This window comes from Candidatus Roseilinea sp. NK_OTU-006 (assembly GCF_012931985.1).
In the GTDB taxonomy this organism is placed as follows: Bacteria; Chloroflexota; Anaerolineae; order J036; family Brachytrichaceae; genus JAAFGM01.
Genome location: NZ_JAAFGM010000028.1, coordinates 1 through 41,706 on the forward strand (window position 1 = coordinate 1; position 41,706 = coordinate 41,706).

32 protein-coding genes, 1 tRNA gene, 1 pseudogene and 1 CRISPR repeat array are annotated in these 41,706 nt (G+C 62.9%); of the genes and pseudogenes, 15 read left to right on the plus strand and 19 right to left on the minus strand.

Going from position 1 to position 41,706, the window contains the following annotated elements; genetic code table 11:
* The 3 genes from GXH28_RS12500 to GXH28_RS12510 form a co-directional block, all read right to left on the minus strand.
* On the minus strand, nt 1-1,221 hold a 1,221-nt coding region (locus tag GXH28_RS12500; protein WP_169239369.1), incomplete at its 3' end, for a restriction endonuclease subunit S.
* Between the two features lie 137 nt (nt 1,222-1,358).
* On the minus strand, nt 1,359-2,696 hold the full coding sequence (locus GXH28_RS12505; RefSeq protein WP_169239370.1) for an ATP-binding protein: 1,338 nt from the start codon (nt 2,694-2,696) through the stop codon (nt 1,359-1,361).
* Nucleotides 2,683-4,254 carry a type I restriction-modification system subunit M gene (locus GXH28_RS12510; protein ID WP_206156839.1) on the minus strand — a complete coding sequence of 524 codons (1,572 nt, stop codon included), beginning with the start codon at nt 4,252-4,254 and terminating at the stop codon, nt 2,683-2,685. The genes GXH28_RS12505 and GXH28_RS12510 overlap by 14 nt, the downstream gene beginning before the upstream one ends.
* Nucleotides 4,255-4,564: 310 nt before the next feature.
* Between GXH28_RS12510 and GXH28_RS12515 the strand changes: the two genes are divergently transcribed.
* From GXH28_RS12515 to GXH28_RS12530, 4 genes are all read left to right on the plus strand, one after another.
* Nucleotides 4,565-6,646: a right-handed parallel beta-helix repeat-containing protein gene (locus GXH28_RS12515; protein WP_169239372.1), complete on the plus strand. Its 2,082-nt coding sequence runs from the start codon at nt 4,565-4,567 to the stop codon at nt 6,644-6,646.
* 40 nt (nt 6,647-6,686) lie between these two features.
* The gene (locus GXH28_RS12520) at nt 6,687-7,667 is read left to right on the plus strand and encodes a mannonate dehydratase (protein WP_169239373.1); all 981 of its coding nucleotides are present in this window, start codon (nt 6,687-6,689) and stop codon (nt 7,665-7,667) included.
* 131 nt (nt 7,668-7,798) lie between these two features.
* Nucleotides 7,799-8,641 (plus strand): NAD-dependent epimerase/dehydratase family protein, encoded by an 843-nt coding sequence (locus GXH28_RS12525; protein ID WP_169239374.1) that lies wholly within the window; start codon nt 7,799-7,801, stop codon nt 8,639-8,641.
* Between the two features lie 21 nt (nt 8,642-8,662).
* Nucleotides 8,663-9,922 (plus strand): glutamate-5-semialdehyde dehydrogenase, encoded by a 1,260-nt coding sequence (locus GXH28_RS12530; RefSeq protein WP_169239375.1) that lies wholly within the window; start codon nt 8,663-8,665, stop codon nt 9,920-9,922.
* A gap of 17 nt (nt 9,923-9,939) precedes the next feature.
* Here the strand turns inward: GXH28_RS12530 and GXH28_RS12535 are convergent, their stop codons facing one another.
* Both GXH28_RS12535 and GXH28_RS12540 read right to left on the minus strand, forming a co-directional pair.
* On the minus strand, nt 9,940-10,752 hold the full coding sequence (locus GXH28_RS12535) for a DNA-methyltransferase (RefSeq protein WP_169239376.1): 813 nt from the start codon (nt 10,750-10,752) through the stop codon (nt 9,940-9,942).
* Entirely contained in the window at nt 10,752-12,047 is a 1,296-nt protein-coding gene (locus GXH28_RS12540) for an MFS transporter (RefSeq protein WP_169239377.1), read from the minus strand. Before GXH28_RS12540 ends, GXH28_RS12535 begins: the two co-directional genes overlap by 1 nt.
* Before the next feature lie 79 nt (nt 12,048-12,126).
* Here GXH28_RS12540 and GXH28_RS12545 point away from each other — a divergent pair, with 79 nt between their 5' ends.
* The 3 genes from GXH28_RS12545 to GXH28_RS12555 are packed head-to-tail and all read left to right on the plus strand — an operon-like array spanning nt 12,127 to nt 13,503.
* Nucleotides 12,127-12,618: a nucleotidyltransferase domain-containing protein gene (locus tag GXH28_RS12545; RefSeq protein WP_169239378.1), complete on the plus strand. Its 492-nt coding sequence runs from the start codon at nt 12,127-12,129 to the stop codon at nt 12,616-12,618.
* 16 nt (nt 12,619-12,634) lie between these two features.
* Nucleotides 12,635-13,024, plus strand: coding sequence for a HEPN domain-containing protein (locus GXH28_RS12550; protein WP_169239379.1), 390 nt, complete (start codon nt 12,635-12,637; stop codon nt 13,022-13,024).
* Between the two features lie 38 nt (nt 13,025-13,062).
* On the plus strand, nt 13,063-13,503 hold the full coding sequence (locus GXH28_RS12555; RefSeq protein WP_169239380.1) for a bis(5'-nucleosyl)-tetraphosphatase: 441 nt from the start codon (nt 13,063-13,065) through the stop codon (nt 13,501-13,503).
* Between the two features lie 16 nt (nt 13,504-13,519).
* Here GXH28_RS12555 and GXH28_RS12560 read toward each other — a convergent pair whose 3' ends face one another.
* Nucleotides 13,520-14,836, minus strand: coding sequence for a molybdopterin molybdotransferase MoeA (locus GXH28_RS12560; protein ID WP_169239381.1), 1,317 nt, complete (start codon nt 14,834-14,836; stop codon nt 13,520-13,522).
* A 16-nt stretch (nt 14,837-14,852) separates the two neighbouring features.
* Nucleotides 14,853-15,533 carry a metal-dependent transcriptional regulator gene (locus GXH28_RS12565; protein ID WP_169239382.1) on the minus strand — a complete coding sequence of 227 codons (681 nt, stop codon included), beginning with the start codon at nt 15,531-15,533 and terminating at the stop codon, nt 14,853-14,855.
* 315 nt (nt 15,534-15,848) lie between these two features.
* On the opposite strand from GXH28_RS12565, the gene GXH28_RS12570 reads away from it, so the two are divergent.
* From GXH28_RS12570 to GXH28_RS12590, 5 genes are all read left to right on the plus strand, one after another.
* Nucleotides 15,849-16,901 carry an imelysin family protein gene (locus tag GXH28_RS12570; protein WP_169239383.1) on the plus strand — a complete coding sequence of 351 codons (1,053 nt, stop codon included), beginning with the start codon at nt 15,849-15,851 and terminating at the stop codon, nt 16,899-16,901.
* A gap of 6 nt (nt 16,902-16,907) precedes the next feature.
* On the plus strand, nt 16,908-19,268 hold the full coding sequence (locus tag GXH28_RS12575; RefSeq protein ID WP_169239384.1) for an FTR1 family protein: 2,361 nt from the start codon (nt 16,908-16,910) through the stop codon (nt 19,266-19,268).
* 284 nt (nt 19,269-19,552) lie between these two features.
* Entirely contained in the window at nt 19,553-19,891 is a 339-nt protein-coding gene (locus tag GXH28_RS12580) for an antibiotic biosynthesis monooxygenase family protein (protein ID WP_169239385.1), read from the plus strand.
* A 160-nt stretch (nt 19,892-20,051) separates the two neighbouring features.
* Complete coding sequence (gene glyS, locus GXH28_RS12585; RefSeq protein WP_169239386.1) at nt 20,052-23,039, plus strand: glycine--tRNA ligase subunit beta; 2,988 nt, start codon at nt 20,052-20,054, stop codon at nt 23,037-23,039.
* A gap of 36 nt (nt 23,040-23,075) precedes the next feature.
* The gene (locus tag GXH28_RS12590; RefSeq protein ID WP_169239387.1) at nt 23,076-23,615 is read left to right on the plus strand and encodes a tetratricopeptide repeat protein; all 540 of its coding nucleotides are present in this window, start codon (nt 23,076-23,078) and stop codon (nt 23,613-23,615) included.
* Between the two features lie 6 nt (nt 23,616-23,621).
* Here the strand turns inward: GXH28_RS12590 and GXH28_RS12595 are convergent, their stop codons facing one another.
* Entirely contained in the window at nt 23,622-24,131 is a 510-nt protein-coding gene (locus GXH28_RS12595; protein WP_169239388.1) for a DUF6391 domain-containing protein, read from the minus strand.
* Nucleotides 24,132-24,197: 66 nt separating this feature from the next.
* Here GXH28_RS12595 and GXH28_RS12600 point away from each other — a divergent pair, with 66 nt between their 5' ends.
* Genes GXH28_RS12600 through selB form a run of 3 tightly spaced genes read left to right on the plus strand, consistent with a single transcriptional unit; the run spans nt 24,198 to nt 28,272 of the window.
* Nucleotides 24,198-24,950 (plus strand): SDR family NAD(P)-dependent oxidoreductase, encoded by a 753-nt coding sequence (locus tag GXH28_RS12600; RefSeq protein ID WP_169239389.1) that lies wholly within the window; start codon nt 24,198-24,200, stop codon nt 24,948-24,950.
* A gap of 38 nt (nt 24,951-24,988) precedes the next feature.
* On the plus strand, nt 24,989-26,281 hold the full coding sequence (locus GXH28_RS12605) for a hypothetical protein (RefSeq protein ID WP_169239390.1): 1,293 nt from the start codon (nt 24,989-24,991) through the stop codon (nt 26,279-26,281).
* 50 nt (nt 26,282-26,331) lie between these two features.
* On the plus strand, nt 26,332-28,272 hold the full coding sequence (gene selB / locus GXH28_RS12610; RefSeq protein WP_169239391.1) for a selenocysteine-specific translation elongation factor: 1,941 nt from the start codon (nt 26,332-26,334) through the stop codon (nt 28,270-28,272).
* A 144-nt stretch (nt 28,273-28,416) separates the two neighbouring features.
* On the opposite strand, the gene GXH28_RS12615 is transcribed toward selB, so the two are convergent.
* The 11 genes and pseudogenes from GXH28_RS12615 to GXH28_RS12665 all read right to left on the minus strand — a co-directional run.
* Nucleotides 28,417-28,836 carry an Hsp20/alpha crystallin family protein gene (locus GXH28_RS12615; protein ID WP_240550383.1) on the minus strand — a complete coding sequence of 140 codons (420 nt, stop codon included), beginning with the start codon at nt 28,834-28,836 and terminating at the stop codon, nt 28,417-28,419.
* A gap of 145 nt (nt 28,837-28,981) precedes the next feature.
* Complete coding sequence (tgt, locus tag GXH28_RS12620; protein ID WP_169239393.1) at nt 28,982-30,103, minus strand: tRNA guanosine(34) transglycosylase Tgt; 1,122 nt, start codon at nt 30,101-30,103, stop codon at nt 28,982-28,984.
* 43 nt (nt 30,104-30,146) lie between these two features.
* Nucleotides 30,147-31,325 carry a permease gene (locus tag GXH28_RS12625; RefSeq protein ID WP_169239394.1) on the minus strand — a complete coding sequence of 393 codons (1,179 nt, stop codon included), beginning with the start codon at nt 31,323-31,325 and terminating at the stop codon, nt 30,147-30,149.
* A tRNA-Leu gene (locus GXH28_RS12630) sits at nt 31,301-31,384 on the minus strand. The genes GXH28_RS12625 and GXH28_RS12630 overlap by 25 nt, the downstream gene beginning before the upstream one ends.
* Nucleotides 31,385-31,431: 47 nt before the next feature.
* Nucleotides 31,432-32,763: an aconitase/3-isopropylmalate dehydratase large subunit family protein gene (locus tag GXH28_RS12635; RefSeq protein WP_169239400.1), complete on the minus strand. Its 1,332-nt coding sequence runs from the start codon at nt 32,761-32,763 to the stop codon at nt 31,432-31,434.
* A gap of 327 nt (nt 32,764-33,090) precedes the next feature.
* Nucleotides 33,091-34,269 (minus strand): hypothetical protein, encoded by a 1,179-nt coding sequence (locus tag GXH28_RS12640; RefSeq protein WP_169239395.1) that lies wholly within the window; start codon nt 34,267-34,269, stop codon nt 33,091-33,093.
* A 37-nt stretch (nt 34,270-34,306) separates the two neighbouring features.
* Nucleotides 34,307-38,023: a CRISPR direct-repeat array (repeat unit 37 nt; unit sequence CTTTCAGTGTCCTCGTTCGGACATGAGCTATTTCAAC).
* Between the two features lie 190 nt (nt 38,024-38,213).
* Entirely contained in the window at nt 38,214-38,825 is a 612-nt protein-coding gene (cas4, locus tag GXH28_RS12645; protein WP_169239396.1) for a CRISPR-associated protein Cas4, read from the minus strand.
* Between the two features lie 9 nt (nt 38,826-38,834).
* Nucleotides 38,835-39,104: a CRISPR-associated endonuclease Cas2 gene (gene cas2 / locus GXH28_RS12650; protein ID WP_169239397.1), complete on the minus strand. Its 270-nt coding sequence runs from the start codon at nt 39,102-39,104 to the stop codon at nt 38,835-38,837.
* Between the two features lie 26 nt (nt 39,105-39,130).
* Nucleotides 39,131-40,246 (minus strand): CRISPR-associated endonuclease Cas1, encoded by a 1,116-nt coding sequence (cas1, locus tag GXH28_RS12655; protein WP_169239398.1) that lies wholly within the window; start codon nt 40,244-40,246, stop codon nt 39,131-39,133.
* Nucleotides 40,247-40,265: 19 nt separating this feature from the next.
* The gene (cas6, locus tag GXH28_RS12660; RefSeq protein WP_169239399.1) at nt 40,266-41,324 is read right to left on the minus strand and encodes a CRISPR system precrRNA processing endoribonuclease RAMP protein Cas6; all 1,059 of its coding nucleotides are present in this window, start codon (nt 41,322-41,324) and stop codon (nt 40,266-40,268) included.
* 30 nt (nt 41,325-41,354) lie between these two features.
* Nucleotides 41,355-41,706, minus strand: a pseudogene (locus GXH28_RS12665) (hypothetical protein); the annotation flags it as partial.

The following is a 41,706-nucleotide window of genomic DNA, read 5'->3' on the forward strand; positions in this document are numbered from 1 at the left end:
CGCCTCCTCCGCCTCAATCCGCCGATCCACCGCCTGCAGGATGCAGGCAATGGCGCGCTGCTCGGAGAGAGGAGGGAGGGGAAAAGGAATTTCTTTGATACGCGTTAGTGCCAACTTGGGCTGTGATGTCTTCGTAGCCCGAGTGTTTATTTGTTCCTGCCCCTGCTCGCTGGTAAGGGCATATACAGTAAACAACTGGTCAATTTTGTTTTTATCTATAACCAACCTTGCCGCATTTTCGGTTAAATGAGCACCATCCAAATCGTCGGGGATCGTACCAACCAGCCCTATAGTACCAGCAATGGAAATGTAGACATCTTCTTTGGTTATGATATATCGCCTTAAGAGGCGATGTTGCCCTTCTGTTACAAACTTGAGATTTGACATATCAATTGAACTATTCTTGAAATCAACAACTCGGATGTAAGGGTGCGGTGTAGCGAATTCAGCAAATTTATCGCCTTTGGGCAATCTCTTGCCACCTTTGACTTCCGCCACCTCCCCCAACCGCACTACCTGCCAGTGGGCGGGCAGGGGGCCGAGTTCGGTGTCCTGCATGGGGATGCGGTCGGCCTGGTCTACGGGCACGGGGCTGTAGGTGAACAGGTGGCGCATCAAGCTCTTTTTCAGTTCGCGCAGCGCGGCGACGACCCGCTCGCTCGCCTCCTGCGCCCGCTGCACCGTGCGCAACACATGGGCAATGGCGCGCTGTTCGGGGAGCGGTGGGAGGGGGAGGAGAAAATTCTCGATTATGTCCCGATTGATGCTTTTGAAAGTCGTGCCGCTTCCTTGTTTTTCCAGACGTCTTTTGGATAGAGTCAAGAGATAGAATACAAACCAGTTATCAGATTGATTCTTAGGAGAAATAGCCGCTAAACCACGACCAATGCAGCAATCAAAAGGAGCTATGTTCACATCGCCAACTGGCGCACGAACAGAAAGCAAAATAGCATTTTGAGGACTGATACGCTGCGGCCGAGAACACCACTTGGTAGGTTTTGGATAGACTTCTGTAAACTCAGCCTTGCCCTGCAAAAAAGGCAAACCTATGCCTTTAGTATTGTATGTTTCAGACGGTGGAGACTGTCCCATCAGGATTGAAGCCACCTCCCCCAACCGCACCACCTGCCACTCCTCTGGGAGGGGTCCGAGTTCGGTCAGGCGGTAGCCTTCGGGGAGGTCGGGCACGCTACCCAAAACTGGATTGCTCGGCTTATCCATCGCGGCCACCCCTAATCACCAAGGAATCGCCAAAATCGCCAAGTCCTCGCCAAACCGCTCGAGAATACCGCCGCAGCCACAGATTTTTGGACAGATAAACGACCCCATGGATGTCCAATATGTCCGATAAATGTCCGTTATCGAGCCAGGACATAGCGTCTTCCTTTCTTTTCGCCCTCCGCATTCACCAGGCCTTTGTCTACAAGGTCCTGCAGATCACGCTGGATGGTTTTCACCGTGACCTGCGGGAACAGTCGGTGCAGTTCGCCCGTCGAAGCACCAGGGCGACCGCGCAAAAAGGCAATGATCTGAATCTGTCTTTCGTTCAAGCCCATCGCCCGCAGACGCTCCGGCGTGTAGGGGTCCTGGCTAAAGACCACGCGCACGCCACCCTGCCAGTTCTGAAACTCCGGCTGCGGCAAGCCCTGCTCCTGGCACAGCCGCACCATGCGCGTCGTGCCCGTGCCCCAGCGCTCGATGACGCCGGCAAAGTAGAACGCCTGGGCAACCAGCGGATTGCGCAGCACCGAGCCGTGCGGACCGTAGAGCGCCTGCGGCGTGAGCGGCGGCGGCAACTCGCCCGGGCTCCAGATTTCCAGGCGATCTTCTTCCATACGAATTTGAATATCTGCCGGATAAGTGTAATCGCGATGGATCAGGGCATTGACCACCGCTTCACGCAGGGCGTCGAGGGGATACTCCCATACCTCGCGGCGCTGCAAGCCCTCCAGAGACAGCTCCTCCACGCGGATGTCAAAGCGCACCTTGAGCACCTGCCGGAATCGCTCCATCGCCCCGTCCAGTTGTTGCCAGAGGTTGCCCTGGAAGTCGTGGCTGTCCAGAATCTCCGTCCCCCGGAAGATGCCGATGCGCACCTGCGCCAGGGGGAAGAGACGCTGCGGGCGATTCCCGAAGAGCAACACTGCGGCATTCTTGAGCCGGCCGTCGGTGAGCAGATCCAGGTTCTGCAGCGTCTGCTCCGGGTGTTCCGGGTCGAGATGTGGAAGCCTGGAACGTGCCAGGTGGGCAAAGTGCGCCAGGGATTCGTGGTCAATCTCCTTCAGGGTCCACTCGCTGGACAAGCCGTCCCAGGTGCGCCCCGATCGCTCCAGGAGATGCCGGGCAAGTTCATCCGGCGCAAAATCCCGGTTGGTGCTGCCCACCCGACGGAGATAGCGCCCACCGTAAACCACCAGACCGGTTGCCGGCGCCACCTGAATTTCCAGAACCGGACGCCCTTCTCTCTCCGCTACCCGAATGGCAGGCGTGATGCCCAGATGGGCAGCGATGAGGTTCGCAATCCGCTGAATCTCCCGGTCGTCCGCGGCGGCGCCTACAACCGTGCCGTCATCCTGAATGCCAACCAGAAGGGTCCCGCCGCGCGTATTGGCGAAGGCTGCCAGATCCTCCAGCGCTCGGTCGGTCCATTGCCGCTTGAACTCTACCGTTTCACCTTCTTTTTCAACGTGTGACATCGGTTGACTCACTCAATCCCAGCATTTGGATGACATCCTTCAGCGCCCGCTCGGCCTCGGCGCGCTCTTCCTCGGCCGCCTCCAGGCGCACCAGCACCTCCTCCAGCTGCAGGACCTCCTCGCCGCCGTTCGTGCTCACATAGCGGCTGGGCGAAATGTTGTAATCGTTGCGGGCGGCCTCCTCCCGGGAAATGACCGCCGACAATCCCGGCTCGGCGCGCCAGTCGTGATACAGCCGGGCGATGGTCTCGATATGCTCGTCGGTCAGGTAGTTCTTGGGCCGACCTTTGGCAAAGAGTTGGCTGGCGTTGATGAGCAGAATCTCCCCTGCATGGCGCTTGCGGCGGTTGATGACGATGATCACCCCCGGCGCGGTGGTGTTGTAGAAGAGATTTTCCGGGAGCAGGAGCACCGCCTCGACCAGATCCGCCTCGACGAAGGCCTTGCGGATGTCGCGTTCGCGGTTGGAGCCTTGATTGCCGCTGCCGCGGCTGACCGCGCCGGTATCCAGCACCACGGCCATGCGGCCGGTCTCGTTGAGCGAAGCCAGCATGTGCTGCAACCAGCCCCAATCGGCGGAAGAGGAGGGCGGCGCACCGTAACAGAAGCGCTCGAAGGGGTCGTTCTCGTACAACTCTGCCGCGAACTTTTGGTTCCACATCGGATTGGCGGTCACCAGGTCGAAGGCCTGCAGCCGCCCGCTCGCGTCTCGAAAAGCGGGCTGACGCATGGTATCGCCGATTTCGATGTCGGCCTCCAGGTCGTGGATGACGGCGTTCATGCGCGCCATGGCAAAGGTGGCCGGGTTGATTTCCTGGCCGAAGAGACGCAACGGGGCGATGCGAGAAGGCAGGTGGCGACGGCCGTTCTCGTTCACGCCGTACTTTTCCAGCAGGCGCAGGTGACACTTGATCAGCAGCCCGCCCGACCCGCAGGCCGGGTCATAGACCGTCATGCCCGGCTCCGGCTCCAGCAGGCGCGCCATGAGCATCCCGACCTCGCGCGGGGTATAGAACTCGCCCGCGCTCTGCCCCTGTCCCTCGGCGAATTTGCGCAGCAGGTACTCGTAGGCGCGGCCGAGCATGTCCGGCTCGACATCGTCCAGGCCGAGGCGCTGGCGCGAGAGCACCTCGATCAACGCCGCCAGGTGCTCATTGGAGATGATGCGCTGACCGGCGGCGGTGGCGTTGAAATCCACCATGTCAATCACGCCGGAAAGGCGTGGGTTCTCTCGCGCCACGGCACGCACCGCCTCGGTGAGATATTGGCCCAGGCCGGCGGTCTGGCGGCGGATGGCCTCCCAGCGGGCGTGATCGGGCAGGTAGAAGCGCACCAGCGAGACCGGTCCGCGCTTCCGTTCCTGTTCCAGCAGGTCACGCGCCTTCTTCTCACCGCCAAACTTGGTTGCGAGACGCTCGAGTTCGTCATCGAACACGTCCGAGAGGCGCTTCAAAAAGACCAGCGGCAGGATGTAGTCTTTGAATTTGGGCGCGTCCACCGGCCCGCGAATGGCGCAGGCGGCGTCCCACAGCCAGGTTTCAAGGGTTTGGATGTCCATCATCACAACTCATCCGGTGGTATCTGCTTGATACAATTCGATGGGGCGTTGAGCGCCCTTCTGCTGATGTGCCATCAGGGCCCCCCTTCAGGGTATCCCGCGCTAGTGTAGCAGGCGCAAGGGGTTTCGCCGGGGTGCGCGCGTTCGCTGCTGCTTTGTTTGCCTCGCGCGATAATTCACGTGGCGTGCTGCGATCATCAGACCATGATCCTTTGGAGATGCTTGCTGCCCCTCACTGGCGCCGACGGATTGAACAGCAGCGGAGGCGGTCTTGCGCCCGACAAAGGATCACCCGTGCGGAGCATTTCCTATGTCCATCTTCCAACGCGATGATCTCTTCGTCTCACCCCATGGTCACGACAACTGGTCTGGCCGACGACCCGATCCCAACGCTGAAGGAACCGACGGTCCGCTGGCGTCGCTGGGTCGCGCGCGCGACCTGTTGAGACAGCGCAAGCAGCGCGGGGAGTGGCGCGGGCCGACGACAGTCTGGATTCGCGGTGGGCGCTATGAATTGAGCGCGCCGCTGGTCTTCACGCCGGACGACTCGGCACCGGTGACCTACGCGGCCTATCCCGGCGAGCGACCGGTTCTCAGCGGCGGTCGGCGCATCTCCGATTGGCAAGTTGTGGCTCACCCCATCCACCCATCGCTGGGCAAAATCTGGATGGCTGAATTGCCCGACGTTGCCGCCGGCAAGTGGGCCTTCCGGCAGCTCTTCGTCAACGGCGAACGTCGCCACCGTCCGCGCCTGCCCAAGATTACGCCGGGCGCCGACGGTCGCGACGACTTCTATCGCATCGCGCACGTCGCGAACGTGCGCCTGGAGAACGCCACAATCAACGATCTATTCGACGGCTGCGATCGGTTCATCGCGGCGCCCGGCCAGTTTGACGCCTGGCGCAACCTCGGCGATGTCGAAGTGGTGCTGCTGCACTACTGGGTCGAGGAGCGCATGGCCGTCGCGTCCTACGACCCAGAGGCGCGCGAAGTGGTCTTCACGCGCCCTAGCGTGTTCGCCCTGCGCGATGACTTCACGCCGCGCTATGCGCGCTACTACGTGGACAACGTCTTCGAGGCGTTGACCGAGCCGGGCGAATGGTACTTGGACCGCGCGACGGGCCGGCTGTACTACATGCCGCTGCCCGGCGAACGCATCGAGACCGTCGAGGCTTACGCGCCGGCGATGGAGCAGTTGCTGAAGCTGGACGGCGACCCCGACCACGGCCGCTACGTCGAGTTCTTGCGCTTCCAGGGGATCACCTTTGAGCATGCGGATTGGGGCGCGTTCGACCTCTCGCCCCAGGCGGCCTGCCATTTGCCCGGCGCGCTTGCGCTGACCGGCGCGCGCTGCTGCGCCATCGAAGATTGCGTTGTGCGGCACGTCGGCTACTACGGCATCGAGCTGGGCGACGGCTGTCGGGGCATCCGCATTGTCGGCAACGACATCGGCGACCTGGGCGGCGGCGGGATCAAACTCGGCGGCGCCGACGCCGGCGGCCCGCTTTGCCGTCGCAACGGCGACCACTGCATCACCGACAACCACATCCACGACGGCGGCAAGGTGTTTCACAGCGCCGTGGGCATTCTGGCCCGGCACACCTTCGGCAACCGCATCGCGCACAACCACATCCACGACTTCTACTACAGCGGCATCTCATGCGGCTGGGTGTGGGGCTATGCGGAGAGCGTCAGCCGCGACAACCGCCTGGAGAAGAACCACATCCACGACCTGGGCAAGGGCTGGCTGAGCGACATGGGCGGCATCTACACGCTCGGCGTGCAACCCGGCACGGTCATCCGCGGCAACCTGATCCACGACGTGGAGAAGGCCAACTACGGCGGCTGGGCCATCTACCTCGACGAGGGCAGCGCGCATATCCTCGTCGAGGACAACGTGTGCTACAACACCAGCAGCCAGCCGCACCACACGCACTACGGGCGCGAAAATATCCTGCGCAACAACATCTGGGCGTTCGGGCGCGAAGGCCAGGTCGCGCTCAGCCGCGCCGAATCACATGTTTCGCTCACCTTCGAGCGCAACATCGTGGTCACCCGTGATCAGCCGATCTTCATCGGCGGCTATTCGAACGACTTGTCGAAGCGCAGCATCATCAGCGATCTCAATCTGTTCTGGGACGCGTCGGGCAGCGAAGTGGTGTTGAGCAGCATGCGGCAAAGCGGGCGCACCGGCCCGGCGCCGAAATTCAACTTGTCAGAGTGGCAAGCCGCCACTGGCAACGACCGGCACTCCATCGTGGCCGATCCGGGGTTCAAAGACGCAGCGAACTTCGACTTCACGCTCGCGCCCGATTCGCCGGCGTGGCAACTGGGCTTCCGGCCGATTGACCTCTCCGACGTCGGCCCGCGACCGCCGGAGCGCCGGACGTGAACTTCAACGCTCAGAAGACCGGCAGCGCCGACTCCCCATCATGATCAAAATCGCCGAATACCTCCCCCCAAATCCTTCGCCCTTGTGGAAGCTGGCCAAACAGGCCGGCGTGGACTATGCCGTGGGCGGATTGCCCCTGCCCAGCGACTGTGGGCCGAACGAGACGCCTTACGACTTCATGCCGCTGCTGCGCATGAAGAAGCGCTACGAGGATGCCGGCTTCAAGCTGGCTGTGATCGAGGCGCGCCCGCCGATGGATAAGATCATGCGCGGCCTGCCGGGCAAAGATCAAGAGATCGAGTGGTGCATCACGCTGATCGAGAACATGGGCCGGCTGGAGATCCCGGTGTGGTGCTACGCTTGGATGGCCGTGATGAACTGGACGCGCACCAGCACCAGCACCCCATCGCGCGGCGGCTCGTTGGTCACCTCGTTCGACCTGAGCGATTACGAGAAAGGACCGCCCCTGCCCGAAGTGAAGGAGGAAGACTTGTGGCAAAACCTCGAGGACTTCCTCAGGATCATGGTGCCCGTAGCCGAACAGGCCGGCGTCAAGCTCAGCGCGCACCCCGACGATCCGCCGCTTTCACCGCTGCGTGGCGTGGGGCGCATCCTCACCAGCGTGGAAAACTTCCAACGCGTGGTGGACATGGTGCCCAGCGACTACAACACCATCACGCTCTGCCAAGGCAACTTCACGCTGATGACGGATGATCTGCCGGCGGTGATCCGGCACTTCGGCCGGCAGGGCAAGATCAGCTTCGTGCACTTTCGCGATGTGAAGGGCGACGTGCGCCACTTCGAAGAAGCCTGGCACGACGACGGCAAGACCGACATGCTGGCGTGCATGGAGGCTTACCGCGACATCGGCTTCGAGGGCGTGCTGCGCCCCGATCACGTGCCGACTGTCGAGGGCGATAGCAACGAGCACGCGGGCTATTCATCGTTCGGCCGGCTCTACGCCATCGGCTATATCCGCGGCCTGCGCGAAGCCGTCTATCGCCAGAAGCGCGAGGCGTGAGGCGGGCAGAGGGACGGCGGAAGCCGACGGCCGCTCGGACGATTCGGGGCGCGCGCGGGCGCGCCAGGCGTTCGGCTTCGTCCCACGCTATGCTTGTCATGATTCACAGTGAAGCAAAGAGGAGATGAGCAATGAAAATCGTCGTCACCGGTGCAAAAGGCAACATCGGCGCTGTGGTGGTCGAATATGCGCGTAGCCAAGGTGCGCAGGTGCTCGGCGTGGATAACGTCGGGCGTGGTGACGGCCTCGGCACATACATCGCCGCCGACCTGACCGACCTGGGCAGTTGCTACGACGTCGTGCATGGCGCCGATGCGGTCATCAACCTGGCCGCCATCCCTGACAGCAAGCTGTTCCCGAACGCCCAGACGTTCATGACCAACATCGCCATCACCTACAACGTCTTTCTGGCGGCGGCGCACCTGGGCGTGCCGCGCGTGGTGTGGGCCTCATCCATCCAGGTGAACCACACTGTGCCGCCGCACCGGCCGGTGCGCTACCGCTACTTCCCGCTGGACGAGGATCATCCCGTAGATCCACAAAGCGACTACGCGCTCTCCAAGCACGCCGGCGAGATGATCGCCGATCACTTCGCCCGCGACTTCGGCCTCATCATCGTCAGCCTGCGCTTTACCGACGTGGTCACCGTGCAGCGCTGGCCGCGCCTGCCGGAGCCGATCCCACCTGATGAGCGCTATCCGCTGCCACACTACGTGCACATTCACGATTGTGCGCGGGCGTGCTACCTGGCCGCAACGGCGCCACTGCCGGCGGGTTCGCACACCGTGGCGTTCATCGCCGCGCGCGACACGCATGTAGATCTGCCCTCGCGCGAGCTGATCGCGCGCTACTACCCCGATGCCGAGCTGCGCGCCGACATCCAGGGCTACGACGCGCTGATCAGCGGCAAGCGCGCCGAGGAAGCGTTCGGCTTCATACCGAAGTTCAGTTGCCGGTCGGATGCGCTGGCGTAGCGCCGGGCGATAATTCCGGTCATGGAGATAATCGAGATCGGCCGGCGCGCCAAAGCGGCGAGCAAGCAGCTCGCCCGCGCCGGCACGACGCAGAAGAACGCCGCGCTGCTTGCCATCGCCGAAGGCTTGATGACTTGTCAGGACGACATCCTGCGCGCCAATGCCCAAGATGTGGCGAATGCGAAGGCGCGCAACGTCGAGACCTATTTCATTGATCGGTTAACTTTGACCCCGCAGCGCTTACAGGCCATGGCCAACGACGTGCGCGCCGTGGCTGCCTTGCCCGATCCGGTCGGCGAGCAGTTCGATCACCGCACCCTGCCTAACGGCCTTCGGCTGCACAAGCGCCGCGTGCCCCTGGGCGTGCTAGGGGTGATCTACGAGGCGCGGCCCAACGTCACCACCGACGTGGCTGCGCTGGCGCTCAAGAGCGGCAATGCCGTCATCCTGCGCGGCGGCAGCGACAACATCCACAGCAACGCGGCGCTGACGGCGGTCATCCACGCCACGCTTGACCGCGTCGGCCTGCCGGCCGACGCCGTCCAATTGATCGCCGACACCGACCGCGCGCGCATCCTGGAGTTGCTGCGGCTCAACGATTACGTAGACCTGATCATCCCGCGCGGCGGCGAAGGGCTGCACCGCTTCTGCCGTGAGCACAGCACCATCCCGGTCATCACCGGCGGCATGGGCATCAACCATCTCTATGTGGACGAGACGGCCGATCAGGCCAAGGCGGTCGAGGTCGTCTTCAACGCCAAAACCAGCAAGCCGACGGTGTGCAACGCGCTGGGCACGCTGCTGGTGCAGGCGACCATCGCGGCGGAGTTCCTGCCCAAAGTCGCGGCGCGCCTTGTCGAAAAAGGCGTGGAGCTGCGGTGCGACGAGCGCGCGTTTGCCATCCTCCGGCCGCAGTTCCCGTTCGCGCGCCGCGCCGATGACGCGACCGACTGGGATACCGAGTGGCTCGCGCTGATCCTCGGCGTGAAAGTGGTGGACTCGCTCGACGAGGCGATCGCCTTCATCCGCGCACACACTATGGAGCACAGCGACGGCATCTGCTCGCGCGACCCGCAAGCGATCGAGCGCTTCCTGAACGAGATAGATTCGTCGGCGGTGTTCGTGAACGCCAGCACGCGCTTCAACGACGGCGGCCAGTTCGGCCTGGGCGCCGAAGTCGCCATCAGCACGCAGCGCATTCACGCCCGCGGGCCGATGGGCCTGCGCGAGCTGACCAGCTACAAGTGGGTGTGCGAAGGCGATGGGCACGTGCGGCTCTGACGTCCGGACCGGCCTGGCTATGCGCCGGCCGCCAGCCGCGCACGCGCCAGCGCAATGGCCTGTGGGTTGGCGTCTATGCCAATCCACCGGCGCCCCAACGCCTGCGCCGCGACCAGCGTCGTGCCGCTGCCGCAGAACGGATCGAGCACCACATCGCCTTCGTTACTGGCGAGCGCGATGATCCGCCGCAACAATGCCAGCGGCTTCTGCGTTGGGTAGCCCACGCGCTCGCGCGACGTCGGCGCAATGGCCGGAATATCCCATACGTCGTCCAGCGGTTTGCCCCCTTTGAGGTAGTAGCGCCGGCCGTAGCTCAGCATGTAGCGCCGACCGTGTGCGTCAACGTGTGCATATTTCGCCAGCATGGCCGGCGTCGGCGACTCGCGAATTAGATTGAAGGTGTAATTCGGCCCGTTCGCATACCAGAAGATCACATCATGCTTGGTGAGCAGCCGGCGGGTGGCGCGGCTGGCTCCCAAGCCGTAGCGCCAAATGATCTCGTTGATGAACCGCGCCGAGCCGAACACCGCGTCCAACATCAGCCGCACGTGGTGGCTCATGCGCCAGTCGCAATGGAAGAACAGCGCGCCATGAGGGGCGAGGACGCGGCGCATCTCCTCAATGCGGGGACGCAGGTAGGCGATGTAGCAGGTCGGCGATCCAAAGGCATCGGAGTATGCCAAGCCCGCGTTGCCCGGCCTGCCGCGAGCGCGCCCGACCCGCGGCTTGTGGGTGTTGAACGGTGGGTCGAGGTAAATCAAATCTACGCACCCATCGGCCAGGGTGCGCAGGATGTCCAGACAATCGCCAATGTGCAGGGCGTCGCTCATCACGCCGATCGCGGAGGCTGAGTCGTGGGTCGCGCGCCGGCCAGCCACCCAAGCACACTGACGACCGTGAGCGCTACGGCTAACAGCACGCCGGCCTGCGGTGTGAATTGCATCGCGACCACGGCGACGATCAGGTTCGAGAGCGCCGACACCACCGCCCAGCCGACGTTATCGAGCGCGAGCACGCGCCCGCGCACATAGTCCGGCGTGTGCGCCTGCACGATCAGCCCGCTGAGCGTCATGGCCCAGGCGTTGCCCCAATGCGCGATGCCGGCGCAGAGCATGCCCGCCAGCGGTGAGCGCGTGAAGGCGAAGAGGAAATAGCCCAGGATGACTAAGCCCATGCCGGCGACGATGAAGCGATGCAGTCGGCGCGCATCTTGCAACGCAGCCGCGCCGCTCACGAGCAGCGGCGAGATGAATGCGCCGATCCCGCGTCCGGCGAACAGCAGCGCCGTCCCGAAGTCGCCCGCGCCGTAGATCGTGAGCGAATACGTGCCGAATAGGCCGAAGCCCCCCAGCGCCCAAGCGACCGCCGGCTTAGCGAGCAGGTAGACGCGCACGTAGCGGTCTTCCTTCAGGTAGCGCAGACCCTCCGTGAGCACACGCAGCGTGCTTTCGCCAGCGAGCGCCGGCCGCTCGTGTTGCGCGTTGAAGTTCGCGCGTATGCACCACACCAGCCACGCAGCCACCAGAAAAGAACACGCATTGGCCATGAACGCCGCTTCTCGACCGAACAGCGTGGTGACTGCGCCGCCTAAGAATGCGCCCGCAAACAGCATGGTCGCGAACGTCGTCTGGCCCAGCATGGCGGCGACGGGCAATTCGTGCCGCGCGACGATGTTCGGCAGCGCTGCCGAGGCCGCCGGCATATAGAACGCCGCGCCGATGGCGATGGCGATCGTGCCAGCATAGGCGATCCAGGCCGTATCCGGCGTGCGGATGAGTAGGAAGCTCAGCGCGATCGCGCTGCGGGCCAGGCTGGAGATCGCCATGATCGCCTTGCGGTCGTAGCGGTCGGCGACGACGCCGGTGAGGAACAGGCTGGCGACGGCGACCGGCACGATTTGCGCCACGCTGATCAGGTTGCCGGCGGCCGGGTTGCCGGTCAGCTCGACCAGCAGGCCAAGCAGCGCGATGGTGTTGAACCAGTCGCCCAGTTGCGAGACGACCTGGGCCAGCCATAGGTTACGCGCGTTCGGGTTGCGGCGCAGCAGCACGGCGTAGCCGCGCAGGCCGGCAGGGAGCGGAGCGTCGGCAGTCGGGTGTGTCGTGGCGGGTGCGGTCAGTGTCACGGCGTGCGCAGGGTGATCTCCGGCAGCCCAATATTAACAGAGGGTGAGGCAAAGCCGGCGCGCGTTTAGAATATGCGCGATGGCAGACGAACGCGCCGAGCAAGACGTAGCGCAACAGGCAGTGCAGGCGCTGCGCCGCGGCCTGGGCGACGCGCTGGTGGCAGTCGTGCTGTTCGGCTCTCGAGCGCGTGGCGACGCCCGAGAGGACAGCGACTGGGACCTGCTCGTGATCGCACGGGATTTGCCGGCGGATTATCTAGACCGGCATTTCATGCTCAAGCGCATGTTGCCGGATGAGATCCGTGGCATGGTCTCCATCATCTCCAAGACTCCATCCGAGTTCGAACAGGCGCTGCCACCCTTGTACCTCGACATCGCACTGGATGGTAGATTGCTTCACGACACCGACGACTACGCAGCCAATCGCATCGAGTTGATTCGCCGGCTGATTACAGATGCGGGGTTGCAGCGCGAGAGAACAGCAGCAGGAGATATTTGGCATGTACGATCTCCTGCTTCCTACCGTCCTCTTCAGTGGCCGGCGAATGCGTCCATCTATGCGAATCAATGACGAGTACACGTATCGCATGAAGCTGGTCGAGGGATTCCTGTCGGAGGCGCGGCAAGATTTGGAACTGAGTCGCTGGCGATCCTGTGTGGACAACAGCCAGCTTATCGTTGAGAACAGCGCGAAGGCTGCCCTAGCGCTGGTCGGTCCGGTCGGTCACACTCACGCGCCCGACATCCCGCTGCGGCAGGCTTTGGTGCGTGGCGCCTTCCCTGCAGAAGTGCACGAGATCGTCCGCCAGTTGGTGGATAAGGCAGAGCTGCTTGGCGCCGATGTGCATGCCAAGAGCGACTACGGCGATACCGTGCTGGGACGAACACCGTGGGAAATTTTTGACGAATCCGCTGCTAAGCGTGCGTTGCAAATGGCAGAAGAAGCTGCTCATCTCGCAAGGCAGCTAGCAGATTGAAGCACTGCGTTCAGCCGTCTTCCCGTATCATTCTCTGCATGTCATCGCAGCCTATAGAACGATCCTTCGGCGTGATTCCCGTCTATCGCAAAGACGGCCAAACCTACTTCCTCCTCATCCGACACAACAGCGGGCACTGGGCCTTCCCCAAAGGTCATGCACAACCGGGTGAGAGTGAGATGGAAACCGCGCGGCGCGAGCTGCGCGAAGAGACCGGCATCCGCGACGTCACACTCTACCCCGAGCCGGTCTTTGAAGAAAACTACACCAAGACTGCATGGGACAATCCGCGCCAGACGGTCGCCAAGACCGTGCGCTACTTCCTCGGCATCGTGCACAACCCGCGCGTGCGCTTGCAGGCGGCGGAAGTGCAGGACTACAAGTGGGCGACATACGACGAAGCACGCGCCATCATCACCTACGACGCCAGCCGGCGCTTGCTGGAAGAGGCGGCGCAGGTACTCGAGCTGCAACAGTAGCCGTCTCGTCCGGCGATCAATCGAACAGCCTCACGTCTACTTCGGTTCCCGCCGCAAGATTGTCTACGCCGATCGGCGCACAGGCGATCCCATCGGCGCGCGCCAGGCCGAAGATCAGGTTGGACTTGGTCGAGATCGGCTCTGCTGATGGGAGCGATTGGAGATTAGGGATTGGAGATGCCGAAATCGCTAGTCTCACCGGGAACCAATGCTCCAAATCCCTTGGCGACTTCATCTCGCTGGCCAGCGCGGCGCGGATGAATCGCGGCTCGGGCGGGTTGAGCGCTCCTTGGATGCGCCAGAGCGCCGGCATGGCAAACAGCATCCCGGTCACCAAGGCGCTGATCGGGTTGCCCGGCAGCCCGAAGACCGGCTTGCCGTCGCACACGGCGAACAGCGTCGGCTTGCCGGGGCGGAACAGAATGCCGTGGGCGAGGATGCCCGGCTCGCCCATCGCATTGACCACGTCGGGCACGAAATCGCGCTCGCCCACGCTGCTGCCGGCCATGAAGATCACCATGTCGGCTTCGCGCATCGCGCGCTGCGCCGCTGCCTCGAATGCCGCGCGCACATCGGGCAAGATGCCGAAGTCGAGCGGCTCGCCACCGTTGCGCGCGACCAGCGCCGCGAGCATCGGCGCGTTGATATTGCGCACCTGGCCCGGGCGCGTCTCGGCTTCCGCCGGCGCCAACTCGTCGCCGCTGGCTATCAACGCCACGCGCGGCTTGCGAATGACCTCAACCTGCGTGATGCCCAGCGCCAGCAACCCGCCGATCTCCTGCTCGCGCAGGCGCATGCCTGCACGGACGACGACCTCGCCAGCCTTCACATCTTCACCCGGTTGGATCACGTTCTCTCCCGGGGCCAGCTTCTTGTTGGTCTGGATCTTCCACTGCCGGACGAGGACGGCAGGCAACGAACCATCGGCCGGCTCGGCTTGTCGCCGGTCGTCCAGCGTCAGCGGCACGGTGTCCTCCAGCATCGCGACGGCGTCGGCGCCTTCGGGCAGGTTGCCGCCGGTGTGCACCAGCGCCGCCTCGCCATGTCGGACGGCGAACGGGGCCAGTTCGCCCATGCGCACCTCGCCGACCACGCGCAGCACGCCCGGCGTGGCATCGGCGCGCACGGCGTAACCGTCCACCGTGCTGCGGCGGAACTCCGGCATGGGGATAGGCGAGACGACATCGCGCGCCAGCACGCGGTCGCGCGCCTGTGTTGTGGGCACGGTTTCGGTTGCGGCACCGCTGCGCGCCGGCCCATAGCCGGCTGCGTCGAGCGCGGCGTTCAGCCTCGCCACGGCATCCGCCGGCGTGAGCAGGTCGAGTTTGCGCATAGCGCGATTGTAGTTGTTAGTGGTTAGTGGACAAAGGCGGCCTCGCTCTGGGCGCGGGCGCGGCCTCCACGAAGACGATTCGCGCCAGCGCCGCGCCAACGACGTGTTCGCGCGTCGAGCGGTCACGCTCGATCTGCACCTTGATCGAATCGCCAAATGGGATGCGGGTGACCGAAGCCAGGTATACGCCGGGCATCAGCTCCAGCTCGGCCAGGTAGCGCAGCATCTCGCGATTGCTCGACAGCACGTAACTCACGACCGCGGGTTGGTCTGACGGCCATTCGCTCAGCGGCACAGCTTGGGGCAACTGAAAGCGTCCATCGCGCGCAGGGATGGGCAGGCCGTGCGGACATCGCAGCGGTCGGCCAATCTGCGCATACATGCGTTCGATGAGATCGTCGTCCATGCGCAGTGCGCCGGCAGCCGCAGGGCGCACCTCGTCCCATCGGTAGCCGAATTCGCGCACCAGATAGGCCTCGAAGATCTCCTGCTTGCGCAGCGCATCGAGCGCGATCCTCAACCCGGCACCGGTCAAGCGTAGCCCACACGCGCCGTCGCGCTCCAGATAACCACGGCGCACCAACTGTTGCGCGCGCCGCGAAACAGCCGGCGGACTGACGCCTAGCTGTTCGCCCAACCTACCCAGCGTGACGCGTTTGTATTCTAGCGACTGCAGCAACACCTCTTTCAGCAACATTTGCGTTGCATGTGACGCTGCGGAAGGCCCATCCGTGCCCGGCATCTAAGGCCGGTAATGTAACAACGATGTCGCAGGTCGTGAAGCGCCGTGCATCAATTCCTGACGTAATCTCGAATTCAACGAAAAGTTGACAGGCTGCCAACTATGCCGTTTTACTCCTGGCAACTCGAATTTTCGCCGGCTTGAAAACCTGCTCGCTCGGCCCTCAAAGCCCCCACTTGAACACCCGGCATTGATGTGCATCGGGCGTCTGCTTATAGTGCTCGCATGTTCCAGTTTCGCCGATACTTTCCGCCTTTTGTTGCCGCAACGATGGCTTTGACGATCGCCGGATGCACCGCGCCGCCGGTCGTTGCCCCCCCTGAGCCACCTTCAGCACCCAACACATCGGCCGATCTGAGTGGCATCAAGTCTTACTTGCTCGAGAAGACTGGCCAGCTCAAGCAAGCGACCAGAGCGCTCAAAGAGACCAGCGATCGTTACTATGCGCTAGCGAAGGAGGCCAACTTCGACTACACCGCGCTGTTCGCCACGCAGAAAGATGAGGTGATCGGGCTGATCCAAACCGCGCGTGAGCAGTGGATGGTCGCCTCGCCGCTGTATGAGCAAATGGAAGGCATCGTCGCCGGCACGCCGTCGCTGGCCGAGTTCGACATGATCATGGATGCCGGCGCGAGCAAAGAGGAAGACCCACAAGACCCGGCGCCGATTGACGTGACGCTGCCCGATGGGCGCGTGCTGGAAAGGCCGGGCAACTTGTTCGGCGTCACCGAAAGCACGTTGTGGGGCACCTTCGAAGCCTTCCGCGTCCCCGGCCAGTTCGACTTCAACGGTGACGGTCAAATTGCGTTTGGCGAGTCGCTGCCCGACGCGAACGTGCTCAAGGGGGGCGTGGACGCGCTGGATGAGCAAGCCGGCGAGCTGGCCGAGGCAGCGCGCGCGTGGACACCGACCGAGTCCGACGCCTTTACTGCGCTGGTGGTGATGGTGCCGACGATGAGCGAATACTTCGACTCGTGGAAGAACTCGCGCTTCGTCTCTGGCGAGGCCAGCACCCAGCGCGACTTCGTGGCGATCTCTCGCCTGGCCGACATCCAGGACATCCTGAGCAGTTTGCTCGTCGTGCACGACAACATCAGCCCGATGATCCGCGGCGTGGACACAGCGCAAGATGACGCCATTCGTCGTGGCTTGAGGGACCTGAAGGCATTCGTTGCCGGCGTGCACAAGCAAGAGAGCGGCGGGAAGCGCTTCAAGCCCGAAGAGGCCGACGTGCTTGGCAAAGAGGCGCAAGACCGCGCCGACGCAATCACTGGACAGATCGCGCAAATGGCCGCGCGTCTGGGCGTCAAGATCGAGCAGTGACTTGCCATGCAGTTTAGAAGCGTCGCGCGCACATTCGCCTGCATCGTCCGGGCGAGTGCCGCAGGCGGACTCGCGATCGTGTTTGCGCTATCCGGCGCGAGCGCACAGGCGACACAATCCCGCCCACCAGCAGATGTCGCAGAGGACATTCGCAGCGCGCTAGTCGCTGCCCAGGTCGAGCCGGATCGCGAAGCGGCCGCTGCACGAGTTCAGGAGGCGCGTACAGCCTACCTGCGCAACCTGGTGCCCGTGGTCGCTGCTCATGCGCCAGCTCCGGACGCGTTCATCATGCGATGCTTCGACGGTGCCATCGAGGCGCTAAGCAGCGATCATTTGGCCCGCTATGCGCAGGCGCGCGCCGGCATCTGGACGGCGCTACTGCAAGCCGGCTACCACATTACCCTAGACGCTGTAAGCAAAGGGGACATAGAGACGGCGCGACTGTGGCTGCCGCTGCGCGAGTTCCGGCGCTCAACGCGCTTCGCCCGGCCCGGCGCCGAGGCGACGCTGGCACTGGAAAGCCTGGCGCGCGGCGCAATGAGCACCGAATCGGCGATCCAAGCCTTTAAGGCCGACCTGCTCGACACCTATCAAGCCCGCATGTCGGCAGCGCTGAACGACGTCGCCAATGCGCACGCGCGGGGTTTTGCCGCGCGGCAGGCCGAACTGGCGGCGTTGGCGGCCGGCTACTTCGACATCTTGGCGCCGGCCTATCGCGGCCAGCGCGGCGCGGCAGCGCTGGCCGAGGCGCAGGCAGCGTTTGAGGCGCTGAACCAGGCAGCGCTGGAAGGACGCGAGATCGCGCCAGCGACACAGCGCATTCAGGCCATGCTGCGCGGCTTTCGCGCTGCCCCGCTCGCCCCTGCCGAGCAGGTGCGCCGCGCCGGCCAGATGATGCGCTACCTCAAGCTCGTGCCCATCGAATACGGACGCGGCATTCGCAACGGCGAGGTTGCAGTTGACTTGGAGATCCGCGAGGCGGCCACTTTCTACGAAGGCGCGCTGGCCGCCTTCAACGATCTCCGCGATGTCCTGGAGACGCGCGACCCGACGCGCACCGAGCACGCGAGCACATTGCTTGAGCGCATCGGAGGGGCGATTGCCAGCGCAAGTGTGCACCGCGTGACGGTTGCCCCCGACGCGCTGCGCGCCGATAGCAGTCGGCTTGTCGAGCTGCTGGGCGAAGTCATGCCGCCGGAGTGGTTGAAGCAGGATGCCGCCGCCGACTTTGATGTGGTAGCAACGGCGCTCGACCAGATGGAGCAAGCGGTAAAGCAGGGCGAGTACGTGCTGGCTGAAGCGGCGCGCGTCGAGGCCTACGCCATCCTCGAGAGCGGTCCGGAGGCGCGCATCGCGGCGTTTGCGCCGCACCTGAAGACGCCCATCGAAGGCCTGTTCTGGTTCGGCTATGAAGGTGGCGAAGGGCTGGCCGCGCTGTTGCAGCGCAAAGCATCGCCAGCAGAAGTGCGCACGGCGCGCCGCCAGCTCGACGCGCGGCTCCGACAGGCGCAGGAAGCCCTGCGCGGAAACAACTCGCCGACGGCCATCGCGCTGAACAGCGGCATCATCGTCCTGCGCGAGGGATTAGAGGCAGTGCTCATCCTGGCCGCGCTGATGGCCAGCTTTCGCACAGCGGCCAACCGTCACCTGCGCCGGCCGATGTGGGCTGGCACGGCGCTGGCCGTCATCGCCTCGGTCGCTACATGGCTGATCTTGCGCAGCACACTCTCGCTCTTCGCCAGCTTCGGCGAAAAGCTAGAAGCGGTTGTCTCACTGGTTGCAATCGGCGTGTTGTTGCTGATCACCAACTGGTTCTTTCACGACGTGTATTGGACGGGATGGATGGCTAACTTTCACAAGCAAAAGCAGCACATCGTCAAGGGCAGCACGCAGCAGTTCGCCGGATTGCTGCTGCTGGGGTTTGCCAGCGTGTATCGCGAGGGTTTCGAGACGGCGCTGTTTTTGCAGGCGCTTACGCTCGAAGGAGGATCGGCAGTTGTGCTGGCCGGCGCAGGCGTCGGCCTGCTGTGCGTCGCGCTGATCGGCCTAGCTATCTTCGCGTTGCAAGTGCGCTTGCCGGTGATGAAGATGCTGATCATCACCGGCGTGATGATCGGCTTCGTGTTGGTGGTGATGGTGGGCAACACTGTGCACATCATGCAGATGGTCGGTTGGTTGCCGCTCACGCCGATCCGCTGGCTGCCTTTGCCGTACTGGTTCGGCATCTGGTTTGGCACATATGCCACGGTGGAGGGGCTGACCTTGCAAGCCGCGGCGGCGGTTTTCGTCATCGGCAGCTTCTTCTTGGCGCGACATCTGCAGATGCGCCGGGCGTTCGCGCCGGCGCGGTCGGCCTCTGCTTCCTAAACCGATGTGAGTAACGAAGGCAGCGCCCGCTCATCGCTCACACAGGAGAGGTTCGTATAGTGCGAGTATGTCAACGGATGCCAACTCTCCGCTCGCCGAAGACGTCAAGCGCGGCGACCGCCTCTTCGCCGGCTCGGCGATCTTCGTCTCGACGCACGGCACGCTGCGGACATCCTGCTGCCGTTCGTGCTGCCACCGGTCGGCATCGGCGCGAGCCGGTCGGCCGGCATCAGCGCCGTGATTGACGTCATCGCCTCGCCCGAAATCGCAACCTGGAGTGAAAGATGATCACCACTGCTAACCGCATCTTCGTCAACCCGCAGTATGCCGAGGCATTCGAGGAAAACTTCCGCAACCGCGCCAGGCTCGTGGACAAGATGCCCGGCTTCATCCGCAACGTATTGCTGCGGCCGGTCCATCCCGGCGACCCATACATCGTGCTGACGTTCTGGGAGAGCCGAGCGCACTTCGAAGCCTGGGTGCGCGCGCCGGAGTTTGTGCAGGGTCACGCTCGCAGCGGCGCGCTGCCCAAAGAAGCCTTTAGCGCACCCAATCAACTGGAACTGCACGAGGTTGTGCTCGATTCGAGTCAGCCCGATCTGCCCGCCGAGCCGCGCGGGTAGCCGTCCCCATCCGGGCGCTAGGTGCTGCGCTGCGCATAGCCTCCGACGACGGCCAGGCCGGCTTTGCGCCGGCTCACAACTGGCCGTGAGCGTCGCGCCATGGACCCCGCATGCCCGACGCCAAAGGGTGTGCGCCAGACTTGGCTACAATTCCGCTTGCATGCACACCTTCCAAGACCTCATCCTGGCGTTGCAGGCATTCTGGGCGTCCAAAGGTTGCTTGATCTGGCAGCCTTACAACCAGGTCGTCGGCGCAGGCACGATGAACCCGGCCACCTTCCTACGCGTGCTCGGCCCCGAGCCGTGGAACGTGGCCTATGTTGAGCCGTCGGTGCGGCCGGATGACGGCCGCTTCGGCCAGAACCCAAACCGCCTCTACACCCATACCCAGTTCCAGGTCATCTTGAAACCGACGCCGGAGCGCTCCCAGGAGCTGTATCTCGAAAGCCTGCGCGCCATCGGCGTAGACCTGGCGCGCCACGATGTGCGTTTCGTCGAGGACAACTGGGCTCAGCCGGCCATCGGCGCATGGGGCTTGGGCTGGGAAGTCTGGCTGGACGGCCTGGAGATCACCCAGTACACCTACTTTCAGCAAGTCGGCGGCATCACGCTCGACCCCGTGTGCCTGGAGATCACCTACGGCCTGGAACGCATCGCCATGGCGCAGCAGGGCGCGCGCAACGTGTTCGACCTGAAATGGAGCGCCGACCGCACCTACGGCGATGTGAAGCTGACCGACGAACAAGAGCGCAGCGGGTATGCGTTCCACCACGCCGATGTGGATGCGCTGCGCGAGCTGTTCGACATCTACGAGCGCGAGGGCAAGCGCGCGATTGCGCAGGGGCTGGTGTTGCCGGCGCACGACTACGTGTTGCAATGTTCCAACACCTTTAACTTGCTCGACACCCGCGGCGCCATCGGCGTGACCGAGCGCCAGCGCTACCTCGGCCGCATGCGCGACCTGGCGCGCGAAATCGCGTTGGCATACGTCGCGCAACGCGAGCGACTCGGCTTCCCCTGGCTCTCGAAGGGCGGAGGGCGAGAGGCCCAGGCTGAGCCGGCTCCGGTCGTCGCCCCGCCGACCCTCGCCGAACCCCAAACGTTGCTCGTCGAGCTGGGCACGGAAGAACTCCCCGCCGGCGACGTGCCCGCGTGCCAGGAGCAGCTCGGCCGCTACGTCGTCGAGGCGCTGGACGCGGCGCGCATCGCACACGGCGAAGCCATGCTGATCGGCACGCCGCGCCGCACGGCCGTGTTGGTGAGGGATGTTGCGCCCGTGCAGCGCGACATTGATGAGATGGTTAAAGGCCCGCCGGCCAGGACAGCTTTCGACAACGACGGCAACCCCACGCAGGCGGCGATCGGCTTCGCCAGGCGGTTCAACCTTGAACCGCGCGAATTGGTCGTGCAAGAGGATGCCGGCAGCGCGTATGTGTATGCGCGCAAACGCGAGGCCGGCCGACCCACGCTTGAGGTGCTGGCGCAGGTGTTGCCGCAGGCGCTCGGCAAGATCACCTTCGAGAAGACCATGCGCTGGAACGCCAGTAACGTCGCCTTTTCGCGCCCGATCAACTGGATCGTCGCCTTGCTGGGCGACCGGGTCATCCCGTTTGCGTTTGCCGGCGTGCAAAGCGGCAACCTCAGCTTCGGCCCGCGCGGTGAAGGCTCGCCGCCGTTCACCGTAGCACACGCCGACCACTACCCGGCACTCCTCGCCCAGCACCATATCATCGGCGACCGCGCGGCACGCAGGGCCGAGATTGCCCGCCAGGTCGAGGCCGCAGCAGACGGCGTCGGTGGGCGCGTTGCCCACGACGATGACCTGCTCGACGAAGTGACCGACCTGGTCGAACAGCCGACGGCCGTGCTCTGCACATTCGAAGAGGAATTCCTCGCGCTGCCCTCGGCTGTGCTGACCGCGGTGATGCGCAAGAAGCAGCGCTACTTCACCGTGCTGCGCGCCGATGGCGAGGCGCTGTTGCCCTACTTCGTCACCGTTCGCAACGGCAGCGATGCGCACCTCGACGAAGTGCGCAAGGGCAACGAGGATGTGGTGCGCGCCCGCTTCGCCGACGCCGCCTACTTCTTCCGCCAAGACCTCAGCAAGCCGCTCGAGGCCTACCTACCGCGCCTCGACACGATCACGTTCCAGGCCAAGCTCGGCTCGATGCTGGACAAGACCCGGCGCATCGAGGCACTCGTGGTGCCGCTTGGAGCGCAGTTGGGCGTGGGGAGCGCAGAGTTGGAAATTGCGCGCAAGGCTGCCCGGCTGTGCAAGGCCGACCTCGCCACCAGCATGGTGGTCGAGATCACGGCGCTGCAGGGCGTGATGGGGCGCGAGTATCACCGGCGCACCAGCGACGATGAAGACAAAGACGCCGTGGCCGAGGCGATCTTCGAGCACTACCTGCCGCGCTTCGCCGGTGATGCCACGCCGAAGACCGCCGCCGGCCTGGTCGTCTCGCTGGCCGACAAGCTCGATAGCATCGCCGGCCTGTTTGCCGTCGGGCTGGCACCGAAGGGCAGCGCCGACCCATTTGCGCTGCGCCGCGCTGCGATCGGCGTGGTGCAGAATCTGATCGCCGGCGACAGCCCCTTCTCGCTGCGCGCCGGCTTAGAAGCCGCCATGGCGCAGCTCCCCATCGCCCCGAACGTCGAGGCGTTGGAAGCGGCGCATCGCTTCATCCTCGACCGCGAGCGCCAACAATTCCTCGACGAGGGCTATCGCCACGATGCAGTCGAAGCCGTGATCGCCGCCGCCGGCGACGATCCGGCGCGCGCCAGGCGTTTTCTCGCCCAGTTGAGCGCGGCATTGGCCCGCGAGGACTGGCCGGCGACGCTGGACGCATACGCACGCTGCGCCCGCATCGTCAGAACCCAGGCGCGTGCGCCGAGCGACATCGCCGAGGATCCGGAGCCGGCCGCGCGAGCGTTGGCGCAGGCTGTGGCGCGCCTCGAAAAGCCCGCGGATGCCCAATCGCTGATCTCTAATCTCCAATCTCTCGTCGTCCCGATCACCCGCTTCTTCGACGAGGTGTTGGTGATGGCCGAAGATCCACGCCTGCGCGCGTCGCGCTTGGCGTTGTTGCAGCGCATCGTCGCTCAGGCCGATGACATCGCCGACCTGAGCAAGCTCGAGGGCTTCTAATATCCCTCAACATTCGCGACGCCCGATCCCATCCCGATGACTGACCCGACCCACGACTCCGAGCAAGAACGCCTGAATGCTTGGTTGGAGCGTCGTCATGAGCAGCAATTCCGCGAAAGCCTGCTTCGGGGCACACAACTGCTCAGCCAGCGCAAACCAGTGGATGCGCTGCCCTTCTTAGAGCGGGCGCACAAGCTCAAGCCGGACAACCCTGACGCGGCGCTCAACTTGGGCGGCGCCTACATCATGACCGGCAGGCACAAACTGGCCGTGTCGGTGCTGGAGCGCGCGGTTGCGCGCACGCCCGACAACGCGCAGTTGTGGATCAATCTGGGCGCAGCCTACTTGGGCAATCCGGTTACTGCCACCGACGAACGCCAGCAACGCGCACTGGCAGCCTTCAACCGCGCATTGGAGATAGACCCGCTGGCGCGCAGCGTAGCCTACAACATCGGCCTGATTCACCGAGATCGGGGCGAGATTGAGCTGGCCATCGCCGCTTTTCGCCGGGCTGTGCTGGCCGATCCTTACGACCGCGACGCCAGGCGCATGCTGGAGAAACTGGGCGCGCCCTAGCTGCGCTCAGGACGATGGCTCATGATCGGTTTCGACAAAATGCGCGATCAGGCGTCCTGTTGGGCTGCTCCGGATGCGGCGCACCCATGCGCCGTTCATCTCCGCCGAGGTCGTCACCTTCGCCTGCATCCAGGGACCCAGCGGCTGGGCCAACAATGCGCCGATCATCGCACCGAGGATGGCATTCGGCAGTTGCACATACCAAGGCGCACGTTTGCCGCTGGCGAGGATGCCCAGCATGGCCAGCGCGCCGCTCAAGACGCCCGCCGTGACCACATTTGTGCCACAACGGGGATGAATGGCCAGCTCGCGCTGACCGGCTTTCATACGCCGGATCGCTTCGTTCACTGCGGCGCGTACTGTCGCTTCGTCCGGCAGGTCGCCATAAAGATAGAACCCTTGCCAAGTGGCTCGGCCGCCCGCGCGCAGGTTAGGCTGTTGGGCTTCTAGGATGTGCAGCGTGGCATGTTCCAGGGCGTGATTACGCCGGATGCGCTCGACGATCTCGTTCAGCATCTAAAATCAGTATAACATTCCACCACAAACCGAATTTCTTGGAGAAGTTTCGGTGAGGGCAAGCGCATGAGACTGCAAGGAAAGGTGGCTTTGGTGACCGGCGCCGCGCATCGCGTCGGCAAAGTGATTGCGTTGATGCTGGCTCAGGAAGGCGCCGATATCGTCGTGCACTACGGCGCCAGCGCAGATGCGGCGCAGAAGACCGCGCGCGAGATCGAGGCGTTGGGCCGGCGCGCGCTATTGCACCAGGCCGACATGGCCGATTGGAACCAGGCAGCCGAACTCGGCCGACGTGCGTTGGCGCACTTCGGCAAGGTGGACATCTTGATCAACAGCGCGTCCAGCTTCGTCCCGAACGATTACTTCTCCACCACCGAGGCCGACTTCGACAAAGCTTTCGACGTCAACGTCAAGGGGCCGTTCGTGCTCAGCCAGGTGATCGCCCGGGCAATGATGGACGATACAGGCGAGGGCGTGCGCGGCAACATCATCAACATCGTGGATGAGGGCGCCTTCTTCCCGTGGCGCGAATACGTCGCCCATGGCATATCGAAGGCGGCGCTCTTGGCGCTCACGCGCGCACAGGCGCTTAACTTCGGCCCCAAGGTGCGCGTCAATGCCATCTGCCCCGGACCGATCCTGAAGCCGCCGGATTACACCGAGGAGCAATGGCAGGCGCTGCGCAAGACCAACCCGCTGCGGGCGCTTGGCACGGCCGAGCAGGTCGGCGAAATCGTCCTGTTCTTGCTCACCGGCCCGCAGTTCATCAACGGCGATTGCATCATGCTGGACGGCGGGCGAATGTGGCAACACCAATAGCGCGAGCGCCGCGCGTTCGCGCGCCCTTGTGAAGAGACATGGACCTGACCCAACTTACCAAGCTCGTCCAATTCATTGACGAGGAACGGCGCAAAGATCGCGCCCTCATCATCCAGTTGCAAGAGCGGGTGGACGGCCTCTTGCGCGAGGCCGAAGCGCGCGCGCGCTATGCCCAGTCGCTCGAAGCCATGCTCAACGAGGTGAAGCTGCAACTCTCGCGCGCCATGGGCTGGACGTCCGCGACGGAGCAGTTGCGCGAGGAGTTCAACCAGATCATCGCGCGCATCGAGGATCAGCGCACCAAGGCCGAGCGCGAACTGGCGCGCACCCGGCAGATCGAGATCGAGTCCATCGTGCGCCAGCTCAACGAGCTGAAGAAAGAGAGCAAGCTCTACGCCGGCTACGCCGAGCAGATCGAGGCGCGCAAGGCCGAGGAAGGCCGCCTGGCCGAGATGATCAGCCGCGTGCAGGTGCAGGTCTTGGAGATAGACCGGCGCTTCGACCAGCTAACGACACAGCTCCCCTTCCTCGAGGAGCAACGTCGCCAGGATGCCAAGCGCATCGCTGCTCTGGAACAGGAAATTCCCGAGATCAAGAAGAAGATCGAACAACTCCCGCCGCGTTTGCTCCTGCTGGACGAGGCGATCCGCCGCAAGCAAACCGAGATCGAGGAAGCGGCCAAGTTGCTGGAGGCGCAGAGCCAGCTCATCGAGGCCCAGCGCGTGGCCGACATCCGCCGTGAACGCCAGTTTGCGGAATACGCCGAACTCATCGAGCGGATGAAAGTGCGCGCTGAAGAAGTCGCCCAGCAGGTGACCGGCTTCATCCAGTTGCGCGAGGAAGTGAAGCGCGAACTCGCCGCGCTGCGAGATTTCCAAGAGCGCCTCGAGGTGCGCATCAACGAGCTGTTCGAGATCCAACGCGACGCCGAGGAACGAGCCAAACGCGCCGCGGACGCCTTCCGCGAACAAGTCGAGAAGGAGTGGCGCACGTTCGCCGTCGCCCAGGACGAAAAGTGGTTCGAGCGCGACCGTCACATCAGCGAACTCGAACTTCGTACCGCAGAGTTAGAAGAAGAGCTGCCGAAGCTGCAGCCGCAGATCACTCCGCTGTACGAAATCTTCGAAGCGTTCTCGCAGGCCTACGCCAACGCCGGCCGCGAATGGCTGGCCGAGGCCAACCGGTTGCTCGATCAGGCCAAGATCAACGTGCCCAGCGAGATCAAGCCCTCGCGCCGGCAGCGCAAGAAGCGCCAGGCGCAGGCCGAAGCTCAAGCCGCGCCTCCCGGGCAGCTTGACGATGTGGATATGGCGGCGGATCTTGTCGAGTGAGCAATGACGGTTGCGCATCTTCGTCCCCGCCGTTGCCATCTGCACGTCCGATGCGCGTGATAGCCACCGCAGGCCACGTTGACCACGGCAAATCCACGCTGGTGCGCGCGCTGACCGGCATTGACCCCGACCGGCTGCGCGAAGAACAGCAACGCGAGATGACGATTGATCTCGGCTTCGCGTGGATGACCCTGCCGAACGGCGAACCAGTGGGCGTCGTGGATGTGCCCGGCCACATTGACTTCATCGAGAACATGCTGGCCGGCGTCGGCGGCGTAGATGCGGCCTTGCTGGTCATCGCAGCCGACGAAGGCCCCATGCCCCAGACTGTTGAGCATCTCGCCATCCTCGGCTTGCTTCAGGTGCGCTGCGGCGTTGTCGCTTTGAGCAAGTTGGATCTCATATCCGACCCGACGTGGGTCGCGCTGGTGGACGACGAGGTCCGCCGGTTGCTCGCAGGCACGCCGCTGGCCGGCGCGGCCATCGTGCCGGTCAGCGCCAAGACCGGCCAGGGTTTGGCAGCGCTCAGGGCGGCTCTGGCGCGCGCGTTGGCGGATGCGCCTGCGCGTCGCGACCTGGGCCGACCGCGCTTGCCGGTGGATCGCGTCTTCACGCTGCCGGGATTCGGCGTCGTCGTCACCGGCACGTTGAGCGATGGCGTCTTCGAGGTCGGCGATGAGGTCGAGGTGATCACCCAGCGCGGTGAAACTTTGCCCGCGCGCATTCGCGGCCTACAAACGCACAAGCAGAAGGTCACCCGCGCGCAAATCGGCAGCCGCCTGGCCGTCAACCTTTCCGGCATCGCGGCCGAGCGCATCGCGCGCGGCTGCGTCGTCGCCCGGCCGGGTGCGCTCGCTCCGACGACGCTGGTGGACGCCTGGCTGGAGGTGCTGAGCGCCCCTGCGCGCCAGGCCACCGCCATGCCCCGCGCGTTCGCGCTGCGCCACAATGCTGAGGTGAAGATCTTCAGCGGCGCGGCGCATAGCATTGCGCGCGTCCGGCTGTTGGAGGGGGATGCGCTCACGCCGGGTGAATCAGGCTGGACGCAGTTGCAACTGGCTGCGCCGATGGCGTTAGCCAACGGCGATCGCTTTGTCGTGCGCTTGCCCTCGCCATCCGTCACCCTCGGCGGCGGGGTGATCGTCAATGCACATCCGCAAATGCGCTACCGGCGCAAGGGCGGCCGCGCCGACGCTCAGGTGCTTAAACGACTGGCGACGTTGCGGCGCGGCTCGCCCGCCGAACGCCTCTTGCAGGCGTTGGAGGAGCTGGCCTTCGCCTCGCCGGCCGAAGCAGCGGCCAGGGCGCAACTGGAAGCCGAGGATTTGCAAGCCGCCCTGGCCGATTTGTCTGAGCGAGGCGCGATTGTCATCGCGCCCGATGCAAAGGGCGGTCGCATCCTCAGTTGTCGCGAGACGTGGCAGAGGATGCGCCACAGCGCGCAAGAAGTCCTGGAAGCCTATCACAAAGCGCATCCGCTGGCCGAGGGGATGCCGCGTGAGGCGCTGCGCGGCCAATTGGGCTTACCGGCAGAGGTCTTCGACGCCCTGCTCAAGTCGGGTCACGACTCGTCCGATTCGACCCGTTTCGTGGATTCCGGCGGCGTGGTGCGGCTAGCAGCTCATGAGATTCGCTTCGATGCCGACCAGCGGGCGGCGGTGGATGCGCTGCTGGCGCGGTGTCGGACGCAGCCCTGGGCGACGCCATCCGTCAAAGAGGCGCGCGCCGCCGTCGGCGATCCGGTCTACGAAGTGATGCTCCGGCGGCGCATGCTCGTTCAACTCAACGACGAGGTCGTTTTGCTGCCGGAGACCTATGCGCAGGCGGTGGAGCAAGTGCGCGACTTCATCGCGCGCGAAGGTTCGATGACCGCAGCGCAGGCGCGCGACCTCTTCGGCACAACGCGCAAATACGCCCTGGCGCTGATGGAGCACCTCGACGCGATCGGCGTGACCTGTCGGCGGGGCGATGCGCGCGTGCTCAAAGGGTGAGCACACCGTAGGGGCGACGCTCTGCCGACTGAGAACCGGCGTGGAAAAAGAAGAAACCGGCCTGCCGGCCGGCCCCCTGGGGCGGTGCGGCGACTCCGCACCGCCCCATCCGCCAGTGATTGCGTCGCGCGACGCGCCGCAAGGTTACTTCACCGCAATCTTGATCTGCTTCGGCTTGACAACCTCGGCCTTCGGGATGTGCAGGGTGAGAATGCCATTCTCGAACGTGGCCTGCGCCTTATCCGCCTCTACCTCGGTGGGCAGCGCAATGCTCCGCTCGAATGAGCTATAGCGGATCTCGCGCCGATGCCAGCGATTCTTCTCATCCTTGTCCTCTTCCTCCTGCTTCCACTCGCCCTTCAGGGTGAGCATCCCGTTCTCCACCGTCACGTCCACATCCTCCGGCTTCCAACCGGGTAACGCCGCCTTGACCGTGAAGCCCTCCGGCGTCTCCACAACGTCCATCGCCGGCGCCTCGAAGTCAAAGCCATCCCCGAGCCAGCGGCTGGTGTTGACGAAAGCGTTGCGCACCAATTGATCCATCACTTCGCTCAGCGCGAGCATCTCACCGGCCGGATTCCAAGTCCTACGAGTCAGATAAGTCGCCATAGCTTTCCCTCCTGTTGTGAATCATTTTCACCTGGCGCTCCTGGCGCCACATTCAGCCTGCATCATAGGAAGGAAGCGTTAGAGCAGGTTAGACGAAACGTTAAAGATGTGTTGGATTTTCGGTCCGCTCGTAGCGCGCCAACCAGTTCTGCGCGAACGCCGCGAAGCGTTGTTGGACGATGGCCTCGCGCGCTGCGCGCATCAGGTTTAGCAGGAAGGCGATGTTGTGGACGCTCATCAAATAGAGGCCCAGGATTTCGCCCGCCTGGAGCAGGTGGCGGATGTAAGCCCGGCTGAAGTTGCGGCAGGTGTAGCAATCGCACTCCGGATCAATCGGTCGTTCGTCCTCGGCGTAGATGCGGTTGCGCATGTTGATGCGCCCGTCGCGCGTGAAAGCCGCTCCGTGGCGCGCCAACCGCGTCGGCAACACGCAGTCAGCCATGTCTACGCCGCGCTGCACGGCGCGAATGAGATCCGTCGGCTCGCCGACGCCCATCAGATAGCGCGGCTTGTGCGCGGGCAAGGCGTCGTCCATCCACGCGATGACCTGGAACATGTCGGCCTTTTCTTCTCCGACGGCCAGGCCGCCGATGGCGTAGCCCGGGAAGTCGAGCGACGTGAGGAAGCGCGCCGACTGCTCGCGCAGATCGCGGAAGATGCCGCCCTGCGCGATGCCGAACAGGGCTTGGTCGGTGCGGGTATGCGCTTCTCGGCAGCGGACTGCCCAAGCGTGCGTGCGGGCTAGCGCGATGGCGTTGTACTCGCGGTCGGTCGGCGGCGGGCACTCGTCGAAGCACATGATAATGTCGGCGCCGAGGTTCTCCTGAATGCGGATGGACTTCTCCGGCGTGAAGCGATGCATCGAACCATCCAGGTGGCTCTTAAAGGTGACGCCGTCGTCGTCAATCTTGCGCATCTCGCTGAGCGAGAAGACCTGAAAGCCGCCGCTATCGGTGAGGATCGGGTGCGGCCAGCTCATGAAGCGGTGCAACCCGCCGCGCCGCGCGATCAGCTCGTCGCCGGGGCGCAAATACAGGTGATAGGTGTTGGCGAGGATGATCTGCGCGCCGAGTTCCTCCAAGTCGCGGGGCGGGATCGCCTTCACGGTCGCCTGGGTGCCAACGGGCATGAAAACCGGCGTGCGCACTGCGCCGTGTGGGGTGTGCAGGACGCCGGCGCGTGCGCGCCCATCGGTACAGGTCAGCGCGAAGGAGAAGCACATGTCGAGCGCGCTAGACGACGTTCACCCCAATCCCCTCCCCCGGCTACCACGCAACGTTGAGGTTGATGAACACGCCGATGAGCAGCGCAGAGAGGAAACACAGGGCGATGACGTACCACACCACGCGTGGACGAAAGACGTTCAGATACAGCGTGGTGCTCTTGATGTCCACCATCGGCCCGAAGACGAGGAAAGCGATGACCGAGCCAACGGTGAACGTATTGACAAACGACAGCGCCAGAAACGCATCCACCGTGCTGCATACCGAAAGCACGAACGCCAGTAGCTGCAACGCGATGACCGAGGTGACCGAGTCGCGGCCAATGCCGATCAAGGCTTGCTGCGGTATGAAGGTCTGCAGCGTGGCGGCGAGCAATGTGCCGACGACCAGGAACCGCCCCATGTCGAAGAATTCGTCTGTAGCGACGCTGAACGCGTTTTGCAAGCGCAGCGTGATCGAGCGGGATGACTGCCATGGGACGAACGGTGCGCTGCCTCCGAGCAGGTTGCCGCGTTGCGCCGCTTCGTCGTCCATCCCTCCCATCACCGGAGCAAGGGTGCGTGGCGCGATCATGCGGGCGATGTTGGATTGCGCGCTGAACACCAAGCCGATGCCAGTCGCGATCAGCAGCGTGAAGGCGATGCGTCCCCAAAAGATCGGCCCGAAGCCGAAGGCGGCGTAGGTGCTGGCGATGACGATCGGGTTCAGCACGGGCGCGCCGAGCAAAAAGGCGATGCCCGCAGAGACGGGGAAGCCTTTCTGGTATAGCCGCCGCACCACCGGCACCACACCGCATTCACATACAGGGAAGATCATTCCCAGCAGCGCGCCGGCTACGGCGCCGGCGATTTTGTTGCGCGGGAAGAGGCGCGCGATGTCATCGGCGGTGACAAACTCGGCGATCAACCCCGAAGCCAGGCTGCCCAGCAGCAGGAAGGGCGCTGCTTCGATAAAAATGCCGAGGAAGACCGTGACGTAGTTTTGCAGCAGATCGGGCAGCGGCACCGCGGGCAGGCGCATCACCGGCAGCAAGGCGTCCAGCGCAATCGTGCCGAGCAGAATGGCCAGCGCGATGAGCAGCAGGGTGGATAGCCGTTGCTGAGTCATGCCTTCGGCGCAATTGTAGCGCCCGCGCGAGGCGAGAGGCGTAGGCGAAGCCGGGCCGAGGTGGGCGTTCGCCGTCGTTGTGGTTGAGATGCCGAAGGTGGGAATCGAACCCACACTCCCGTAAGGGAACACGATTTTGAGTCGTGCGCGTCTGCCAGTTCCGCCACTTCGGCGCTGTGCTTAAACAGTATAACATCGGACGACGGCAATTTCTGCCGGCTCAGCCGACAATTTCTCGCGGGTCGGCGATGACGCCGGCGACGGCGCTGGCAGCGACGACGGCCGGCGAAGCGAGGTAGATCTCGGACTCGCGCGTGCCCATGCGCCCACGGAAATTGCGGTTGGCGCTGCTGATCGTGACTTCGCCCACCGCCGGCACGCCCATGTGATTTCCCATGCACGGGCCACATCCGGGCGCGCTGATCACGCCGCCGGCCTCCAGGAAGGTCGCCACATAGCCGAGCTGGAGCGCGGCTTGCAGCACTTCGGACGATGCCGGATTCCACAGCAGGCGCGTGGTGCGCGCGACGCGCCGGCCGCGCAACACATCGCACGCGGCGGCGATGTCCTCAAGCCGGCCGTTCGTGCACGTACCCAGCCAAGCCTGCTGCACCGGCCGGCCTTTCACCTCGCTGATCGGCGCGACGTTGTCCACGCGGTGCGGCCGTGCGACCATCGGCTCGAGCGCGCCGAGTTCGTAACGACACTCGAACACGTATGCCGCTTCGGCGTCGGGATAAAGCGCGTTGCTCCGCAGGCCGGCCAGTTGAGATTCGATGGCGGCGCATTCGACCGTGTCCTGCTGCGCTTCTGCTGCGCGCAAGCGGCGTTGCAGGCGTTCCTCCAGATACGAGAAGACGGCCTCATCCGGCGGCAGGTAAGCGTTCTTCGCGCCGAATTCCGCCATCATGTTGGGAATGACCATCCGGCTTTCCAGGCTGAGCCGCCCGATGCCGTCGCCATGAAACTCCACCGAGCGATAGAGGCCCCCATCCTGGCCGAGGTCGCCGATCAGTTTGAGGCAGAAATCCTTAGTGGTGACCCAGGGCGGCAGGCTGCCGGTGACGACGACCTTCATGCTCTCCGGCACGCGCAGCCACAGCTCGCCCGTCGCCCAGAGCGCCGCCACTTCGCTGCGCCCGATGCCGGCGCCGAACGCGCCCAACCACCCAAAATGCGTCGTGTGCGAGTCCGAGCCGAGGATCGTCATGCCGGGCAGTACCAGCGCCTCTTCGCTGAAGACCTGATGGCAGATGCCGCGCCCGACCTCGAAGAAATGCCGGACGCCCTGCTCGCGCACGAAGCGGCGCACCTCGGCGTGGTTTTGCGCGTGCTGCGTCGTCGGCGCAGGCACGGCGTGATCAAGCGTGATGCACAGGCGTTCGGGGTGCTTGACCCGCTCGACGCCGAGTTGTCGGAACAATCGGTAGATGGCTGCGGTGTTGTCGTGGCTGAGCACGCGATCGGGACGCGCGTCAACGATCTGCCCGGCAGTCGTCTCGGACTGGCCCGAAGCGCGCGCCAGCGCCTTCTCTGCGAACGTTTTGCCCATGACTGTGGTCGGCAGGGGATTATACGGAGGACGGGATGGCGCGCACAAGATGCGAAACCGAGCCCAGGCGCACGCGTGAACAGCGTAGATGGCGTCCACGCGCCCCGGCGCACCTACGCACTGCGTTGCGCCATCGCTGCATCGCGTGGTCGCGTTGCTGTTCCGGGAAGCCAGCCGCTCGGCCAGGCCGACGCCGGCGGCGGCCACGTCGTAGCTGAACGGCAGGGCCCCCTTTGGCTACGCCGGAGAGCGCGCCCGGCCGCAGCGACACGCGGGAGCCGAGGCGGGCGGCGGCGATGAAGAGTTCATGCGTTGGATGCGCGGATTCTAAGCGTGCGAGGGGTTGAGCGGGCTTTGTCGTGCGCCGTGGGCATCCGGTTGCTGCAACATGGACGGGGCTTCGTTGAAGGGCGGTAAGATGCGCAGCGGTAGCTCGACGCGCAGGTCGGGCGCCCAGGGTCGGTCTGCTACTGCTCGCAGGAACCACGTGATCTGATAAAGGCGTCCGTCGTAGCTTAGGGGGCTTTCAGGCGTCACGCGCAGCGTAAATCGCTGTCTTTGGCTGGGTAGGGGAGAAAGGGTGGCTTGGTCCACGACATGTTCCCAGCGCCTTTTCTCCCAAAACCATTTGCCGGCCACAGTGCGATAGCCCAGCTCAATCCGCAATGCGCGGGGCCGAGCGGCGTCGGCCAGATCAAACCATGTGATCTCTCCCGTGACCGCGTCGCCCAGCGCCGATGTGGTGCGGCTCACGTTGAGATGCAGCGAATCGGTGGTGAGCAACGAAGGGGCCGAGGGAGAGACAACAATAGGGCGTTTGGCAGCTTGGGGGAGGACGTGCAGGGAGACCGCTTCTTTGAGGTCGGGCGACCCGGGCAGGCGTAGGCGAAAGGCAATCTCCCAATCGAACGCCAGCTTGCAATCGAGGACTTCTTTCCGGTAGAAGGTGGGCATGGCTTCGAGAGGAAGGGTGAGTTGGGCGGTGTAAGTTTGTGGCTGGTTGGCGACCAGGTCAACGGTTTCGGCAAGGGTGAGGGTTTGGTGGACGATTTGGGCGGTGTGCGACCACGTGATGTGCCCAGACCAGAGTTTGATGAATTCTTTCCCGTTGAGGGTCAAGGTGGCCGGTCCGGCGCGGAGGGTGCGCCGGGGGGTGAGGGTAATGTGTAAGGTGAGCGTCTCCCCAAGTCGAGCTTCGGCAGGCACCACGGCGACGTGTGCGACGGCAGTGGAGGCGGTGAGGCCCTGGATGAGGGTCGAGACGCCGCCCCCGAAGAAGATGAAGCCGAGCACGATGATCAAAGCGCCCAGTTCATCCCACCACGTGCGGCTCGGGGTAGTCCAAAAAAGCCATCCGCCCAGGGCCATGCCGGCCAATCCCAAAAGCCCGCAGACGATGCCGGTGAGAATCAGACCGATGCTGTATTTCATCGCGGTTTTCACCAACTCCAGAGATTCGGTGGGATTGGGTGCAGTTGCGTTTTCTTTGACGTAGCCAAGCGCCAATTATCAACTCTCTCGTCACGCTTGCAATGCACGCAGCATCCCAGTGTCCTCGTTCGGACATGAGCTATTTCAACAGCACACATGGCGGCGGCGCACGGACATCTGCCGCCCTTTCAGTGTCCTCGTTCGGACATGAGCTATTTCAACGCAATGGCCAGCAGCCGCACCGCGTGAATGTTTCGCTTTCAGTGTCCTCGTTCGGACATGAGCTATTTCAACGACGCGCAGGACATTTGCATCACCGACCCGCAGACTCTTTCAGTGTCCTCGTTCGGACATGAGCTATTTCAACGCAATCCTCTCCAGCTCCGTGCGTCCACGTGATCCTGCTTTCAGTGTCCTCGTTCGGACATGAGCTATTTCAACGTGCAGGAGTACGGAGAAAACGTATACAAAGCCGCGCTTTCAGTGTCCTCGTTCGGACATGAGCTATTTCAACTGAACCGCCCCCAACTCCCATTGCAAAAAGAGTCAACTTTCAGTGTCCTCGTTCGGACATGAGCTATTTCAACGTGGGCGACAGCGCACGATACGCCGTTCTGGCGCAGTGCTTTCAGTGTCCTCGTTCGGACATGAGCTATTTCAACGTCATTGGCGCAATCACAGAGTGAGTAAGTGATTAGGCTTTCAGTGTCCTCGTTCGGACATGAGCTATTTCAACACCCATCCAACCTGCTGCTCGGTACGCCGATCAGTAACTTTCAGTGTCCTCGTTCGGACATGAGCTATTTCAACAAGAGTCGCCGACCTGCTCGCGGCTGCGGCGAACGCCTTTCAGTGTCCTCGTTCGGACATGAGCTATTTCAACAGCAAATGTCAGACGACGAAATCAGCGCGGTAGCGCGCTTTCAGTGTCCTCGTTCGGACATGAGCTATTTCAACAACTGCCGGAACCGCTCCGGCGAGATGGGCGCACGGGCTTTCAGTGTCCTCGTTCGGACATGAGCTATTTCAACTGATTACGAGTACTGGCTGGTCGAAACTCGTCAGAACTTTCAGTGTCCTCGTTCGGACATGAGCTATTTCAACTCAGTGATTGACACTCCTGAAGGCCGCTTCTACTCGCTTTCAGTGTCCTCGTTCGGACATGAGCTATTTCAACGGGGAAAGAGTGAGGCGGAGGCGGTTGTTATGACATTCCTTTCAGTGTCCTCGTTCGGACATGAGCTATTTCAACGCTCGCCGTGGTCATTTGCCGCCGGACTTCGACCGCTCTTTCAGTGTCCTCGTTCGGACATGAGCTATTTCAACTGAGACCGTCCTGGTGCAGTACTTGGTCGTTGACCACTTTCAGTGTCCTCGTTCGGACATGAGCTATTTCAACTCCTTCGCCCGCGGTGCATGCGCAGGGGCGCATGAGCTTTCAGTGTCCTCGTTCGGACATGAGCTATTTCAACCTATGCCACATCGTCTGACCTCGAAATTCCCACGCCAAACTTTCAGTGTCCTCGTTCGGACATGAGCTATTTCAACGTCAAACAACGAAATCAGCGCTTTGGCGCGCAGCGTCTTTCAGTGTCCTCGTTCGGACATGAGCTATTTCAACATGTAGTGCGCAGCGTCAATGATGCGCTGCGCGCTATCTTTCAGTGTCCTCGTTCGGACATGAGCTATTTCAACAATGCAGACGGCGGCGGCGGCACATACAAGCCAGTCTTTCAGTGTCCTCGTTCGGACATGAGCTATTTCAACAAAAGCCGCACTCAAGACTTGGGATGTGGGGTGGGCGCTTTCAGTGTCCTCGTTCGGACATGAGCTATTTCAACGGCGTGCGCTAATGCCTCGCCTAGCGCTGTGCAGCAAGACTTTCAGTGTCCTCGTTCGGACATGAGCTATTTCAACTATGATGAGGACTACAATCAAAACGAAATGCCCTCTGCTTTCAGTGTCCTCGCTCGGACATGAGCTATTTCAACGGGGGGATAACCTCCCCAATGATGAGCCATATTTGGCTTTCAGTGTCCTCGTTCGGACATGAGCTATTTCAACCCATTGCACGCCAAGCGAAGCAAGTCATTGCACTGACCTTTCAGTGTCCTCGTTCGGACATGAGCTATTTCAACAACAAGTCGGCGATCGCCATGCCGACAAAAAGCATCTTTCAGTGTCCTCGTTCGGACATGAGCTATTTCAACAGTGTTCCGCACTCCGCCGCATCGTGGGCTAGTGTCCTTTCAGTGTCCTCGTTCGGACATGAGCTATTTCAACAGGCAGCGGCCTCGACTTGTTCGTTGCAAACGAAGCCTTTCAGTGTCCTCGTTCGGACATGAGCTATTTCAACTCAGCGCGTTAGTGCGCAGTGTCTCATCTGACGACATCTTTCAGTGTCCTCGTTCGGACATGAGCTATTTCAACGACGTACCGGAGGAGCAACTCGCAAAGCTTGGCCTGGTCTTTCAGTGTCCTCGTTCGGACATGAGCTATTTCAACCACTTATCAGCCAACTCCCAGCGGTCGAAGTTCGGCTTTCAGTGTCCTCGTTCGGACATGAGCTATTTCAACATCTACGTTCGCGGTTCATGATCCGCAGGCGCAAGGGCTTTCAGTGTCCTCGTTCGGACATGAGCTATTTCAACTGAGGAGCGACAGGCGCAAGTGGACGCGCTGCAATCCTTTCAGTGTCCTCGTTCGGACATGAGCTATTTCAACGCTCGCTGGGGTCATTTGCCGCCGGGCTTCGACCGCTCTTTCAGTGTCCTCGTTCGGACATGAGCTATTTCAACACGTGAGCATGGCACGTCATCCCCCTCCCTCTCGGACTTTCAGTGTCCTCGTTCGGACATGAGCTATTTCAACAGTTGGGGACGTTTCAAGCGGAGTTTGGTAAAGACTCTTTCAGTGTCCTCGTTCGGACATGAGCTATTTCAACCTTTAGCAGCAGCCTACGTCATTTTCGTATTCCAACTTTCAGTGTCCTCGTTCGGACATGAGCTATTTCAACTGAGTGTCATTGAGTCGAAGTTTGAGCGCGACTACATCTTTCAGTGTCCTCGTTCGGACATGAGCTATTTCAACTGCCGGTTGTTCACCGGCACCCGTTTTGTTTTTCTGTTCTTTCAGTGTCCTCGTTCGGACATGAGCTATTTCAACGCGAACAGCCGGTCGTGTCGGCGCTCATCGTCATCTACTTTCAGTGTCCTCGTTCGGACATGAGCTATTTCAACAGGACATGGCACAAGATGCCATGATTGCCGGGATACCTTTCAGTGTCCTCGTTCGGACATGAGCTATTTCAACGGAAATTGACGAATTCGGCCATCCTTACCGACAACTCTTTCAGTGTCCTCGTTCGGACATGAGCTATTTCAACGGCGAGGACATAACGCTACCAGGCGTGTCCGCAATCACTTTCAGTGTCCTCGTTCGGACATGAGCTATTTCAACCTGATGAACTGGGCATATCGCCCAGTCCGTTCGGGACTTTCAGTGTCCTCGTTCGGACATGAGCTATTTCAACTCGCCGGGGCTTGCGCCAACAGCTCTGCAACTCCCGCACTTTCAGTGTCCTCGTTCGGACATGAGCTATTTCAACCGACGAAAAGATGAGGTGCTCGACCAACTGCCGCCAAAGCTTTCAGTGTCCTCGTTCGGACATGAGCTATTTCAACCGAATCAGCCTCGCCGAGTCAGCGGAAGAGCTGCTCTTTCAGTGTCCTCGTTCGGACATGAGCTATTTCAACCTGCTGCGCGGCGTTCTCGACGCACAAGCAACGCTGCCTTTCAGTGTCCTCGTTCGGACATGAGCTATTTCAACCGCAGATGGTTAAAAGCATTTTCAGGTCATCTGAGACCTGAGATGAGCTTTTCGCCTTGCCGAGGCTCTTTCTAGGCCTCGATCATACGAGGGAGTTACGCGATCGTCAAGGAATAGACTATGCCCGGCGAAAATCATATTTTGCGCGAAAGTGGACCGGGTTTTCGCTATCGGATGGGGCGTTCAGGGTTCATATATCGTTGCACAGCCGGCGATACTCGCAGGCCGCACATCGCCGGCGATAGGGGGTAGGCGGGGGATACTGTTCGGTGGCCACCATGCTTTCGATGGCCCGCAACCCATCTTGAACCTCAGCGCGCAGGCGCTCATCAATCATGACCTCGCGCGCTCGTTTTTGTGGGATGTAGTAGATAAACCCACGTCGCACGGGGTGGCTGCGTTGCTGCTCAACCAAAATTGCGTAGGCCGCCAGTTGCACCGACCAATTATGCCAAAGCGTCGGGATGATGCGACGCGCTGTTCGCTCGTGGGTCAAGCTGTCTTTGTAATCCACCGGGATCAGTTCAACACCTTCCGCAGACGGCGCAACGATCAGCATATCCAACCGGCCGCACAGGTTGAGAGATTCCGATTCTAGCCATACGTCGAACTCGCGCTCGCCCTGGCGCAAGCCATAAGCGCGCAAGCTGCGCCGGTGCTCCATGATCTCGGCGCTCACGTTGGCTATGCGGCCCGATGCCATCTTCGCCGTCGGCATCAGGTGTACGCCAGGCCAGCAATAGCCGTAGTACACCAATCGTGCACAGTAGGCGAGTTGTTTGAGATCGGTTACGGTGAACATGGGTGGGAGCTATTCGGCGGCGTGGTCGGGCGCATCGCCGACGATATGCTCGATGCGCTGGGACCACTCGCGCTCGCCAATGCAATATAGGCAGATGCGGCCGGCGCGCTTCCCCAGTTTCGCCATGGCGCGCTTCATCAACTCCTCCTGATGTGTGCGCAACAGATCGCCGGCAAACGCGCTGTACTGGATGCGATTCATGCCGTAATCCATGCACAAGTCGGCAATCTTGACTCGAAGGCGGGAGTCGGAGATGTCATAGACGACGATACAGCGCATTGGGGGAAGGTGAAGAAAGAGGCGCGTTATTTAGCAACGAAGCCGGTGTATTCAGCGCGGTCGCCGCGCAGGTAGGCGGCCATATGGCGCGCTTGGGTCTGAATGATCTCGCGCAGCGTGCGCCGTTTGCCTGCGTAGCGTTCGGCGCCGTGCTCGATGCGCTCAATCACTTTTTCGGCGATGATGCGGCGTGAGTTGTCGTCCAGCAAACCATCGGCGCGTGTGGTCAGCGCCATGCCCTTGCCGATCATGCCAATGACGACACGATCCACCACGGCCTGGCGGAATTCCTCGATGAGGTCCAGGGTCAGGCTGGGCTTGCCGGGGCGGTCAGCATGGAGAAAGCCAGCGAAAGGGTCCAAGCCGGCCAACACCAACGCCTGCTCGATCTGGCGGCTCAGGATGGCGTAGCCGTAGTTCAGCGCGCTGTTGAAAGGATCGCGCGCGTGGCGTGTGCGGCGACCCTCCCACCCCAGTTCTGTGGGCAGGAGCAGTTTGATGCCAGCCCAGTATTTCTGCGCTGCCCGTCCTTCGATAGAAAGGAGTGCGTGGCGAACGCGGTCTATCGGATAGCGGTCGTTCACTGCGGGAAGGTCGGGCTTATCTCGAGTGACGGGCTGCGCTGGGTGGCACGCACGGACGAGCAGCGCTTCAAGCTCGGCGTCGTAGTCAAGCACCTCATGGGCCAAAACGCGCAGTTCGGCGGCTCGGTGAGGCGCGCTGACCTTTCGGCTGCGGGCGTGGTACTGCAACAGGCCGGCTTGGTTGCCGATCTTCGCTCGGGCGATGGCGACGGACAGCATCAGGGCGCGCAGATCGGTGTAGGCCAGCAGTTGGGCGCGACGGGTGAGCACGGTGCCGCCCAGGCCGGCGGTGTAGAGCGAGGCACCGGCTTGTGCGCCGACGCCGGAGACGAAGTGCATGGCGATGCCGCGCTCGGCGCAGGCCAGGATCGCATCGGAGGAGATGCTTACGCCGCGCGATTTGACGATCACTTGGCGCAAGTACACGAGCGGCGTTTCAGCTTTCACTTCGCCCTTCAGCGTGATGCGCAGGCGTTCGCTGTGTTTGCCGATAAACGCGCCGAAGTCTTCGACGATCAAAGTTTGCAACGGGAAGACGCGAGTGAGTGGGGACGGCATATCGCGACGCGTAGTCCTGTCAAGCAGCATCCGGCGAAGCGGTGCGCCGATGCTGCCCACCACCGGGTTGGATGCTGAACAGGCCGTTGCCCTTGATGGTGTGATTGCCGGCGTGGCACAGCTCGCCCCAGCGCAGCAGCGGAAAGAAAGGGGCAAAATCGCCGACGAATTCGGCGCTGCCCACAAAACCGCTCAGGTTGGGGGAGGCCTGGGTGCGTGCGCTGTGGCCGCGCACGACAACCCAGCGGGTGTCATCGGTCGCCGGTGTGATGGCGTCGGCCAGGCGGAGCAGGGCGTTGCGGGCTTCGCGGTCGAGCGGCAGACACGGCAGCGGTTCAGGGCCGTAATGTGTGCTGAGTTGCGTCAGGCGCTCGATCAACCGATGGATGAGCACGCTGAAATTCGGGCGGAGAATCACTTGGCCGTTCGCGCGGAGGGTCATCGGCGTGTGGAAGACGACGCGCAGGCGGGTGGGACAGGCCTGCGCATCCACAGTCGCCCGATGCATCACGTCCTCGTGAGTCACGCCGATGGTGGGCACGCGCACCTCACGTTCGCCGGGAACGAGGCATTCCTGCGTCAGGCGGGTGAGTGGGTTGTGGACAAAGACGCGCTGCAAGCGGAAGCGCCCGCGCGCCCGGCGCGCATGTTCCCCGTGCGCCAGAAAGCGTCCAATCCCGTAGGTCTCGGCCTGCTTGAGAGCCAACACCAGGACAGGAAAGACCTCGATGATATCGCCGAACACGTTGATCCCAAAGGTGAAGCGCTCGCCGGGATCAAGCCGATGCTTTCGGTCTTTGGGGAGCTGAAACGGGCGAATGACATAGGGGCGTGGCACATCCTGGCCGCGCGGGTTGTCTTCCTCCAGCGCGGCCAACAGGCGGCGAATGGCGGGATCAGAGACGAAGTGCAGGTCGGGCGCGCGCGCGTCGCCGCCGGCAAGCTCTACCACCGCGCGGTAGAACATGCCGCGCAGCGCGCTGCCGTTGTGCGCGTGAAGGTAGATCGGCTCCACCGCCTCCAACTCAAAGAGGAGCGGATAGGCGGTGAAGGCTGGGGGCGCGTTGGGTGAGGTCATGATGAATCACGTTCACAAAATGCGTGCGCGTTAGGGCAACGCTGCGGCATCGTCCAACGCCTCGTAAAGCGTGAACGATCGCGCACTCTGCCTCAACCGATAAGGGAGCACCACGCGCAACTGAGGGCGGTCGGTCTTTTTGAGCGTTTTGTCATTGTAGATGTTAACCTGATCGAATTGCAAATTGGGGCCATAGTCGTCTAATAGCTGGAGCGTGCCATCCACAGGGAAGGACGTGCTGTTGCCATTGAGTGAGACGAACCCCGAGGGTAGCTCCGGCTGTAGGGTGGGCTGCTCAAGCAGTTGCATGAAGCTGCCGCGCTTGCCGAAGTAGTTGACCTGCATGAGCCAGGGCGTGATGGCTTGCAGTGTGGCCTCGTCG

Excerpts from the sequence above, each read along its gene's own strand:
- cas2 (WP_169239397.1), bottom strand. The coding sequence starts at position 39,104 with ATGCGCTGTATCGTCGTCTATGACATCTCCGACTCCCGCCTTCGAGTC.
- GXH28_RS12515 (WP_169239372.1), top strand. The coding sequence starts at position 4,565 with ATGTCCATCTTCCAACGCGATGATCTCTTCGTCTCACCCCATGGTCAC.
- GXH28_RS12510 (WP_206156839.1), bottom strand. The coding sequence starts at position 4,254 with ATGGACATCCAAACCCTTGAAACCTGGCTGTGGGACGCCGCCTGCGCC.
- GXH28_RS12635 (WP_169239400.1), bottom strand. The coding sequence starts at position 32,763 with ATGGGCAAAACGTTCGCAGAGAAGGCGCTGGCGCGCGCTTCGGGCCAG.
- GXH28_RS12525 (WP_169239374.1), top strand. The coding sequence starts at position 7,799 with ATGAAAATCGTCGTCACCGGTGCAAAAGGCAACATCGGCGCTGTGGTG.
- GXH28_RS12605 (WP_169239390.1), top strand. The coding sequence starts at position 24,989 with ATGGACCTGACCCAACTTACCAAGCTCGTCCAATTCATTGACGAGGAA.
- GXH28_RS12575 (WP_169239384.1), top strand. The coding sequence starts at position 16,908 with ATGCAGTTTAGAAGCGTCGCGCGCACATTCGCCTGCATCGTCCGGGCG.
- GXH28_RS12505 (WP_169239370.1), bottom strand. The coding sequence starts at position 2,696 with ATGTCACACGTTGAAAAAGAAGGTGAAACGGTAGAGTTCAAGCGGCAA.
- selB (WP_169239391.1), top strand. The coding sequence starts at position 26,332 with ATGCGCGTGATAGCCACCGCAGGCCACGTTGACCACGGCAAATCCACG.
- GXH28_RS12590 (WP_169239387.1), top strand. The coding sequence starts at position 23,076 with ATGACTGACCCGACCCACGACTCCGAGCAAGAACGCCTGAATGCTTGG.
- GXH28_RS12600 (WP_169239389.1), top strand. The coding sequence starts at position 24,198 with ATGAGACTGCAAGGAAAGGTGGCTTTGGTGACCGGCGCCGCGCATCGC.
- GXH28_RS12550 (WP_169239379.1), top strand. The coding sequence starts at position 12,635 with ATGAAGCTGGTCGAGGGATTCCTGTCGGAGGCGCGGCAAGATTTGGAA.
- GXH28_RS12580 (WP_169239385.1), top strand. The coding sequence starts at position 19,553 with ATGATCACCACTGCTAACCGCATCTTCGTCAACCCGCAGTATGCCGAG.
- GXH28_RS12530 (WP_169239375.1), top strand. The coding sequence starts at position 8,663 with ATGGAGATAATCGAGATCGGCCGGCGCGCCAAAGCGGCGAGCAAGCAG.
- cas1 (WP_169239398.1), bottom strand. The coding sequence starts at position 40,246 with ATGCCGTCCCCACTCACTCGCGTCTTCCCGTTGCAAACTTTGATCGTC.
- GXH28_RS12615 (WP_240550383.1), bottom strand. The coding sequence starts at position 28,836 with ATGCTCGCGCTGAGCGAAGTGATGGATCAATTGGTGCGCAACGCTTTC.
- GXH28_RS12555 (WP_169239380.1), top strand. The coding sequence starts at position 13,063 with ATGTCATCGCAGCCTATAGAACGATCCTTCGGCGTGATTCCCGTCTAT.
- GXH28_RS12595 (WP_169239388.1), bottom strand. The coding sequence starts at position 24,131 with ATGCTGAACGAGATCGTCGAGCGCATCCGGCGTAATCACGCCCTGGAA.
- tgt (WP_169239393.1), bottom strand. The coding sequence starts at position 30,103 with ATGTGCTTCTCCTTCGCGCTGACCTGTACCGATGGGCGCGCACGCGCC.
- cas4 (WP_169239396.1), bottom strand. The coding sequence starts at position 38,825 with ATGTTCACCGTAACCGATCTCAAACAACTCGCCTACTGTGCACGATTG.
- GXH28_RS12520 (WP_169239373.1), top strand. The coding sequence starts at position 6,687 with ATGATCAAAATCGCCGAATACCTCCCCCCAAATCCTTCGCCCTTGTGG.
- GXH28_RS12545 (WP_169239378.1), top strand. The coding sequence starts at position 12,127 with ATGGCAGACGAACGCGCCGAGCAAGACGTAGCGCAACAGGCAGTGCAG.
- GXH28_RS12570 (WP_169239383.1), top strand. The coding sequence starts at position 15,849 with ATGGCTTTGACGATCGCCGGATGCACCGCGCCGCCGGTCGTTGCCCCC.
- GXH28_RS12560 (WP_169239381.1), bottom strand. The coding sequence starts at position 14,836 with ATGCGCAAACTCGACCTGCTCACGCCGGCGGATGCCGTGGCGAGGCTG.
- GXH28_RS12565 (WP_169239382.1), bottom strand. The coding sequence starts at position 15,533 with ATGTTGCTGAAAGAGGTGTTGCTGCAGTCGCTAGAATACAAACGCGTC.
- cas6 (WP_169239399.1), bottom strand. The coding sequence starts at position 41,324 with ATGACCTCACCCAACGCGCCCCCAGCCTTCACCGCCTATCCGCTCCTC.
- GXH28_RS12535 (WP_169239376.1), bottom strand. The coding sequence starts at position 10,752 with ATGAGCGACGCCCTGCACATTGGCGATTGTCTGGACATCCTGCGCACC.
- glyS (WP_169239386.1), top strand. The coding sequence starts at position 20,052 with ATGCACACCTTCCAAGACCTCATCCTGGCGTTGCAGGCATTCTGGGCG.